This window comes from Longispora urticae, assembly GCF_053902585.1.
The window spans coordinates 1-56,379 of the sequence record NZ_JAQZSH010000056.1 but is presented as its reverse complement, the minus strand read 5'-3'; the positions used below and the strand labels follow the sequence as shown (position 1 = coordinate 56,379).

Annotated in this window: 57 protein-coding genes and 1 riboswitch (1 of these 58 only partly in view); of the genes, 24 read left to right on the top strand and 33 right to left on the bottom strand. The window is 73.2% G+C overall.

The window, feature by feature from the left end:
• On the bottom strand, nt 1–611 hold the 5' portion of the coding sequence (locus PT931_RS35170; RefSeq protein WP_456250039.1) for a hypothetical protein. 454 nt of this gene lie to the left of the window's left edge; 611 of the gene's 1,065 nt are visible here — the first part of the coding sequence; the start codon lies at nt 609–611; the stop codon falls past the left edge of the window.
• A gap of 190 nt (nt 612–801) precedes the next feature.
• Between PT931_RS35170 and PT931_RS35165 the strand changes: the two genes are divergently transcribed.
• From PT931_RS35165 to PT931_RS35120, 10 genes are read left to right on the top strand one after another with little or no spacing between them, the layout of a single operon-like run.
• Nucleotides 802–2,052: an MFS transporter gene (locus PT931_RS35165; protein WP_456250038.1), complete on the top strand. Its 1,251-nt coding sequence runs from the start codon at nt 802–804 to the stop codon at nt 2,050–2,052.
• Between the two features lie 32 nt (nt 2,053–2,084).
• Entirely contained in the window at nt 2,085–3,311 is a 1,227-nt protein-coding gene (locus PT931_RS35160) for an alpha/beta hydrolase-fold protein (protein ID WP_456250037.1), read from the top strand.
• Nucleotides 3,312–3,347: 36 nt separating this feature from the next.
• Nucleotides 3,348–4,265, top strand: coding sequence for a serine aminopeptidase domain-containing protein (locus PT931_RS35155; RefSeq protein ID WP_456250036.1), 918 nt, complete (start codon nt 3,348–3,350; stop codon nt 4,263–4,265).
• Nucleotides 4,262–4,984, top strand: coding sequence for an alpha/beta hydrolase (locus tag PT931_RS35150; protein WP_456250035.1), 723 nt, complete (start codon nt 4,262–4,264; stop codon nt 4,982–4,984). Before PT931_RS35155 ends, PT931_RS35150 begins: the two co-directional genes overlap by 4 nt.
• Before the next feature lie 4 nt (nt 4,985–4,988).
• Nucleotides 4,989–6,122, top strand: coding sequence for an acyl-CoA dehydrogenase family protein (locus tag PT931_RS35145; protein WP_456250034.1), 1,134 nt, complete (start codon nt 4,989–4,991; stop codon nt 6,120–6,122).
• Nucleotides 6,123–6,136: 14 nt separating this feature from the next.
• Nucleotides 6,137–6,385: an acyl carrier protein gene (locus PT931_RS35140; protein WP_456250033.1), complete on the top strand. Its 249-nt coding sequence runs from the start codon at nt 6,137–6,139 to the stop codon at nt 6,383–6,385.
• 3 nt (nt 6,386–6,388) lie between these two features.
• Nucleotides 6,389–7,927, top strand: a complete 1,539-nt coding sequence (locus PT931_RS35135) for an amino acid adenylation domain-containing protein (protein ID WP_456250032.1) — start codon at nt 6,389–6,391, stop codon at nt 7,925–7,927.
• Nucleotides 7,914–8,594: an HAD family hydrolase gene (locus PT931_RS35130; RefSeq protein WP_456250031.1), complete on the top strand. Its 681-nt coding sequence runs from the start codon at nt 7,914–7,916 to the stop codon at nt 8,592–8,594. The genes PT931_RS35135 and PT931_RS35130 overlap by 14 nt, the downstream gene beginning before the upstream one ends.
• The gene (locus PT931_RS35125) at nt 8,591–9,490 is read left to right on the top strand and encodes a DUF4931 domain-containing protein (protein WP_456250030.1); all 900 of its coding nucleotides are present in this window, start codon (nt 8,591–8,593) and stop codon (nt 9,488–9,490) included. Before PT931_RS35130 ends, PT931_RS35125 begins: the two co-directional genes overlap by 4 nt.
• Nucleotides 9,487–10,221: a class I SAM-dependent DNA methyltransferase gene (locus PT931_RS35120; RefSeq protein WP_456250029.1), complete on the top strand. Its 735-nt coding sequence runs from the start codon at nt 9,487–9,489 to the stop codon at nt 10,219–10,221. Before PT931_RS35125 ends, PT931_RS35120 begins: the two co-directional genes overlap by 4 nt.
• Nucleotides 10,222–10,313: 92 nt before the next feature.
• Here the strand turns inward: PT931_RS35120 and PT931_RS35115 are convergent, their stop codons facing one another.
• The 18 genes from PT931_RS35115 to PT931_RS35030 form a co-directional block, all read right to left on the bottom strand.
• Nucleotides 10,314–11,333, bottom strand: a complete 1,020-nt coding sequence (locus PT931_RS35115) for a GHMP family kinase ATP-binding protein (RefSeq protein ID WP_456250028.1) — start codon at nt 11,331–11,333, stop codon at nt 10,314–10,316.
• 91 nt (nt 11,334–11,424) lie between these two features.
• Nucleotides 11,425–11,964: a GNAT family N-acetyltransferase gene (locus PT931_RS35110; RefSeq protein WP_456250027.1), complete on the bottom strand. Its 540-nt coding sequence runs from the start codon at nt 11,962–11,964 to the stop codon at nt 11,425–11,427.
• Between the two features lie 103 nt (nt 11,965–12,067).
• A complete protein-coding gene (argH, locus tag PT931_RS35105; RefSeq protein WP_456250026.1) occupies nt 12,068–13,504 on the bottom strand; it encodes an argininosuccinate lyase in 1,437 nt (478 codons plus the stop codon).
• Between the two features lie 127 nt (nt 13,505–13,631).
• On the bottom strand, nt 13,632–14,141 hold the full coding sequence (locus PT931_RS35100) for an arginine repressor (RefSeq protein WP_456250025.1): 510 nt from the start codon (nt 14,139–14,141) through the stop codon (nt 13,632–13,634).
• Nucleotides 14,138–15,049, bottom strand: coding sequence for an ornithine carbamoyltransferase (argF, locus tag PT931_RS35095; RefSeq protein ID WP_363731947.1), 912 nt, complete (start codon nt 15,047–15,049; stop codon nt 14,138–14,140). Before argF ends, PT931_RS35100 begins: the two co-directional genes overlap by 4 nt.
• Nucleotides 15,046–16,176 carry an acetylornithine transaminase gene (locus PT931_RS35090; RefSeq protein ID WP_456250024.1) on the bottom strand — a complete coding sequence of 377 codons (1,131 nt, stop codon included), beginning with the start codon at nt 16,174–16,176 and terminating at the stop codon, nt 15,046–15,048. The genes argF and PT931_RS35090 overlap by 4 nt, the downstream gene beginning before the upstream one ends.
• Nucleotides 16,173–17,021 (bottom strand): acetylglutamate kinase, encoded by an 849-nt coding sequence (gene argB / locus PT931_RS35085; RefSeq protein ID WP_456250023.1) that lies wholly within the window; start codon nt 17,019–17,021, stop codon nt 16,173–16,175. Before argB ends, PT931_RS35090 begins: the two co-directional genes overlap by 4 nt.
• On the bottom strand, nt 17,018–18,172 hold the full coding sequence (gene argJ, locus PT931_RS35080) for a bifunctional glutamate N-acetyltransferase/amino-acid acetyltransferase ArgJ (protein ID WP_363731874.1): 1,155 nt from the start codon (nt 18,170–18,172) through the stop codon (nt 17,018–17,020). Before argJ ends, argB begins: the two co-directional genes overlap by 4 nt.
• A complete protein-coding gene (argC, locus tag PT931_RS35075) occupies nt 18,169–19,182 on the bottom strand; it encodes an N-acetyl-gamma-glutamyl-phosphate reductase (RefSeq protein ID WP_456250022.1) in 1,014 nt (337 codons plus the stop codon). Before argC ends, argJ begins: the two co-directional genes overlap by 4 nt.
• Nucleotides 19,183–19,417: 235 nt before the next feature.
• The gene (pheT, locus tag PT931_RS35070) at nt 19,418–21,925 is read right to left on the bottom strand and encodes a phenylalanine--tRNA ligase subunit beta (protein ID WP_456250021.1); all 2,508 of its coding nucleotides are present in this window, start codon (nt 21,923–21,925) and stop codon (nt 19,418–19,420) included.
• Nucleotide 21,926: 1 nt separating this feature from the next.
• Nucleotides 21,927–22,988 carry a phenylalanine--tRNA ligase subunit alpha gene (gene pheS / locus PT931_RS35065; protein ID WP_456250020.1) on the bottom strand — a complete coding sequence of 354 codons (1,062 nt, stop codon included), beginning with the start codon at nt 22,986–22,988 and terminating at the stop codon, nt 21,927–21,929.
• Between the two features lie 287 nt (nt 22,989–23,275).
• Nucleotides 23,276–24,121 (bottom strand): TrmH family RNA methyltransferase, encoded by an 846-nt coding sequence (locus PT931_RS35060; protein ID WP_456250019.1) that lies wholly within the window; start codon nt 24,119–24,121, stop codon nt 23,276–23,278.
• 8 nt (nt 24,122–24,129) lie between these two features.
• Nucleotides 24,130–24,510, bottom strand: a complete 381-nt coding sequence (gene rplT, locus PT931_RS35055) for a 50S ribosomal protein L20 (protein ID WP_456250018.1) — start codon at nt 24,508–24,510, stop codon at nt 24,130–24,132.
• 65 nt (nt 24,511–24,575) lie between these two features.
• The gene (rpmI, locus tag PT931_RS35050) at nt 24,576–24,770 is read right to left on the bottom strand and encodes a 50S ribosomal protein L35 (protein WP_456250017.1); all 195 of its coding nucleotides are present in this window, start codon (nt 24,768–24,770) and stop codon (nt 24,576–24,578) included.
• Nucleotides 24,771–24,801: 31 nt separating this feature from the next.
• Nucleotides 24,802–25,422 (bottom strand): translation initiation factor IF-3, encoded by a 621-nt coding sequence (gene infC / locus PT931_RS35045; RefSeq protein ID WP_456250064.1) that lies wholly within the window; start codon nt 25,420–25,422, stop codon nt 24,802–24,804.
• Nucleotides 25,423–25,671: 249 nt separating this feature from the next.
• A complete protein-coding gene (locus PT931_RS35040) occupies nt 25,672–26,103 on the bottom strand; it encodes a PH domain-containing protein (protein WP_456250016.1) in 432 nt (143 codons plus the stop codon).
• A gap of 165 nt (nt 26,104–26,268) precedes the next feature.
• Nucleotides 26,269–27,111: an ATP phosphoribosyltransferase gene (hisG, locus tag PT931_RS35035; RefSeq protein WP_456250015.1), complete on the bottom strand. Its 843-nt coding sequence runs from the start codon at nt 27,109–27,111 to the stop codon at nt 26,269–26,271.
• A 38-nt stretch (nt 27,112–27,149) separates the two neighbouring features.
• Nucleotides 27,150–27,413, bottom strand: coding sequence for a phosphoribosyl-ATP diphosphatase (locus tag PT931_RS35030; RefSeq protein WP_363731896.1), 264 nt, complete (start codon nt 27,411–27,413; stop codon nt 27,150–27,152).
• Nucleotides 27,414–27,612: 199 nt separating this feature from the next.
• Here PT931_RS35030 and PT931_RS35025 point away from each other — a divergent pair, with 199 nt between their 5' ends.
• From PT931_RS35025 to PT931_RS35010, 4 genes are all read left to right on the top strand, one after another.
• A complete protein-coding gene (locus PT931_RS35025; RefSeq protein ID WP_456250014.1) occupies nt 27,613–29,160 on the top strand; it encodes a phytoene desaturase family protein in 1,548 nt (515 codons plus the stop codon).
• A gap of 91 nt (nt 29,161–29,251) precedes the next feature.
• Nucleotides 29,252–29,596 (top strand): PadR family transcriptional regulator, encoded by a 345-nt coding sequence (locus PT931_RS35020; protein WP_456250013.1) that lies wholly within the window; start codon nt 29,252–29,254, stop codon nt 29,594–29,596.
• A complete protein-coding gene (locus PT931_RS35015; protein WP_456250012.1) occupies nt 29,593–30,093 on the top strand; it encodes a hypothetical protein in 501 nt (166 codons plus the stop codon). The genes PT931_RS35020 and PT931_RS35015 overlap by 4 nt, the downstream gene beginning before the upstream one ends.
• 110 nt (nt 30,094–30,203) lie before the next feature.
• Nucleotides 30,204–30,395 (top strand): hypothetical protein, encoded by a 192-nt coding sequence (locus tag PT931_RS35010; RefSeq protein ID WP_456250011.1) that lies wholly within the window; start codon nt 30,204–30,206, stop codon nt 30,393–30,395.
• Nucleotides 30,396–30,467: 72 nt separating this feature from the next.
• Here PT931_RS35010 and ribH read toward each other — a convergent pair whose 3' ends face one another.
• The 3 genes from ribH to PT931_RS34995 are packed head-to-tail and all read right to left on the bottom strand — an operon-like array spanning nt 30,468 to nt 32,748.
• Nucleotides 30,468–30,938, bottom strand: coding sequence for a 6,7-dimethyl-8-ribityllumazine synthase (gene ribH, locus PT931_RS35005; protein ID WP_456250010.1), 471 nt, complete (start codon nt 30,936–30,938; stop codon nt 30,468–30,470).
• A complete protein-coding gene (locus PT931_RS35000; protein ID WP_456250009.1) occupies nt 30,938–32,161 on the bottom strand; it encodes a bifunctional 3,4-dihydroxy-2-butanone-4-phosphate synthase/GTP cyclohydrolase II in 1,224 nt (407 codons plus the stop codon). Before PT931_RS35000 ends, ribH begins: the two co-directional genes overlap by 1 nt.
• Nucleotides 32,158–32,748, bottom strand: a complete 591-nt coding sequence (locus PT931_RS34995) for a riboflavin synthase (protein WP_456250063.1) — start codon at nt 32,746–32,748, stop codon at nt 32,158–32,160. Before PT931_RS34995 ends, PT931_RS35000 begins: the two co-directional genes overlap by 4 nt.
• Before the next feature lie 83 nt (nt 32,749–32,831).
• A riboswitch (FMN riboswitch) is annotated at nt 32,832–32,960 on the bottom strand.
• A gap of 80 nt (nt 32,961–33,040) precedes the next feature.
• Here PT931_RS34995 and PT931_RS34990 point away from each other — a divergent pair.
• Both PT931_RS34990 and PT931_RS34985 read left to right on the top strand, forming a co-directional pair.
• Complete coding sequence (locus PT931_RS34990) at nt 33,041–33,838, top strand: ABC transporter permease (protein ID WP_456250008.1); 798 nt, start codon at nt 33,041–33,043, stop codon at nt 33,836–33,838.
• Nucleotides 33,839–33,887: 49 nt separating this feature from the next.
• Nucleotides 33,888–34,946, top strand: coding sequence for an ABC transporter ATP-binding protein (locus tag PT931_RS34985; protein WP_456250007.1), 1,059 nt, complete (start codon nt 33,888–33,890; stop codon nt 34,944–34,946).
• A 23-nt stretch (nt 34,947–34,969) separates the two neighbouring features.
• Here PT931_RS34985 and PT931_RS34980 read toward each other — a convergent pair whose 3' ends face one another.
• Nucleotides 34,970–35,770 carry an alpha/beta fold hydrolase gene (locus PT931_RS34980; RefSeq protein WP_456250006.1) on the bottom strand — a complete coding sequence of 267 codons (801 nt, stop codon included), beginning with the start codon at nt 35,768–35,770 and terminating at the stop codon, nt 34,970–34,972.
• Nucleotides 35,771–35,890: 120 nt separating this feature from the next.
• Between PT931_RS34980 and PT931_RS34975 the strand changes: the two genes are divergently transcribed.
• Together PT931_RS34975 and PT931_RS34970 are read left to right on the top strand one after the other, a co-directional pair.
• Entirely contained in the window at nt 35,891–36,421 is a 531-nt protein-coding gene (locus tag PT931_RS34975; RefSeq protein WP_456250005.1) for a PadR family transcriptional regulator, read from the top strand.
• 320 nt (nt 36,422–36,741) lie between these two features.
• Nucleotides 36,742–39,006, top strand: coding sequence for a family 20 glycosylhydrolase (locus tag PT931_RS34970; RefSeq protein WP_456250004.1), 2,265 nt, complete (start codon nt 36,742–36,744; stop codon nt 39,004–39,006).
• 20 nt (nt 39,007–39,026) lie between these two features.
• Here PT931_RS34970 and PT931_RS34965 read toward each other — a convergent pair whose 3' ends face one another.
• From PT931_RS34965 to PT931_RS34935, 7 genes are all read right to left on the bottom strand, one after another.
• Entirely contained in the window at nt 39,027–39,497 is a 471-nt protein-coding gene (locus PT931_RS34965) for an SRPBCC family protein (protein ID WP_456250003.1), read from the bottom strand.
• Between the two features lie 48 nt (nt 39,498–39,545).
• Entirely contained in the window at nt 39,546–40,133 is a 588-nt protein-coding gene (locus tag PT931_RS34960) for a GGDEF domain-containing protein (RefSeq protein WP_456250002.1), read from the bottom strand.
• Complete coding sequence (rpe, locus tag PT931_RS34955; RefSeq protein ID WP_456250001.1) at nt 40,130–40,798, bottom strand: ribulose-phosphate 3-epimerase; 669 nt, start codon at nt 40,796–40,798, stop codon at nt 40,130–40,132. The genes PT931_RS34960 and rpe overlap by 4 nt, the downstream gene beginning before the upstream one ends.
• A gap of 60 nt (nt 40,799–40,858) precedes the next feature.
• The gene (locus tag PT931_RS34950) at nt 40,859–42,277 is read right to left on the bottom strand and encodes an RsmB/NOP family class I SAM-dependent RNA methyltransferase (protein ID WP_456250000.1); all 1,419 of its coding nucleotides are present in this window, start codon (nt 42,275–42,277) and stop codon (nt 40,859–40,861) included.
• A complete protein-coding gene (fmt, locus tag PT931_RS34945) occupies nt 42,205–43,155 on the bottom strand; it encodes a methionyl-tRNA formyltransferase (protein WP_456249999.1) in 951 nt (316 codons plus the stop codon). Before fmt ends, PT931_RS34950 begins: the two co-directional genes overlap by 73 nt.
• A gap of 537 nt (nt 43,156–43,692) precedes the next feature.
• Complete coding sequence (locus tag PT931_RS34940; protein ID WP_363731934.1) at nt 43,693–44,937, bottom strand: MFS transporter; 1,245 nt, start codon at nt 44,935–44,937, stop codon at nt 43,693–43,695.
• Nucleotides 44,934–45,662 (bottom strand): helix-turn-helix domain-containing protein, encoded by a 729-nt coding sequence (locus tag PT931_RS34935; protein WP_456249998.1) that lies wholly within the window; start codon nt 45,660–45,662, stop codon nt 44,934–44,936. Before PT931_RS34935 ends, PT931_RS34940 begins: the two co-directional genes overlap by 4 nt.
• 191 nt (nt 45,663–45,853) lie before the next feature.
• Here PT931_RS34935 and PT931_RS34930 point away from each other — a divergent pair, with 191 nt between their 5' ends.
• From PT931_RS34930 to PT931_RS34905, 6 genes are read left to right on the top strand one after another with little or no spacing between them, the layout of a single operon-like run.
• Complete coding sequence (locus PT931_RS34930) at nt 45,854–47,389, top strand: amino acid permease (protein ID WP_456249997.1); 1,536 nt, start codon at nt 45,854–45,856, stop codon at nt 47,387–47,389.
• 43 nt (nt 47,390–47,432) lie between these two features.
• Nucleotides 47,433–48,143 carry a FadR/GntR family transcriptional regulator gene (locus PT931_RS34925; protein WP_363731939.1) on the top strand — a complete coding sequence of 237 codons (711 nt, stop codon included), beginning with the start codon at nt 47,433–47,435 and terminating at the stop codon, nt 48,141–48,143.
• Nucleotides 48,144–48,160: 17 nt separating this feature from the next.
• Nucleotides 48,161–49,480: a glutamine synthetase family protein gene (locus PT931_RS34920; protein WP_456249996.1), complete on the top strand. Its 1,320-nt coding sequence runs from the start codon at nt 48,161–48,163 to the stop codon at nt 49,478–49,480.
• Between the two features lie 38 nt (nt 49,481–49,518).
• Nucleotides 49,519–50,868, top strand: a complete 1,350-nt coding sequence (locus PT931_RS34915) for an aldehyde dehydrogenase family protein (RefSeq protein WP_456250062.1) — start codon at nt 49,519–49,521, stop codon at nt 50,866–50,868.
• Nucleotides 50,865–51,629 (top strand): 3-oxoacyl-ACP reductase, encoded by a 765-nt coding sequence (locus PT931_RS34910; protein ID WP_456249995.1) that lies wholly within the window; start codon nt 50,865–50,867, stop codon nt 51,627–51,629. Before PT931_RS34915 ends, PT931_RS34910 begins: the two co-directional genes overlap by 4 nt.
• The gene (locus tag PT931_RS34905) at nt 51,629–52,300 is read left to right on the top strand and encodes a gamma-glutamyl-gamma-aminobutyrate hydrolase family protein (protein WP_456249994.1); all 672 of its coding nucleotides are present in this window, start codon (nt 51,629–51,631) and stop codon (nt 52,298–52,300) included. The genes PT931_RS34910 and PT931_RS34905 overlap by 1 nt, the downstream gene beginning before the upstream one ends.
• Nucleotides 52,301–52,434: 134 nt before the next feature.
• On the opposite strand, the gene PT931_RS34900 is transcribed toward PT931_RS34905, so the two are convergent.
• The 3 genes from PT931_RS34900 to PT931_RS34890 form a co-directional block, all read right to left on the bottom strand.
• Nucleotides 52,435–53,172 carry a protealysin inhibitor emfourin gene (locus tag PT931_RS34900; RefSeq protein WP_456249993.1) on the bottom strand — a complete coding sequence of 246 codons (738 nt, stop codon included), beginning with the start codon at nt 53,170–53,172 and terminating at the stop codon, nt 52,435–52,437.
• 337 nt (nt 53,173–53,509) lie between these two features.
• Nucleotides 53,510–55,489, bottom strand: coding sequence for a primosomal protein N' (locus PT931_RS34895; protein WP_456250061.1), 1,980 nt, complete (start codon nt 55,487–55,489; stop codon nt 53,510–53,512).
• A gap of 300 nt (nt 55,490–55,789) precedes the next feature.
• The gene (locus PT931_RS34890) at nt 55,790–56,224 is read right to left on the bottom strand and encodes a YdeI/OmpD-associated family protein (RefSeq protein ID WP_456249992.1); all 435 of its coding nucleotides are present in this window, start codon (nt 56,222–56,224) and stop codon (nt 55,790–55,792) included.
• Nucleotides 56,225–56,379: the final 155 nt, after the last annotated feature.

Sequence of the window (56,379 nt, the reverse complement as noted above, 5' to 3'; positions counted from 1 at the left end):
CGGATCTTGTTCCGGCGCGGACCGGGCAGCGAGGCCAGGTACTCGTCCATCGTCGAGAACGGCAGGTGCAGCGTCGCGGCCTCCCCCACCGACACCCGCGCCGCCCGGCCACCGGCCCCGGCGGTGAAGCCGTCGACCTCGCTGTCCGGTACGTGCATCGCCGCCGGGTACAGGCCCTCGGCGCGGGCCAGCCCGAACGCGCGCGCGATCATGGCCGCCCGCAACGGATCCACGCCGTCCTCGGGGACCCCGGCGCCGACGAGCACCCCGGAACCGAGGTCGCGGCAGCCGCCGATCAGCGCCCAGTCCCGCGCGTCGGCGGGCACGTCCACCCCCGCCTCCGCCGCGACCCGCGCGACGTCGTAGTCGGGGTCGAGCATCGTCGGCGTCCGGGGCCGGCACACCGGCAGGACCGCGACGGGGGAACCCGCCGAGCGGCCGACGAGGAACCGCACGGACCACCGGGCGTCGGTGTCGAGCCGGGCAACCCGGCGCGGGTGCAACGCCAGGACCGGATGTCGCCAACCGGCCTCGGTCCAGTCGGCCGGCAGGCCCGCGGCGTCGACGACGTCGACGGTGAGCCCCTCGGAATGTGTGGTGCTTGTGGACACTTCGCCCCCTTCGAGATGGGTACAGCGATCCACGGCGACGTCGGGCCGTGGGGAGTTGTCGCAACTGTCCGCGACGATGAGCCAGCGAGTGTAGCGAAAGAGGCCGGCCCCCGCGGCCCCGCGAAATCCATAGCCTGACCTCGATATTTCGGGTCAGCGGGCGATCCCGACGCGCCCTAGACTCGGCCGAATGCGCGTCACGAAGTTCCTTGAACCACTACAAAACACTGCATTCCGACACCAGTTTCTGGCGCAGAGCACCTCGCTGCTCGGCACCATGCTGGCGCCGGTCGCGCTGGCGTTCGGCGTACTGGAGGCGACGGACTCCGCCGGCGACCTGGGGCTCGTGCTCACCGCGTACACGGTGCCGATGTTGGTGTTCATGCTGGTCGGCGGCGTGTGGGCCGACCGGCTGCCCCGACAGCGCCTCATGATGATCGCCGACAGCACCCGATTCGTCACCCAGAGCACGTTCGGCGTGCTCGTGCTCACCGGTCACGCACAGTTATGGTCGATGATCGCCCTCCAGGCGGTCGCCGGCACGGCCGCCGCGTTCAACATGCCGGCCGCGATGGGCCTGACCCGCGACACGGCGCGACCCGAACACCTGCAACAGGCCAACGCGCTGCTCTCGCTCTCCCGCGACCTGGCCAGCACCGTCGGACCCCTGATCGCCGGCGGCATCATCGCCTCGGCCGGGGCCGGCTGGGCGCTGCTGTTCGACGGCCTGACCTTCGCCGGCAGCGTGTACTTCCTGTCCCGCCTCACACTCCCGGCCCGACCGCCGGGCGAGCCCAGCGCCGGCTTCGTCGCCGAACTGCGCGACGGATGGCGCGAGGTCTCGAAACGCTCGTGGGTCTGGGTGAGCATCATCTACTTCATGGTGTTCAACCTCGTGTTCGCCGTCTTCCAGGTCATCGGGCCGGTGTCGATGGCGGACAAGGCCCGGGGCGCACTGAGCTGGGGCGCCGTCGCCGCCGCGCTGGCCGCCGGCGAACTGCTCGGGAACGCCCTGGCGCTGCGGGTACGCCCCCGCAGACCGCTGCGCGTCAGCCGGTACGTGGAGCTCCTGGCCGTACCCGTCATCGTGGCCCTGGGTCTCGGAGCCCCGGTGCCGGTGCTGATCGGGGCCGCCCTGCTGATGGGCATCGCGGTCAGCTTCCCGGACTCGCTGTGGATGACGGCGCTGCAACAGCACGTACCCGAGGAGTCGATCTCCCGGGTGATGTCCTTCGACCTCATGGGCTCCTTCGTGCTCCGCCCGGTGAGCTACACCGCGGCCGCGGCCGCCGCAGCAGCGTTCGGCGCGGGCCACACGCTGGTGGCCGGCGCGCTCCTGCTGGCCGTGGCGACCCTGGCCACCCTGCTCCTGCCCGGAGTGCGGAACCTCACCCGGATCGACACCCCGGAACAGAAGCCGGACCCGGTGGCCGCCGCATGACCGCCCAGCCCCCACAGCCCGAGAGGACAACCGTGGCCGACGTCGTCGAACCCGGGGTCAGCCCCACCGTCACCCGGGTCAGCGCCCAGGTGGCCGCGGGCGACCACTCCGGCGTCGAGGAACTCTGCGCGGGCGGGTCCCCGCTCGTCGAACCCTGCCCGCACGCCGAGGACCGGATGCTCGTCACGTTCCTGTGGCGCGGCGAGGCCGACCGGGTCGTCCTCCTCGGCCAGTTCACCGCGTGGGGCGACCTCGACCGCACCGCGCTGCGCCGCGTGCCGGGCAGCGACCTGTGGCACCTCACGGTCCGCGCCCCCGCCGACCTGCGGCTCACCTACGCCTACCTGGTCAACGAGACCCGCAACGCGCTGCACACCCTGGAGGAACTGCGGTCGACCGCGCCCCGCCGGCGGCTGGACCCCCGCAACCCCCGGGTCTTCTCCTACCAGACCGACCCGGACACGCCGGCCGACAAGGTGCACCGCAGCTCCCTGCTGGAGCTGCCCGCCGCCCGGCCGCAGCCCTGGGTCGCGCACCGGCCCGAGGTTCCCGCCGGCACCCTGACCCGGCACGAGGTCGGCGCCGACCACCGCCCGACCTGGGTCTACACGCCACCCGGGTACACCGCGGACGGTCCGGCACTCCCGGTCGCGGTGTTCCTCGACGGCGACACGGCCACCACCCAGCTCATGCCCGTGCCCACCATGCTGGACAACCTGATCGCGGACGGCGCGATCCCGCCCGTCCTGGGCCTGTTCCTGCACAGCCCACCCCTGGCGCGCGGCGCGGAACTGCTCGGCGACGCCGCGTACCGCGACCGGGTCACCGGCGAGTTCCTGCCCTGGCTCCGGGCCTCCTGGCACGCGACCACCGCACCGGAGCGGACCCTGATCGGCGGCGTCAGCTACGGCGGAGTCGCAGCCGCCTTCTTCGGCCTGACCGCGCCGGACACCTTCGGGCTCGTGCTGTCGCAGTCCGGCACGTTCTCCACCGGGGAGGGTTCGCTCACCCCCGGCCAGCTGGCCGACCGGTGCCGGGACGGCGAACCCCGGCCCGTCCGGTGGTACCTGGAGGTCGGCGTCCTGGAGGACAAGCCCGAACTCGGCACGCCCCTCAGCGACCTCACCGCCAACCGGGACCTGCGCGACGCGCTGGTGGAACGGGGCCACGACGTGCGGTACGTCGAGTTCGGCGGCGGACACGACCACTGCTGCTGGAGAGGAGGTGTCGCCGACGGCCTGATCACGCTCCTGAACTAGAACACCACACGTATTTCTCACGGGGAGAAAGAACACATGAGCGACCTGCGCTCAGGATCCGTCATGTCGACGGCCTGGCAGGGCGGCCCGACGGCGACCGCCCACGACGAATCCGCCGCCTGCACCGAAGAGGTCGGCCACCTGCCCACCGGCGGCGGGGCACTCTTCCACACCCTGACCACACCCGACGCGCCCACCACGGCCGCGGTCGTGATCTGCCCCTCGATCGGCACCGACCTGATCGCCAACTACCGGCGCGAGGTCGCCCTGTCCCGCGCGCTGGCCCGGCTCGGGATCGCCAGCGTCCGGTTCCACTGTCGAGGGACCGGCAACAGCGGCGGCGCGGAGACCGACATCACCCTGTCCGGCATGGCCTCCGACGCCCGGCACGCCCTCGACGCGCTGCGCGACCGGCACCCCGGCGCCCCGATCGGCGTCGTCGGCTCCCGCTGGGGGGCTCTGGCCGCGGTGGCCACCGCCCTCGAGGACCGGCCCCGGCCGCTCGTGCTGTGGGACCCGGTCCTCGACCCGGACGACGTGTTCCCCGAAGGGTTCCGGATCTACCGGACCCGGGAGATGCTCAACGGCAACCGGGACGCGATGAGTTCCGAGGAGATGCGGCACCAGTTGCGCACCGGCGGCACGGTCGACCTGCTCGGGCACACCTTCACCGCGGCGCTGCACAACGGGCTCGACGCGGCCGACCCCCTCGGTGACCTGGAGGCCGCCGGCCCCGGCGCCGCCCACGTGTCCACCTTCGCCGGCAGCCCCGCCGCCGCGCGCACCCGGCAGTTCGCCGACGCGCTCGCGGCCCGGGGATGGCGGGTCGACACGGACACCGCCGACGCGTCCGCCAACTGGTGGCTGATCGAGGGCCCCAGCCCGTTCAACCACCGCCTCGTCGACGCGACCGCCGGTTGGCTCGCCGACGCCCTGCTCGGAGGTGCCCGGTGACCGCCACCCCGATGTTCCTGCGCACCGGCACGGACCGGCTCCTGGCGATGGTCGACACCCCCGACGGGCCACCATCCGGGTACGGGGTCGTCCTGTTGCCCGGCGCGGCCACCCCCGGCTTCGGCAACGCCCGGATCTGGGCCCGGGTCGGCGCCGCCCTCGCCGCGCACGGACACGTCGCCGCCCGGCTCGACTTCCGCGGCATGGGCGAGAGTTCCGGCGGCGAACAGCCCATCTCGCTGGCGGACCCGTTCCCCGACGACGTGCTGGCGTGCGTCGACCTGCTCCGGGACGCCGGCGCGGACCGCGTCGTGCTGATGGGCACGTGCTTCGGCGCGCGCAGCGCCATGGCCGCCGCGCCCCGGGTGCCCGGGCTCGCCGGGTTGACCCTGATGTTCCCGCCGCTGCAGTTCGCCGACCCCGACGCCGAGACGGACGACCACTTCACGGCCGCGCTGGCCGGGGCCGTGGGCACCGGGGTACCCGTCCGGATCCTGTACGGCACCCTGGACATGGACCTGCCGAGGTTCCGGGCCGTCTGCCCACCCGACGGTCCACTGTCCGGCGCGCCGAACGTGCGGATCGACATCGTGCCCGGCCGCCTGCACGGGGTCGCCGACCCCGACGCCGACGCCGCCGTCCTGCGCGCGGCGCTCGACACGGCGGCCGAGTTCACCGCGACCGGGCGCGCGGCCGCGTCGTCCGCCCGGGGGGTGTGACGCCGTGGAGTTCGGATGGACGGCGGACCAGACGGAGAAGATCGAGGCCGTCACCGCGTTCGCGGCGGGCCGGCTGAACCGGGGCGGACCGCCCGGCACGTTCCGGCGCGACCTGTGGCGGGAACTCGCCGACTTCGGGGTGCACGGGCTCCGGGTCCCGGAGGAGTACGGGGGCGGCGCCGAACACCCGCTGACCACCGTCGCGCTCCTGGAGGCGCTGGGCGCCGGCTGCCGCGACAGCGGACTGCTGTTCTCGCTCAGCGCGCACATGTGGGCGTGCCAGGAGCCGGTGCTGCGGTTCGGGACCGACGCGCAGAAGGCCCGGTACCTGCCCGGGATGTGCGACGGCACCCTCATCGGCGCGCACGCCGCGACGGAGGCCGAGGCCGGTTCCGACGCGATGGGCGTGACCACGACGGCCGAGTACCGCGACGGCGGGTGGGTCCTGTCGGGCAGCAAGACGTACGTCACCAACGGCCCGGTGGCCGACGTGTTCGTCGTCTCCGCCCGCACCGGCCCGTCCCGCAGTTTCGGCGTGTCCGTCTTCCTGGTGGACCGCGACACGCCCGGCCTCGTGGTCGGCGAGCCCCTCGGCAAGCTCGGGCTGGAGTCGTCGCCGACCTCCGTCGTGCACTTCAACGACTGCGTCCTCCCGCCCGACGCGCTGCTCGGCCGCAAGGGCGGCGGGCTCGGCATCTTCCGGTCCACCATGCGCGCCGAGCGGTCGTTCATCCTCGCCCCGGCGCTGGGCGCGATGCGGCGGGAGCTCGACGCGGCGGTCGCGCACTGCCGGACCCGCCGGCAGTTCGGCCAGGAGATCGGGAAGTTCCAGGCCGTCAGCCGCCGGCTCGTCGACATGCGGATCCGCATGGAGACCTCCCGGCTGCTGCTGTACCGGCTCGGCTGGCTGCACGGCGGCGACGCACCGGTCTCCGACGCCGACGCGGCCCTGGTCAAACTGCACGTCAGCGAAGCCCTCTGCGCGTTCAGCCTGGACCTCATGCAGGTGTACGGCGGCGCCGGCTACCTGCGCGACACCGGCGTCGAACAACTGGTCCGCGACGCCCTGGGCAGCCAGTTCTACTCGGGCACCTCCGATATCCAGGCCAACATCATCGCCCTCGACATGGGCCTCTGAAGGAGCACCACACCATGCTTGACGTCCACGAGGTCCAGCAGTTCGTGCTCGACCACCTCACCACCCGCCCCGGGGGCGGCCAGCTCACCCCCGACTCGTCCCTCCTGGACAGTGGCGTCCTCGACTCGCTGTCCCTGCTGCAACTCGTCGCCGCCCTGGAGAGCCGCTACGGCATCACGGTCACCGACGAGGACCTGGACCCGGACAACTTCGAGACGGTCGGCTCCGTCGCCCGGTTGACCGCCGCCAGGAAGGCCGCCTGAACCGTGGCGTACCTACTGCACCACTACCTGGAGGCCGCCGCGGCCAGCACGCCGGACGCCCCGGCCGTGCGCGACGGCGGGCGCACGTTCAGCTACGCCGACGTGCGGGACGGCTCGGCCCGGGTCCGCGCCGAACTGGAGGCGGTCGGCGTGGGCACGGGCGACCGGGTCGTCCTCTGGGCGGGGAAGATCGCGGAGACGATCTGCGCGCTGTACGGGATCCTGTCGGCCGGCGCCGCGTACGTCCCCGTGGACCCCGCCTCCCCGGTCGGACGCGCCGGGCTCATCGTCGGGTCCGTCCGGCCCGCCGCCCTGATCGTGGACGAGGCGGTCCTGGCGGCGGCCGGACACGTGTTCCCCGCCGGGCTGCCGGTGTTCGTGCTCGCACCCGACCGTCCCCTCAGGATGGTCAGCCCCGGGTCGGGCGCCCGCGGGCCGGACCGGCGGACCGTGGAGCGCGACCTCGCGTACATCCTGCACACGTCCGGCTCGACCGGCGTGCCCAAGGGGGTCATGCTCACGCACCGCAACGCGACGGCGTTCGTCGACTGGGCGGTGCGCGCGTTCGGGATCGGCGGGCGGGACGTGCTGTCCAGCCACGCGCCGCTGCACTTCGACCTGTCCGTCCTGGACGTGTTCGCCGCGGCGCGGGCCGGCGCCGCGCTCGTCCTCGTCCCGCCGTCGCTGGCGATGTTCCCGTCCCGGCTCGTGGACTTCGTCCGCGCCCAGGGCGTCACCGTCTGGTACTCGGTGCCGTCCGTGCTGTCCGGGGTGGTCACCCGGGCGGCCGGCCGGCTGGCGGACCTCGACGGCCTGCGCTGGATCCTGTTCGCGGGCGAGGTCTTCACCCCCCGGCACCTCGCCGACCTGATGGCCGCCCTCCCGGCCAGCCGGTTCGCGAACCTCTACGGGCCGACGGAGACGAACGTCTGCACGTGGTACGAGGTCACGGAGCCGCCCCCCGGCCCCGACCCGACCCCGATCGGCCGGCCGACGGACAACGACGAGGTCCTGCTCGTCACGGCGGACGGCCGGCTGGCCGGGCCCGGCGAGGTCGGGGAGATCCACGTCCGGGGCGCGACCGTGATGGCCGGCTACTGGGGCGACCCCGAACGCACCGCCCGCACCCTGGTGCCGAATCCCCTGACCGGCGACCCCGACGACCGCTGCTACCGGACCGGCGACTGGGCCTCGGCGCGGGCCGACGGGGAGCTGGTCCTGGTGGGCCGCCGGGACGACCAGATCAAGACGCGGGGGTACCGGGTCGAGCTGGGCGAGGTCGAACACGCGCTCCTGGCGCACCCGGCGGTGGCCGAGTGCGCCGTCGTGGCGGTGCCGCACCCGGTGCTGACCCACGTCCTGTGCGCGTTCGTGTCGGTCACCGGGGACGTGTCCGGGCCGGCACTGGGCGCGCACGCGCTCGACGTGCTGCCGCAGTACATGGTGCCGGCGCGCTTCGAGTTCCTGGAGGCCCTGCCGCGCAACGCCAACGGCAAGGTCGACCGGGTCGGGCTGAGGGACCTGGCGCATGTCGAGGGGTGAGGACCGCGCGCTGCTCTTCGACTTCGACGGCCTGGTGCTCGACACCGAGTCGAGTCTCCTGGCGGCCTGGCAGGCCGAGTTCGACCTGCTGGGACTTCCCCTCGACCGGCACCGCTACGTGGCGGCCAGTTTCCGCGACCACTCCGACACGATCCTCGAACGGGTCGAGGAGCTGGCCGGGGCCCTGTCCGCCGCCCGGGCGGGCGAGCTCGTCGAGCGGATCCGGCTCCGGCACTTCGCGACCGCTTCGGCGCTGCCGGCGATGCCCGGGGTGCGCGACCTGCTCGCCGGGGCCCGCGCGGCCGGCGTGCGGACGGCGCTGACCACCAGCTCCAGCCGCGCCTGGGTGTCGCCCCACCTGGAACGGCTGGGCCTGCCCGGCCTGTTCGACGTGGCCGTGTACCGCGAGGACGTCGCAGCCAGCAAGCCGGCCCCCGACGCGTACCGGCTGACCCTGCACCTCCTGGGGGTGCCGCCGACGGGGGCCGTGGCGCTCGAGGACTCCCCGCGCGGTGTCCGGTCGGCCACGGCCGCCGGGGTCCGGTGCGTCGCGGTGCCCGGCCCCGTCACCCGGCTCCTCGACTTCGGCGCCGCGGACCTGCGCCTGGAGGGTCTGTCCGGTGTGGACCTCGACATGTTGTTCGGGCCCGCGGCGGTGGCGCGGTGACCCGCCACGCCGCCGCGCCGCGCGACCACGGCACGGCGGCCCGCCTCGTCCTCGACGACCGGACCGGCAGGCCCGTCTTCGTGTCGGCGGCGCGCGCGGCCCGCCCGGTGTCGACGGCCGACGACTGCCCCTTCTGCCCGGGCGGGACCGAGGCCCGCGACCGGCCGGCCGCGCCGTTCGCGTTCCGCAACCGCTGGCCGGCCCTGCCGTCCGGGCACTGCTGGGTGGCGGTGCACAGCGCCGACCACGACACGGACCTCGCGGGCATGACCACCGGCGAGGTCCGGGCGGTGCTGGAGATGTGGACCCGGCTCACCGGGCAGCTGCTGGACCGACCCGACGTCGCCACGGCGCTGGTGTTCGAGAACCGCGGCCCGGAGGCCGGGGCCACCGTCGGGCACCCGCACAGCCAGGTCTTCGGCCTGCCCACGACGCCGGCCGCGCTGGCCCGCACCACCGCCGACTGCCCGTCGTGCGCCCCGGACGAGGAGGCGCGCACCGTCGCCCGGACCCGGTCCTGGCGGCTGGTGGTGCCCCGGGCGCCCCTCGCGCCGTTCGCCGTCCGCCTGGTCCCGGCCCGGCACGCCACCCGGCTGGCGGACCTGACGGACGCCGAACACGAGGAGCTCGCCGGGCTCCTGGGCACGGCGGTCCGCGCCCTGGACGGGGTGTGCTCCCAGACCATGCCCTACCACCTGTGGGTCAGCCAGTCGGGCCGGACGGATCCCGACCTGCACCTGTGCGTCGACCTCGTCGGCCTGCTGCGCGGGCCCGGCCTGCTCCGGCGCACCGGGGCCGCCGAACTGGCCACCGGCATCGCGTTCACCCCGATGGATCCCTCGCACGCCGCCGAACTCCTGCGGCGGCACACCGCACCGAACGGAGAGCAGGAATGACAGTGACCGACCGCGACGCCACCGAGTACGGCGACCGGATCGCCCAGTTCTACGAGAGCTGGTACAGCGAGCAGACCCCGGCGACCGTTCCGTTCCTCGCGGCGCTGGCCGGCGGCGGACGCGCCCTCGAACTGGGGGTCGGCACCGGCCGGATCGCGATCCCGCTCGCGGCGACGGGCGTCGAGACCCACGGCGTCGACATCTCCGAGGCCATGGTGGCGCGGCTGCGGGCGAAGCCCGGCTCGGAGGCCGTGACGGTCCGGGTCGGCGACATCGCCCACCTGGAACCGGAGGGCTCCTTCGACCTGGTGTACGCGGTCCACAGTGTCTTCTTCGGCATCACCACCCAGGAACAGCAGGTGGAGTGCTTCCAAACGGTCGCCCGGCACCTGACCCCGGGCGGCGTGTTCGTGCACGAGGCGTTCGTCCCCTCGGCCGACCTGCTGTCCGGGAACAGCAACCTGCAGGCCACGGCGTACGGCACCGACCGGGTGCTCCTGGAGGTCATCCAGGTGGACCCGGTCGCCCAGGTCCAGGAGTCGCGGCAGCTCTTCTTCCACGGCGGGGCCGTCGAGCTCGTGCCGTTCCGGATCCGGTACGTCTGGCCGTCCGAGCTGGACCTCATGGCGCGGCTCGCCGGCATGCGACTGCGGTCGCGGACCTTCAACTGGGAGGGCGAGCCGTTCACCGCCCGTCACAGCCGGCACGTGTCCGTCTACGAACTGGCCTGACCGGGCACCGGCGGCGGCCCCGAGCGGGTCGCCGCCCCGGACCGGAGCTCAGACCGGGCCGGGCCGAGGCTCAGATCGGTCCGAGCCGCGGCTCAGATCGGTCCCAGCCGCACGGCCCGGGAGCCCGACGACTCCAGCTCGAACGGCAGCTCCCGCGCCCCCTCCGCCACCATCGCCGCCCGCACGTCCGCCTGGGCGTCGGCGGCGGTGGCCAGGAGCAGGAACCCGCCGCCGCCGGCCCCGAGCAGTTTGCCGCCCTGCGCCCCGGCGGCCAGCCCGCAGTCGTACAGCCGGTCGATCGCCGGACTGCTCACCTGGTCGCTGAGCATCCGCTTGTGCCGCCAGTGCGTGTCGAGCACCCGGCCGATGTCGTCCAGGTCGCCCTTCGTGACCGCCGTGCGCAGGTCGTCGGCCAGCGCCCGGATCGCGTGCAGCGCTCCGACGGTGTCGTCCCGACCGCCCGCGGTCCGCCCGGCCTGCGCCGCCAGCACCCGGCCCGCGTCCCGGCTCTGGCCGGTGTAGAACAGCAGCAGGCGGTCGGCGAGATAGCCGTCCAGCGCGGCGTCCACGGCGACCTGCTCCACCTCGACTCCCCCGCGCGCGCCGAAGTGCAGCACCCGGACGCCACCGAACGCGGACAGGTAGTGGTCCTGTTTGCCCACCGGCCGGCCCAGGTCGACGATCTCGACCGCGCTGGCCTGCTCGGCGAGCTCCTCCGGGCGGCGGGTCGCGCCCCGCACCACGGCGAGCGCGTGGGTCAACGCCACGGTGAACGCCCCGGAACCGCCCATGCCGGTCCCTCCGGGCACGTCCCCGAACGACGACACCTCGACGTCGCGCCCGAACCCGGCGCGCGCCAGCACCGCGGCGGCGAACCTGTTCCGCAGTCCGGCCACGTCCGCGACGGACTCGGACCGCTCCATCGCGATCCGGACCCCGCCGTCGAAGCTGCGCGGGTGCACCGTGACCCCGACGTAGCGGTTGACCGCGAAGCCGACGACCACGCCGCCGAACCGGTCGGCGTAGGACGGCAGGTCGGTGCCGCCGCCGGCGAGGGAGACCCGCAGGGGTGCCCTGGCCAGCACGCTGGTGACGTCGTGGGGCGCGGCCATGGCGGGGACTCACTTTCGGCGTACGGGCTCGGCGGGACCCAGTCTGACACCTCCGCCGCCCCCGCGATGCCCCGTCCGGCGCCCCGGACGCCTAGGTCGCCGCACCGCCCAGGGGCTTGGTCAGGGTCTCGAAGCGCAGGTCGGGGCGCAGCGGGATGCCGAACCGCTCGTCGCCGTACGGGAACGGGCTCAGGACGCCGGTGCGGTGGTAGCCGCGGCGCTCGTACCAGGCGATGAGGTCCTCGCGGATCGAGATCACGGTCATCTCCATGTCCGCGCAGCCCCACACCTCGACCGCGTGCCGTTCCGCCTCGGCCAGCACCGCCCGGCCGATCCCGCCGCCCTGGAGGGTGGGGCGCACCGAGAACATGCCGAAGTACGCCGCCGGGCCGCGCCGTTGCAGCTCGCAGCACGCGAGGAGTTCGCCGTCGCGCACGGCGACCAGGACGACCGTCTCCGGGCGGGCCAGCACCTCGGCGACCCAGTCGGGGTCGGTGCGCTGGCCGCCGAGGATGTCGGACTCGGTGGTCCAGCCCTGCCGGCCGGAGTCGCCCCGGTAGGCGGAGTTGACGAGGTCGACGAGGGCGGGCACGTCGGCGGCGGTGGCCGGCCGGAAGACGGGGGCTGTCACCGGGTCACCCTATCGGGCGCGGCGACGGGCCTCAGTGGGCCGGCGCGCATGCCGCTCCCCTCCTCGGAGAGGCGACCCGCGCGCCGGTACCCGTCGAAAGGGTCTAGCGGGGGACCACGTGGGCCGCACCCCATTCGCGGAAGGTCTCCAGCCGGTCGGACAGCGCCGACAGCTGCTCGGCGACGGCCCGCGGCCCGGTGGAACCCGGCGTGGTGCGCGCCTCCAGGGCCCCGCGCACGTCGAGCACGGCCCGCACGTCGGCGGTCAGGTGCTCCGACGTGGCGGTCAGCTCCGCGTCCGTCAGCTCGTCGAGGCCCCGGCCGGTGGGCGCGCACAGGGCCACCAGCGCGCCGGTGATCTCGTGCGCCTCCCGGAACGGGACGTGCCGGCGGACCAGCCAGTCGGCGATCTCCGTGGCCAGGGTGTAGCCCTTCGGGGCGGCGGCGGCGAGCACCTCGGTGTTGACCGTCATCGTGGCGATCATGCCGGTCATGGCGGGCAGCACGAGTTCGAGGGTCTCCACCGCGTCGAAGACCGGCTCCTGGACCTCCTGCATGTCCCGGTCGTAGGTCAGCGGCAGGCCCTTGAGCATGGTGAGCACGTTGACGAGCCCGCCGATCAGCCGGCCGGACTTGCCCCGGGCCAGTTCGGCGATGTCCGCGTTCTTCTTCTGCGGCATGATCGAGGACCCGGTGGCGAAGGCGTCGTCGAGTTCGACCCAGCCGAACTCCTGCGAGGTCCACAGCACGATCTCCTCGCCGAGCCGGGACAGGTGCACCCCGGCCAGGGCCGCGACGAACAGGAACTCGGCGGCGAAGTCGCGGTCGGCCACGGCGTCCATCGAGTTCGCGGCGGGCGCGGTGAAGCCCAGCTCGCGGGCGACGGCCACCGGGTCCAGCGGCAGGGACGAGCCGGCCAGCGCGCCGGAGCCCAGCGGGCAGATCGCGGCGCGGGTGTCCCAGTCGGTGAGCCGGTCGAGGTCGCGGGCGAACGCCTGCACGTGCGCGAGCAGCTGGTGGCCGAACGACACCGGCTGGGCGTGCTGCAGGTGCGTCATGCCCGGGGCCGGGGTGTCGATGTGCTCGGCGGCCTGGGCGATGAGGGCCCCGCACAGTTCGACGAGGCGGGTGGCGACGCCGCGGGCGTGGTCGCGCAGGTACAGCCGCAGGTCCGTGGCCACCTGGTCGTTGCGGGACCGGCCGGCGCGCAGCTTGCCGCCGAGGGTGCCGAGCCGTTCGATCAGGCCGCGCTCCAGGGCGGTGTGCACGTCCTCGTCGTCGATGGTCGGCCGGAAGTCGCCGGACGCGCAGGCCGCCTCCAGGTCGTCGATCGCGGCGAGCATCGCGCCCAGTTCGTCGGCGTCGAGCAGGTCGGCGCGGGCCAGCACCCGGGCGTGGGCGCGCGAGGCGGCCAGGTCGTAGGGGGCCAGCCGCCAGTCGAACTGCACGCTCACGGACAGGCGGGCCAGCGCCTCGGCGGGACCGCCGGTGAAGCGGCCGCCCCAGAGGCGGGTGGACTCGGACGTCTGCTGTTCGGTCACAGGGAAAGCCTAACGAGACGGCGGTGGCCGGGCTGGGGCCACGCGGAAAGGAACAGAGAGCACACGACGACGGGTACTAGGTGAGCCGGGCGCGCCGGGTCACCCGGACGGCCTCCGGGGCGGCCCGTCACTCATGGCCGTCGCCCGCCGTGTCCAGCCCCGCCCAGCCGAGCAGCCGCTTCGCCAGCGCCGCCCCGCCCAGGTCCTCGGGCGCGACCACCAGGATCGTGTCGTCCCCGGCGATGGTGCCGACGATCTCGGGAAGCCCGGACCGGTCGAGCGCGCTGGCCAGGAACTGCGCCGCCCCGGGCGGGGTGCGCAGCACGACCAGGTTCCCGGAGGAGGTGGCGCCGGTGGCCAGTTCGCGGAGCAGCCGGACCAGGCGCGCGGAGGCCTGCTCGGACGGCCGGAGCGCCGGGTTGCCGTCCTCGGGGATCATGTACGCCGCGTGCCCCGAACCGCCGCGCACCTTCACGGCGCCCATCTCGTCGAGGTCGCGGGACAGGGTCGCCTGGGTGACGACCACCCCGTCGGCGGCGAGGAGTTCGGCGAGTTCGGTCTGCGAGCGCACCTGGTGCTCGCGGATCAGCGCCGCGATCCACGCGTGCCGGGCGGTCTTGGAGATAGCCGTGGTCATCGGTTCACCAGCCAGGAGAGGAGGGCCTGTTGCGCGTACAACCTATTGGTCGCCTGCTCGAAGACCGCGCTCGCGGGACCGTCCATGGCCTCGTCGGTGATCTCCTCGCCCCGGTGGGCGGGGAGGCAGTGCAGGGTGATGACGCCGGGAGCAGCCAGTTTGATGAGTTCCTCGTTGACCTGGTACGGCCAGAACGGGGTGCGCCGGTCCTTGCCGTCGTCCTCCTGGCCCATCGAGGTCCAGGCGTCGGTGGCGAGCACGTCCGCGCCGGCGGCGGCCTCGCGCGCGTCCCGGAACAGGGCCACGGAGCCGCCGGTGGTGGCCGCGATCCGCTCCGCCTTCGCCACGATCTCGGGATCGGGGTCGAAGCCCTCGGGGGACGCGATCCGGACGTGCGCCCCGGCCGTGGCGCCGGCGAGCAGGTAGGAGTGGGACATGTTGTTGGCCCCGTCGCCCAGGTACACCAGGGTGACGCCCTGGGTCTGGCCGAAGTTCTCCGTGATGGTCAGCAGGTCCGCGAGCAGCTGGCAGGGGTGGAACCCGTCGGTGAGCGCGTTGACCACGGGGACGCTCGCGCCGGCCGCCAGGGCCGCGATCCGTTCGTCGCCGAAGGTGCGGATCACGATCGCGTCGGCGTAGGAGGACAGCACCTTCGCGGCGTCGCCCATCGTCTCGCCCCGGCCGAAGTGGGTGCTGCCGCCGTCCACGATGACCGGGTGCGCGCCGAGCCCGGCGATCCCGGCCTCGAAGGACACCCGGGTGCGCAGGGAGGGCTTCTCGAACACGACGACCACGGTCTTGTCGACCAGGGTCTTCATCCGGAACCGCTTGAGCGAGCCCGCGATGGACAGCACCTCGGCCTGCTCGGCGGGGCTGAGGTCGTCGTCGCGGAGAAAGTGCCGGATCACGCCACGCCGCCGCTCGGCCAGACTTCCAGCAGGGCGTCGACCTGGTCCTCGCCGATGTTCAGCGCCGGGGCGAGCCGGATGACGTCGGGCTGCACCGGGTTGACGAGGAAACCCTTGTCCTGGAGCTCCTTCGCGGTGTCCGCCGCGCCGTCGCCGACGACACCGAGCAGCAGGCCCGCGCCCCGGACCGTGCCCGGCAGGCCGTCGCGGAGCCGCTCCCCCATGGCCTTGGCGTGCTCCAGCAGCCCCTCGGCCTCGATCGTGGCGAGGACCGCGAGCGCCGCCGCGCACGAGATCGGGTTACCTCCGAAGGTGCTGCCGTGCCCACCCGGCCCGATGAGTTCGGCGGCACCTCCGAAGGCGATCGTGGCCCCGATGGGCAGTCCGCCGCCGAGCGCCTTGGCGAGGGTGATCACGTCGGGCGCGACGCCCTCGGCCTGGCAGGCGAACCAGTGGCCGGTCCGGCCGATCCCGGTCTGGATCTCGTCGACGACGAGCAGCGCGCCGTGCCGGGCGGTGATCTCCCGGGCCGCGGCCAGGTACCCGGCCGGCGGGACGACCACGCCCATCTCGCCCTGGATGGGCTCCAGGATCACCATGGCGGTGTCTGGACCGACGGCGGCTTCCAGGGCCGCCACGGAGCCGTAGGGCACGTGCGTGACGTGCCCGGGCAGCGGCCGGAACGGGTCGGACTTGGCCGGCTGGCCGGTCAGCGCGAGCGCGCCCATCGTCCGGCCGTGGAACGCGCCCACCGTGGCGACGACGCCGGTGCGGCCGGTCTTCCGGGACATCTTGAACGCGGCCTCGTTGGCCTCCGCGCCGGAGTTGGCGAAGTAGACGGCGCCCTGCCGGCCGGTGAGCGCGAGGAGCTTCTCGGCGAGCTCGACGGCGGTGGGGTGCGCGTACAGGTTGGAGACGTGTCCGAGCGTGCGGATCTGCCGGGACACGGCCTCCACGACGGCGGGGTGCGCGTGGCCGAGGGCGTTGACGGCGATCCCGCCGACGAAGTCCACATAGCCGCGGCCGTCCTCGGCGGTGAGCACGGAGCCCTCGCCGGAGACGATGCCCAGCGCGGGGCCGCCGTACGTGTGCATGATGGCGGTGTTGAACCGGTCCACGAGAGTCATGACTGCACCACCATGGTTCCGCTGCCTTCCGAGGTGAGGAGTTCGAGGAGGATCGAGTGCGGGGCGCGGCCGTCGATGACGTGCGCCTCGGGCACCCCGGCGCGTACGGCCCGCAGGCAGGCCTCCATCTTCGGCAGCATGCCCGTCTCCAGCGTCGGGAGCAGCTTCTCCAGCTGGTCGGCCGTGAGCTGGTGGATGATGCTGGCGCGGTCTGGCCAGTCGGCGTAGAGACCCTCGACGTCGGTCATCATGACGAGCTTGCGCGCGTCGAGCGCGGCGGCGAGGGCCCCGGCGGCGGTGTCGGCGTTGAGGTTGTGCACCACGCCGTCCGCGTCGGGGGCGAGGGTGGAGATGACCGGGATCCGGCCGGCGCCGAGCGCGTCGAACACCCAGTCGGGGTTGACGGCGGCGACGTCGCCGACGAGGCCGAGCGCGGGGTCCCGGCAGACGGCGGTGAGCAGCCCGCCGTCCTCGCCGGAGCCGCCGACGGCCAGGGGGCCGTGCGCGTTGATCAGGCCGACGATCTCCCGGTTGACCTGGCCGACGAGCACCATCCGGGCCACGTCGAGCACCTCGGGGGTGGTGACCCGCAGGCCGTCGCGGAACTCGGTGGAGATGTTCAGCCGCTTGAGCATGGCCGAGATCTGCGGGCCGCCGCCGTGCACGACGACGGGCCGCAGCCCCGCGTGCCGCAGCAGCACCATGTCGGCCGCGAACGACGCCTGCAACAGGGGGTCGACCATGGCGTTGCCGCCGTACTTGACCACCACCACCGCGTCCCGCAGCCGCCCGAGCCAGGGCAGCGCCTCGGCGAGGACGGCCGCCTTGGTGTCCCGGGGGATCATGACGAGTACGCCGAGTTCTCGTGCACGTACGCCACGGACAGGTCGTTGGTCAGCACCGTGGCCCGCGCGTCGCCGGCCCCGAGGTCGACGGTGATGGTGATGGCCCGGCCCGACAGGTCGACCTTGGACCGGTCCTCGGCCGCCGCGCCGTTCCGGCAGATCCACACGCCGTTCATGGCGACGTCGAGGCTGTCGGCGTCGAAGAGCGCGTCGGTGGTGCCGATCGCGGCGAGCACCCGGCCCCAGTTGGGGTCGTTGCCGTACAGCGCGCACTTGAGCAGGTTGTTGCGCGCGATGGACCGGCCGACGGTGACCGCGTCGTCCTCGGAGTCGGCGCCCTGCACGTCGATGGTGATGTCCTTCGTGGACCCCTCGGCGTCGGACAGCAGCTGCGCGGCCAGGTCGGCGCACGCGGCGGTGACGGCGACGGTGAGCTCCTCGACGGTCGGCTGGATGCCGGAGGCCCCCGAGGCCATCAGGAGCACGGTGTCGTTGGTCGACATGCAGCCGTCGGAGTCGAGCCGGTCGAACGTGACCCGGGTGGCCTCCCGCAGCGCCTCGTCGAGGTCGGAGGAGCCGACGACCGCGTCGGTGGTGAGCACGACGAGCATGGTGGCCAGGGACGGGGCGAGCATGCCGGCGCCCTTGGCCATCCCGCCGACCGTGTACCCGTCGCCGGTGACGGTGACCGTCTTCGGCTTCGTGTCGGTGGTCATGATGGCCTCGGCGGCCTGCGCCCCGCCGTCGCGGGCGAGCGCGCGGGCCGCCCGGTCCAGGCCGGGGAGCAGCTTGTCCATCGGCAGGTGCTCGCCGATCAGGCCGGTGGAGCACACGACGACGTCGCCGGCGCCCATGCCGCCGAGCAGGGCCGCGACCCGTTCGGCGGTGGCGTGGGTGTCCTGGAAGCCCTTGGGGCCGGTGCAGGCGTTGGCGCCGCCGGAGTTGAGCACGACGGCGCGGGCCATCCGGGCCTTGAGGACCTGCTGGCTCCACAGCACCGGCGCGGCCTTGACCCGGTTGGCGGTGAACACGGCGGCGGCGGTGGCGTCGGGCCCGTCGTTGACGACGAGGGCGAGGTCGGCGGCTCCGGCGGCCTTGAGGCCGGCGGCGACGCCAGCGGCCCGGAAGCCCTTCGGCGCGGTGACCGTCATGGAGCTACTCCGTTGATCGGGAGACCGGTGGTCTCGGGGAGGCCGAGCATGAGGTTGGCGCACTGCACGGCCTGGCCGGCGGCGCCCTTGCCGAGGTTGTCGAGCGCGGAGGTGACGATGATCCGGCCGGAGTCCAGGTCCACGACGGCCTGGAGGTGCACGGAGTTGCTGCCGTAGGTCGCGGCCGTGTGCGGCTGCTGCCCCTTGGGCCGGACGAAGACGAAAGGCTCGGCCTGGTACGCCGCCAGCAGCACCGCCCGGACCTCGTCCTCGCTGACCCGGTGCATCGGCTTCGCGGTCACGGTGGCGAGGATGCCCCGGGGCATCGGGGCCAGGATCGGGGTCATGGACAGGCTCCGCGCGCCGGTGGCCTGCTTGATCTCGGGCACGTGCTGGTGCGCCCCGACCTTGTACCCGGTCAGGTCGCCCATCACCTCGGCGCCCAGCAGGTGCTTCTTCGCGTTGGTCCCCGCACCGGACGTGCCGGAGGCGGCCACCACCACGACGTCGTCGGGGCTGGCGGTCCCGCTGGCGAGCAGGGGGTCGAGGGCCAGGATGATCGTGGCCGCGTAGCAGCCGGTGGCGGCGACCCGGTTCGACGTGCTGATCAGGCTCCGCTGGCCGGGCAGCTCCGGCAGCCCGTACGTCCAGGCGCCGGCGTGCGGCCCGCCGTAGTACGCGGCCCACTGGGCGGGGTCGGTGAGCCGGTGGTCCGCGCCGAGGTCGACGACCTTGACGTCGGCCGGCAGCTGGGCCGCGAGCGCGCCGGACTGGCCGTGCGGCAGGGCGAGGAACACCAGGTCCGCGCCGCTGAGCGACTCGGCGGTGGTGGGGGCGAGCACCCGGTCGGCGAGGGTGGCCAGGTGCGGGTGCACCTCGGCTACCGTCGAACCGGCGGTGCCGTGCCCGGTGATCGCGGCCAGCTCGAACTCGGGGTGGCTGGCGAGCAGGCGCAGCAGCTCACCGCCGGCGTACCCACTCGCGCCGGCCACGGCGACCCGGAACCCCACGACCCATCACCTCCCGCATGTCTATGCAGAGAACCGTATCACAATACGGAGGACTGCATAATGTGACGGGGCACTCAGTACGGTGCAGAGCGCCCGGGTGGGGCGGTCCCTGTCTCCCAGCTTCCTCCGGTGGGGACGGGTGGGCGGGCGGATCGGCGTACCCGTCGCATGGTCCTGCTCCGGACAGGCCGATGGCCCGGTACCCGTCTAGGGGTTCCGGGCCATCGGCGGAGTGCTACGCGCCCCGGAGCACCGCCCCGTGCCGCCGGACCGCCTCGGCCACCGCCGCGTCCCGCACCGCCACCGACTCCTCGCCGGTCAGGGTCCGGTCCAGCGCCCGCAGGGTCAGCTTGTAGGCCAGCGACTTGCGCCCCGCCCCCAGCTGCTCCCCCTCGAACACGTCGAACAGCCGCAGCGACTCCAGCAGCTCCCCGGCACCGGCGGTCAACGCCTCGCCCAGGTCCGCCGCCGGCACCGCGTTCTCCACGACCAGGGCGACGTCGATCAGAGCCGGCGGGTACGTCGACACCGTCGGCGCCCCCGGCGCCCCCGGCAACGGCAGCGCGTCGAGCTCCAGCTCCATCGCGCAGGTCCCCTTCGGCAGGTCCAGCGCCGCGCACACGGCCGGGTGCAGCTCACCGGCGTGCCCGACGAGCGTGTCCCCGACATACAGCGCGGCACACCGCCCCGGGTGCCACGGCGCGTACTGCGCGGCGCGCACCCTCACCGGCGCGCCCGCCGCGTCCGCGACGATCCGGGCCGCCTCGACCGCGTCGGCCCAGTTCCCGGCGCGACCCTTACCCCACCAGCCGGCGGGCTCGACCTCGCCGCTGAGCACGGCCGCGACCCGCCACGGCTGGGCCGGCAGCAGGGCCTCGACGGCGGCGAGCTCCTCGGCCGACGGCCGGGCACCCACCCCCAGCTCGGGCGACGGCTGTCCGGCCGCGGCCGAGGGCTGGAACACCCGGCCGACCTCGAACAGCGCGAGGTCCCGGTTGCCCCGGCCCAGGTTGCGGGTGAGCGCGGTCAGCAGCGGGGGCAGCAGCGTGGTCCGCATCAGCGGCTCCTCGTCGCTGATCGGGTTGCGCAGCGCCACCGCGGACCGGCGCGGGTCGTCGGCGTCCAGCCCGAACGCCTCGGCGAAGTCCGCCCCGACGAACGGGTAGTTCTGCACCTCCACGTACCCGGCCTCGGCCAGGGTCCGGCCCACGGAACGGCGGCGGCGCTGCTCCGCGCTGAGCCCCCGGCCCCCGGGCGGCGCGCTGGGCAGGACGCTGGCGACCTGGTCGTACCCGTGCAGCCGGACGACCTCCTCGGTCAGGTCCGCCGGGTCGGTCAGGTCCGGGCGCCAGCTCGGCGGGACGACCCGCAGCGCGCTGTTGTCCTCGACCGCGCAGCCGACCTGTTCGAGCAGCCGGACGACCGCCGCGCGGGTGTAGTCCACTCCGGACACCCGGTTGGGCAGGTCGGCGGCCATCGTGATCGGGGCGCGGGGCAGCAGGTGGTCCACGTCGCCGATCGCCTCGTCGGGCACCCCGCCGCCGTACTCCACGAGCAGCGAGACCGCCCGCTGGATGGCCACCAGGGGCAGCTGCGGGTCCACGCCGCGCTCGAAGCGCTTGGACGCCTCGCTCGGCAGCTTGTGCCGGCGGGCCGCCCGGGCCACGGTCACCGGGTCCCAGTGCGCGGCCTCGAACAGCACGTTCACCGTCGCGTCCGACACCTCGGTCGACGCGCCGCCCATGATCGCGGCCAGCGAGACCACGCCACCGGCGCTGTCACCCGCGAGCGGGCTGGGGAGGCCGGAGTCGGCGATCACCAGGTCCTCGGCGTCGAGCTTGCGGGTCACCCCGTCCAGGGTCACCAGGGTCTCCCCCGGCATCGCCCGGCGCACGATGAGCCCGCCCTGGAGGCTGTCGGCGTCGAAGGCGTGCATCGGCTGCCCGAGGTCCATCATCACGTAGTTGGTGATGTCCACCGCGAGCGAGATCGGCCGGACGCCGGCGTGCACGAGCCGGGTCGTCAGCCACGCGGGCGACGGCCGGGTCGGGTCCACGCCGCGCACGACGCGGGTACCGAACCGGTCGCAGCCGACCGTGTCGCGCACCGTCACGGACACCGGCTCGCCGCGCCGGCCGGGGGCCTTCGCCAGGCCCGGGTCGCGGAAGTCCACGCCCAGCGCGCCGGCCAGCTCGCGGGCGATGCCCCGGGCCGAGAAGCAGTAGCCCCGGTCGGGGGTGATCGCCAGCTCGACGACGACCTCGTCCAGGCCGACGACCGGCCGGGCGTCCTGGCCGATCTCGTCCGCCAGGTCGGGCGACAGCACGATGATGCCGTCGTGGTCGTCGCCCAGCCCCAGTTCGCGCGCGGAGCAGATCATGCCGTGCGACATCCGGCCGTACGTCTTGCGCGCGCCCACGTGGAAGTCGCCCGGCAGCACGCCGCCCGGCCGGATCACCACGACGAGGTCGCCCTCGGCGAAGTTCCGCGCGCCGCACACGATGCTGGTGGGCTCGGCCTCGCCGACGTCGACCATGCAGTACCGGATGGGCTTCTTGAACTCGGTCAGTTCCTCGATCGACAGCACCCGGGCCACGACGAGCGGCCCCTGGACCGCAGCGCCCAGGTCGGACAGCTCCTCGACCTCCAGGCCCACGCTGACGAGGGCCTTCTCCAGCTCGTCGGCGGTGATGCCCGCCGGGATGTCGGCGTGCTCGCGCAGCCACGACAGCGAGATCCGCATGTCAGACCTCCATTCCGTAGGCGCGGGTGAACCGGACGTCGCCCTCGATCATGTGCCGCATGTCGGCGATCCCCGAGCGGAACATCAGGGTGCGCTCGATGCCCATGCCGAACGCGAAGCCCGAGTACACCTCGGGGTCGATGCCGCAGGACCGCAGCACCCGGGGGTTGACCATGCCGCAGCCGCCCCACTCGACCCAGCGCGGGCCGTCGCGGTGCTGCGGGAACCACAGGTCCATCTCGGCGGACGGCTCGGTGAACGGGAAGTACGACGGCCGCAGCCGGGTGCGCGCCTCGGGGCCGAACATGGCCCGCGCGAAGTGGTCCAGGGTCCCCTTCAGGTGCGCCATCGTGATGCCCTTGTCCACGACCAGGCCCTCGAACTGCGAGAACACCGGGGTGTGCGTCGCGTCGAGCTCGTCCGTGCGGTACGTCCGCCCCGGCGCCACGATGTAGATCGGCGGCTCCTGGGTGAGCATCGTGCGGATCTGCACGCTGGACGTGTGCGGGCGCAGGATCAGCTCGGGCGCGTCCACGTGGAACGTGTCCATCATCGTGCGCGCCGGGTGGTCCTTGTGGATGTTCAGCGCGTCGAAGCCGAACCAGGTGTGCTCGACGTCGGGCCCCTCGGCCACCTCGAAGCCCATCCCGACGAACAGGTCCTGGACCCGCTCGGACAGGGTGGTCAGCGGGTGCCGGGCCCCGCGCGGCCGCCGGTCGTACGGCAGCGTCACGTCCACGGTCTCCTCGACCAGGGCGCGGCGGTCCCGCTCGGCGACCAGCTCGACCTCCCGCGCCTCGTACGCCGCCTTCACGGCCTGGGCGGCGGCGTTGACCCGCTTGCCCGCGTCGGACTTGGCGGCCGGCGGCAGGGCGCCGATCTCCCGGCGGGCCAGCGAGACCGGGGACCGGTCACCGAGGTGCAGGTGCTTGCCCGCCGCCAGCGCGTCGAGGTCACCCGCCTCCGCGAACGCCTTCTCCGCCGAGGCGACGGCCTCGGCGAGCGCGGCCGGATCGAGCAGGGCGACCTGCTTGGGGTCGTAAGGATCATTGCGGTAGGTCATGACACTCCCAGAAGACTGCGACGGAAGGAGTCTAGGCGGGTACCGCGCGGGCGGTGGAGCCGGCGGGGCGGGGCGCATCGTGCCCGGGATCACGTCCCGGGTCGGGGCGCCCCGTGTCCGGGGTCACACTCCGGCTCGGGCACCTCGCGTCCGGGGTCGGACACCTCGTGCCCGGGGCGCGCGCATTCGGCCTAGAGGGGTCGCGCGGCTGGGCCGCAGCCCGCCGATGTCAGGGGAGGTCCGGGACTACGCCCGGAGCCCGCGCACGGCGGGCCGGCTAAACAGGTTCATGAAGCGGCCTCCTTCCGGCGCTGGTGACTCGCTGAAGCATACAGACACACCGCCGCGGCGGCAGCCAGGTTCAGGCTCTCCGCCCGGCCGTGCACGGGCACCCGGACCCGGGCGTCGGCGGCCTCGAGGAGCTCCGGGGGCAGGCCGTGCGCCTCGCTGCCGAACAGCCAGGCGGTGGGCGCGGCCAGCCGGCCCTCGTCCGCCAGGTCGTCGAGGTTCTCCGCGCCGTAGCCGGTGGTGGCGAACACCTGGAGCCCGGCGGCCTTCAGTGCCTCGACCGCCTCCAGCGGGGGGCAGCCGCGGACCACGTCGACGTGGAACAGGCTGCCGGCGGTGGAGCGGACGCACTTGCCGTTGTACGGGTCCACGCTCGCGTCGGTGAACACCACGGCCCCGGCGCCGGCCGCGTCGGCGGTGCGCAGCACCGTACCGGCGTTGCCGGGGTCCCGGATCTCGGCGAGGACGGCCACCAGAGCGGGGGCGGGGTCGAGCGCGGCGGCGAGGGGTACGTCGACGTAGGAGCAGACGGCCACGACGCCCTGGGGCTGCACGGTCTCGGTCAGGGAGGCCAGGCCGGCCTCGGTGACGAGGGAGATCCGGGTGCCGGCCACGGACCCGGGCCGGTCACCGCCGGGGGCGGCGTCGAGCCCGAGCCGCTCCAGTCCGGCGGCGGTGCCGAACAGCTCCACGACGACGCCGGCCGTGAGCGCCTCGCGCACCGCCTGCGGCCCCTCGGCCAGGAAGCGCCTCTCGGCGTCCGCGGACCTGCGGCGGAGCAGTTTGCGGGCAGCAGAAACCCGGGGGGTCCGCTCAGTGAACGGAGTCCCCCCGGGTGTCGTCATGCTGGTGATCAGGCGGCCTTGACGGCCTGCTGGGTCGGCGACGCCGCCCGGGCGACCTCGACGATGGCCGAGAACGCGACCGCGTCGTGCACGGCGATGTCGGCGAGGACCTTGCGGTCGACCTCGACACCGGCGAGGCGCATGCCCTCGATGAACCGGTTGTAGGTCATCCCGTTCGCGCGCACGGCGGCGTTGATACGGGTGATCCACAGCTTGCGGAACTCGCCCTTGCGCTTCCGGCGGTCCCGGTAGGCGTAGGTCATCGAGTGGAGCATCTGCTCCTTGGCCTTGCGGTACAGCCGGGACCGCTGACCGCGGTAACCCTTCGCACCCTCAAGGATCGTACGACGCTTCTTGTGGGCGTTGACCGCCCTCTTAACGCGTGCCACGGGTCTACAAACTCCTCATGTTGCGGGCCCTCGCGTCGGCGAGGGGTGGGTAAGACGGTGAAGGGTTAGCGACCCAGCAGCTTCTTGACGCGCGGGAGGTCGACCTTGTTGACCTCGACCGAGCCGGAAAGGTCGCGCTTCTCCTTGGAGGACTTGACCTCCAGCTTGGCGCGCAGGCCGGCCTGCTGCCGCATGATCTTGCCGGAGCCGGTCACCTTCACTCGCTTACGCATGCCGCTGTGGCTCTTCTGCTTCGGCATCGATTACTCCCCTGGTGCTGAAAAAAGATGGTTATTCGGTCGGCGTCGCGTCGGCAGCGGGGGCCTCGGCCTCGACCGGGGCGTCCACACCGAGCTCGTCGGTCTCGTCCTCGGAGCCCGACTTGATGGCGGCTGCCTTCACCGCGCGGTGCGGCGCGATAACCATGATCATGTTCCGCCCGTCCTGCTTAGGGGCGGATTCGACAAAACCCTGGTCCGTGATCTCCTCGGCGAGCTTGCGCAGCAGCCGGAAACCCAGCTCCGGACGGCTCTGCTCACGGCCGCGGAACATGATGGTGACCTTGACCTTGTCTCCGGCCTTCAGGAACCTCACGACGTGACCCTTCTTGGTCTCGTAGTCGTGAATGTCGATCTTCGGGCGGAGCTTCATCTCCTTGATGACGGTCTGCTGCTGGTTCCGCCGAGCCTCACGCGCCTTCAGCGCGGCCTCGTACTTGAACTTGCCGTAGTCCATGAGCTTGCACACGGGTGGGCGAGCCATGGGTGCGACCTCGACCAGATCCAGGTCGACATCCGAAGCCAGCTGCAGTGCCTGCTCCAGCGGGACAATGCCCACCTGCTCACCCTGCGGACCGACCAAACGGACCTCTCGTGCGCGGATCTGCTCGTTAACGCGGACGTCGGCGCTGATGGGGCCTCCTCGAATCCATACCTAATCAAGAGCGTCGGCCGTCAAACGCGAAAAAAGCCCCAGCGCATGCTGGGGCCCCACTGCCGATCGTGTGTCCGTTGAGGGACACGAAAGTCAACCCCCAACTGTGGGGGCTATCTCTCTGACCGGACCCGGACGCCGTGGGCGACTCGGGTGGGAGCGGGGCTCCGCTTTGACTGCCGGCCGCTCGATCTACGGAGAACGAGAGGGACGGCGTGGTCGACTGAGCTAGCGTACCAGAGCGGCGGAGTGCAGTGCGCGCAGGCCACGGACCGCCTCGACGGCCCGGCCCTTGTCGGCGGCCTGCACCGCCATGATCGCGACCACCTCGTCGTCGACCAGCTCCAGGCTCGCCCACGGGTTGCCCTGGTCGAACCGGATCTCCCGGACCAGGTCCCACGGCAGGTCGTACGAGCCGAAGAGGTTGCGGATCCGGATGCTGCCGGCGTCGGCCCACACCCGGGGCCGGGTGAACCACAGGATGGCCACCGCGCCGAGCAGGCCCAGGACGATCATCGCCACCTGGTCGCCGACCCCGAACACGGCGACGCCCTCGCTCTGGCCGCGCAACCCGACCGCGACGACGGTGAAGATGACGGCCACCGCGACGGCGGCCGTCCAGCAGACGAACTTGACGCGGTAGGGCTGGGCGGTGATCACGGGACCGACCCTACAGCCCGGAACGCGGGGCGACGGCGGTGCCCGGCACGGCGACCGGGCACCGAACGGCCGGATCCCGAACGGCCGGGCACCGAACGGCCGGGCACCGAACGGCCGGATGCCAAACGGCCGGACGCCGAACGGCCGGACGCCGAACGGCCGGAGTCAGAGCCGGCACGCGTGGATGCTGGTCACCAGGATCCCCCGGGCCCCCAGCTCGTACAGCTCGTCCATGATCCGGTGCGAGTCGGCCAGCAGGACCATCGCCTGCACCGCCACCCAGCCCTCGCGGTGCAGCGGCGAGATCGTCGGCGACTCGATGCCCGGGGTGAGCGCGCACGCGTCCTCGAGCATGTCGGCGCGCACGTCGTAGGCGAGCATCACGTACCGGCGGGCGACGAGGACGCCCTGCAGGCGGCGGAGCAGCTGGGCGGTGCCCCCGTTGGAGGCCGCGCCGGCCCGGCGGATCAGGATCGCCGTGCTCTCCAGCAGCGGGTCGCCGAACACCTCCAGGCCGGCCTGGCGCAGGGTGGCGCCGGTGGACACCACGTCGGCGATGACGTCGGCCACGCCGAGGCCGATCGCGTTCTCCACGGCGCCGTCGAGCCGGATCACCGTGGCGGTCTCGCCCTTGGCCTCCAGGTCGCGCTGGACCAGTTCCGGGTACGAGGTGGCGATCCGCTGGCCGCCGAGCTGGGGCTTGGCGCCGATCCGGGTCGCGTACCGGAACGTGGAGCGGCCGAAGCCGAGGTCCAGCAGTTCCTCCGCGCCCGCGCCGGCCCCGTTGTCGCGGACCAGGTCCCGGCCGGTGATGCCGAGGTCCAGGTCGCCGGAGCTGACGTAGGTGGCGATGTCGCGGGGGCGCAGGTAGAAGAACTCGACGTCGTTGTCGACGTCCAGGCAGGTCAGGTCGCGTTCGGCGGGGCGCTGGCGGTAGCCGGCCTCGCGGAGCATTTCCTGGGCGGGGGCCGAGAGGCCACCCTTGTTGGGCAGGGCGATACGCAGCATTCTCTTATCCTTTGTCCGATTTTTGACGGGGCAGAGGATCAGAGATGTCGGTACACGTCCTTGAGCTCCAGGCCACAGGCCAGCATCAGCACCTGGGCGTGGTAGAGCAGCTGGGAGATCTCCTCGGCGGCCCGCTCGGGGCCCTCGTGCTCGGCGGCCATCCAGGACTCGGCGGCCTCCTCGACGACCTTCTTGCCGATCGTATGCACGCCGGCGTCCAGGGCGGCCACGGTCCCCGAGCCGGGGGTCCGGGCCGCGGCGGTCGCCGACAACTCCACGAACAGCTCCTCGAAGGTCTTCACCCGCCCGATTCTGCCAGCCGGCCGCCGCGCCCGCCGACCGCCCCGCGCGCCACCACATCCCGGGACACGTCCGACCACGTCACACCCCTCCCACCCCGAAGATCCACTTTCGGGTACCGGCGGAGCCGCGCCCACCCGGCCGAAGTTGATCGAGGCGCAGCCCGGGCGCGGACGGCCCGTTCGCCGTAATCTCGGTCACATGAACTCGCGTGCGGATGTCGTCATCGTCGGTTCGGGGCACAACGGGCTGGTCGCGGCGGTGATCCTCGCCCGGGCGGGGCTCGACGTCGTGGTCTGCGAGGCGGCGGAGGTGATCGGCGGGGCCACCCGGACCGAGCACCCGTTCCCGAAGGTGCCGGGCCTGGGCCACTCCACGGGGTCGTACCTGCTGGGCCTGATGCCCCCCGAGCTGCTGCACTCCCTGGACCTGCGCATCCCCACCCTGCGCCGCGAGCCGCACTACTTCCTCCCGACCCCGGGCGGCCCGGGCTCGCCGTACCTGCTGTTCGGGTCGGACGCCGCGCGGACGCGTACCCAGATGGCGGAGTTCTTCTCCCCCGCCGACGTGGCCGCCGACGAGGCGATGCAGGCCGAGCTGGCGCTGCTCCGCGAGGACCTGGCCCCGGCGTGGCTGGCCGAGCCGGGCTCGGTCGAGGAGACCGCCGAGCGCTACATCCGCCCCGCGCTGCGCGAGGTGTTCGTGAACCTGGTCCGGGGCTCGGTCGCCGACCACCTGGACCGGTTCGGGTTCGCCTCGGAGCTACTGGTGTCGATGTACGCGGTCACCGACGGCCTGTCCGGCCTCAACGCCGGCCCCGACGACCCGGGCACCGGACACAACTTCCTGGTGCACAACATGTGCCGGCTGCCCGGGGCCGACGGCACGTGGATGATCGCGGCCGGCGGGATGGGCTCGGTGTCGCGGACGTTCGCGGAGGCCGCCGTGCACGCCGGCGCGACGATCCGGACCAACGCGCGGGTCGCGAGGGTGGACACGGTCGGCGGCTCCGTGCGCGGGGTGGTGCTCGCCGACGGGGAGGAGATCGCGGCGTCGGTGGTGCTGGGCGCGTGCGACCCGTACCAGTTGATGACGCTCGCGGAGCTGCCCGTCGACCTGAGCATGCACATGGAGTCGGTACGCCGGACCGGCACGACGCTCAAGGTGAACCTGGCGCTGCGCGACCTGCCGACGTTCGACTGCCTGCCCGAGGGCGAGCGCAGCCCGTTCGGGTCGACGATCCACCTGCTGCCGGGCTCGGACGGCTCCGGTTCCCCGATGGCGGAGCTGCGCCGGATGTGGGCGGACGTGCAGGCGGGCAGGCTGCCGGACGAGCCGACCATCGAGTGGTACGTGCACACCACGGTCGACCCGTCGCTCCAGGACGCCGACGGCCACCACTCCTCGGCCCTGTTCGTCCAGTCGGTGCCGTACTCCCCCGTCGACCCCGACTGGGACTCCTACGTGACCCACCTGCTGTCGATCTGCGACCGGTACGCCCCGGGCACGTCCGACCTGGTCGACGACGTGTTCGCGCTGACGCCGCGCGGGATCGAGGAGCACTTCGGGATCACCGGCGGGCACATCCACCACGTGGACAACACGGTGTCCTTCAGCGACCGGATGCCCTACGCGACGGGCGTCCCGGGCCTGTACGCCGGCAGCGCCGGTTGCCACCCGGCGGGGAGCGTGATCGGGGCGGCGGGGCACAACGCGGCGAAGCGGATCCTGCGCGACATGGGCCGCTGACCCGGACCCGGCCCGACGAGGACCGGGAGTCCCCCGAAAAACTCTAGCTAGGTAGTGACAAACCTTCCGCTACCTAGCTAGAGTTTTGGCCATGGCCCGTGATCCCCGCATGACACCCCAGACCATCGCGGTCCTCGACGTGCTGCGCGCCGACATCGCCACCCCGCGCTACGGCCGCGACATCGGCGCCGAGGCCGGGCTGAAGTCCGGCACGGTGCAGCCGATTCTCGCCCGCCTCGAACAGGCCGGCTGGGTGGAGAGCTTCTGGGAGGAACCGCAGGCCCACGAGGACCAGGGCCGGCCGCGGCGGAGGTACTACCGGTTCGCCCCCGGCGGCGCCGAACGCGCCCACCTCGCCATCGCCCGGGCGCGGCACACCGCCTCCCCGACCGGCTCGGCGCTCCCCCAGGCCGGCCCCGCCGGGAGCCCCGCGTGAACCGGTCCGACGGCGCCGGCGTCCGCACCGCCGCGGCCGGGATCGGCACCACCACGGCCGGGACCGGCGCCGCCCTCACCGCCTGTGTCGTCGCGGGGGTCGCCTCCGGCCTCGGCGCGGGGGTCGCCGACGCCGCCCGGAACGGCTCCCACGCCTCCGCCCTGGTCAGTTTCGCCGCCGTCGCCATCGGCACCTTCGGCATCATCGGCATGGCCGTCCTGGGCGGCGACGGTCTCGCGTCCGGCGGGCGGCGGGCTCTCGCGTGGTTGCGGCTGGTGGCCTCGGCGGCCCTGCCGAAGGACCGGTCGGCCGCTGTCCGGCAGCCGTGGTGGCGGCGCAACCGGTACGTGGAGGAGTTCCTCGCCAACGCCCTCGACGACCGGGCCGAGGGCGCGCCCTGGTGGCGGCAGCTGGCCTACTGGGCCCGGGTCCTGCTGTGCGGCGCCCCGGCCCTGGCGGTCACCATGCTGCCGCGCCCCCGCGGGGTCCGCGACTAGCACCACCTCGCGCGCCGGCCCGACGCGCGAGCCCCGAAACGGTCCGCACGGGCCCGGTTCCCTTGGACAGGCCCGGCCCGCGCGGACCATTCCCGAAACGGAGACACCCCATGCCGACGCACTGGGTCCCCACCACCATCATCCTCGGCTACACCGCCCTCGTCACCCTCCTGGCCCTGGCCGGCGCGTTCAGCCACACGGCCGGACGCCGCGACGCCGCCTACCGGATCCTGCGGGTGCTGCTCCCCTGGTCCGTGCTCGCCACGATCGTCGAGGCCCGCCTCGCCCGCACGGGCACCTGACGGACGCGCGCGGGCATCCGCACGCGAAGGTGCCGCCGACCGGATCCGGTCGGCGGCACCTGTCGTGCGTGGCTAGGCGAGCTTGCGCAGCGTCAGGGCCGCGTCCAGCACCGCCACCGTCGTCGACCAGCCCTTGTCCTCCGAGGAGTCCGGCAGGCCGGCCCGGTCGATGGCCTGCTCGAGGGTGTCCACGGTGAGCACCCCGTGCCCGACCGGGGTGTGCGCGTCGAGCGCCACCCGGGTCAGGCCCTGGGTCACCGAGTCGCACACGTAGTCGAAGTGCGCGGTGTCGCCACGCACGACGACACCGAGTGCGACCACCGCGTCGTAGTACCGGGCGAGGGCCTGGGCGACGACCGGCAGCTCGACCGACCCGGCGACCCGGTGCACCGCGACCTCGGTGACGCCGCAGGCCTTCGCCGCCGCCTCCGCCCGGGCCACGAGCTGGTCGGTCAGGTCGCCGTGCCAGCGGGCGGCCACGATGCCGAGCCGCAGCCCGGTGGCGTCCACGTTCTCGAGGGCGTCGGCCCCGAAGCCGGCCATCAGACGGTCTCCTTCGGCTCGATGTCGAGGAGGTGGCCCATCCGGTCGCGCTTCGTCGTCAGGTACGTGCGGTTCTCGGCCGTGACCCGGCTGGGCATGGGTACCCGGCCGACGACCTCCAGGCCGTAGCCCTCCAGTCCGGCGCGCTTGGCCGGGTTGTTCGTGAGCAGCCGCATCGACTTGACGCCCAGGTCGGCGAGGATCTGCGCGCCGGTGCCGTAGTCGCGGCCGTCGGCGGGCAGGCCCAGGTCCAGGTTCGCGTCCACGGTGTCGCGGCCGAGGTCCTGCAGCTGGTACGCCTGGAGCTTGTGCAGCAGGCCGATCCCGCGCCCCTCGTGGCCCCGGACGTACAGCACGATCCCCCGGCCCTCCTCGGCGACCAGGCCGAGCGCGGCGTGCAGCTGCGGGCCGCAGTCGCAGCGCAGCGAGTCGAACACGTCGCCGGTGAGGCACTCGGAGTGCACCCGGACCAGCACGTCCTCGCCGTCGCCGATGTCGCCGTAGACGAGGGCGATGTGCTCGGCGGTGGGGTGGTCGGCCACCTCGTACCCGATGGCCCGGAACTCGCCCATCGGGAGCGGGAGGCGGGCGTCGGCCGCGCGGACCACCTGCTTCTCCGTCCGCCGCCGGTAGGCGATCAGGTCGGCGATCGAGATCAGCAGCAGGCCGTGGTCCTCGGAGAACTTCCGCAGGTCGGGCAGGCGCATCATCGTGCCGTCGTCGTTGACCAGCTCGCAGAGCACCCCGGCGGGCCGCAGCCCGGCCAGCACGGCCAGGTCGATGGCGGCCTCGGTGTGCCCGGGACGGCGCAGGACGCCGCCGGTCTTGGCGCGCAGCGGCACGACGTGGCCGGGGCGGGACAGGTCCGACGGGACGGTGTCCGCCGAGGCCAGCAGCCGGATGGTGTGCGCCCGGTCGGCGGCGGAGATGCCGGTGGAGACGTTCTCGCGGGCGTCCACGGTCACCGTGTACGCCGTGCCGCGCCGGTCCTGGTTGGTGTGGTACATCGGCGGCAGTTCGAGCCGGTCGGCCTCGGCCTCGGTGAGCGGCGCGCAGATGTAGCCGGAGGTGTAGCGGACCGTGAAGGCCAGCAGTTCGGGGGTCGCGAGCTCGGCGGCGAAGATGAGGTCGCCCTCGTTCTCGCGGTCCTCGTCGTCCACCACCACCACGGGCTTCCCGGCGGCGACGGCCGCGACGGCGTCCTCGATCGATGCGAAGGTCATGAGGTCCTCACCAGCTTCTCGACGTACTTGGCGATCACATCGATCTCGAGGTTGACCTGCTCGCCGACGGCCTTGCGGCCCAGCGTGGTCACGTCGACCGTGGTCGGGATGAGGCTGACGGTGAAGCTGCCGTCGTCGATCACGGCGACGGTCAGCGAGATGCCGTCGACGGTGATCGAGCCCTTCTCCACGACGTACCGGTTGAGGTCGGCCGGCAGCGTGATCCGGACGTCCTCCTGCATCTCGCCGGGCGTCCTCGACAGGATCGTGCCGACCCCGTCGACGTGGCCCTGCACGAGGTGCCCGCCGAGGCGGGTCGAGAGGGTGGCGGCGCGCTCCAGGTTGACCCGGTCGCCGACACTGATCGCGCCCAGCGAGCTGCGGTCGAAGGATTCCTTCATGACATCTGCGGTGAACGAGTCGCGCTCGACCGTGACGACGGTCAGGCACACGCCGTTGACGGCGATCGAGTCGCCGTGCCCCGCGTCGGAGGTGACTTTCGGTCCCCGGACGGTGAGGACGGCGCCCGCGCCGTGCCACTCCAGGGCCGTGATTTCGCCGAGTTCCTCGACGATTCCCGTGAACATCTGATCCATACCCCTTGTGAAATAGGGGCGCAGGGGCACGGGACGCCCGGATACGCGGAAGCGCACGGACGGACCCTGCCTCCGCGCGCTGAACTCCCATCCGGACTCTCACCGTCGGCCCCGAGATTTCATCGGGTCAACCGGTCACTGGCTGTGACCGGGTCGCGGGCTCTCACCGCCGGTTCGGAATTGCACCGACCCCGCCAGCGCGTGGTGGGTTCTCCGGCCAGTCTGACACGGCCGGAACGCTTGGCGGTATCGCGAGAATGCGGGGAGACAGACCTCACATCGGATGGGTACGGGTACCGTGGGCCCCGTGAGGTCCAAGGTGCCGATTGTCCTGTTGATCCCGGCTCTGCTGGGTCTGGGCCTTCTCGTGCTGCCCCTGGTGGGCCTGCTGGTCCGCGCGCCGTGGGCCACCCTGGGCCCGCGCCTGGCCGAGCCGACGGTGCTCGCCGCGCTCCGGCTGTCCCTGGTCACCGCCAGTATCGCGACCGTGGTGTCCCTGCTCCTGGGCGTGCCGCTGGCGTGGCTGCTGGCCCGGGTCGAGTTCACCGGGCGGCGGCTGGTCCGGGCGCTCGTCACCCTGCCGCTCGTGTTGCCGCCCGTCGTCGGGGGCGTCGCGCTGCTCCTGGTGTTCGGGCGCAACGGGCTGCTCGGCGGCGCGCTGGAGTCGGTCGGGGTGACGCTGCCGTTCAGTACGGCCGGGGTGGTGCTGGCCGAGACGTTCGTGGCGATGCCGTTCCTGGTGATCGCCGTGGAGGGCGCGCTGCGGGGCGCCGACCGCAGGTACGAGGAGGCGGCCGCCACGCTCGGCGCGAGCCGGTTCACCACGTTCCGCCGGGTGACGCTGCCGATGATCGGGCCGGGGATCGCCGCCGGGGCGGTGCTGTGCTGGGCGCGGGCGCTGGGCGAGTTCGGGGCGACGATCACGTTCGCCGGCAACTTCCCGGGGCGGACCCAGACGATGCCGCTGGCCGTGTACCTGGCCCTGGAGACCGACCCGGCCGCCGCGATCACCCTGAGCCTGCTGCTGCTCGCCGTCAGCGTCGTGCTGCTCGCGCTGCTCCGGGAGAGGTGGGTGTCGTGAGCTCCGCCCCGGGTCCACGCACCGGTCGCGCCCCGGACGGGGTGGCGTCGTGAGCGGGTTGCGGGCGCGGTTGCGGGTGCGGCTGGTGGATGTCGAGCTGGACCTCGCCGCCGGGGAGACCGTGGCCCTGCTCGGGCCGAACGGCGCCGGCAAGTCCACCGTGCTGCGCGCCCTCGCCGGGTTGCTGCCGGCCGGCGGGGAGATCACGGTGGGCGGCGAACGGATCGAGGGGCTGGCTCCGGAGTACCGCAGAATCGGGGTGGTCTTTCAGGATTATCTGCTCTTTCCGCACCTGTCGGCCGTGGACAACGTCGCCTTCGGGCCCCGGTGCGCGGGCATGTCCCGGGCGCGGGCCAGGGCGCTGGCCACGGACTGGCTGGAGCGGGTCGGGCTCGGCGGGCAGCTGCGGTCGCGGCCCGGGCAGCTGTCCGGCGGCCAGGCCCAGCGGGTCGCGCTCGCCCGGGCACTGGCCACCGGGCCCCGGCTGCTGCTCCTCGACGAACCCCTCGCCGCGCTCGACGTGCGCAGCCGGCTGGAGATCCGGGCCGAACTGCGCCGGCACCTGGCCGCCTTCGCCGGGGCGGCGCTGCTCGTCACCCACGACCCGCTCGACGCGATGACCCTCGCGGACCGGATCCTGATCATCGAGGACGGCCGGATCACCCAGGAGGGCAGCCCGGTGGAGATCACCTCGCGGCCGCGGACCGAATACGTGGCCACGCTGGTGGGCCTGAACCTGTACCGGGGGGTGGCCCGGGACGGGGTGGTGGTCGCGCTGGCACCGGTCGGGGGCACGACCGGGATCCCTGCGGACGGGCCGGTGTCCCTGACCGCCGGCGAGGCGCTCACCGGGGACGTGTTCGTCGCGTTCCCGCCGTCGGCCGTGGCCCTGTTCCGGGACCGGCCCGACGGCAGCCCCCGCAACGTGTGGCCCGGGCGGGTGGCGGCCGTGGACCAGCACGGGGACAAGGTGCGGGTCCGGCTCGACGGGGAGCTGCCGGTCGCGGCCGACGTGACGGCGGCGGCGCTCGCCGCGCTGGAGCTGGAGCCCGGGACGCCGGTGTGGGCCGCCGTGAAGGCCACCGAGACCCACATCTACCCGGCCTGACCGACCCGGCCTCGGCGACCAGGTCAGGACGCCGGACCGCCATTCCGGGTCAGAACCCGGACCACCGCCTCCGGGTTGTCCAGGGTGATGTTGTGCCCGGCGTCCGGCACGGCCACGACCCGCACGCCCGCCGCGACGAGCTCCGCCTCCCCGGCCAGTCCACCGTCGGACGCCGGGTAGAGGAACGTCCGGGGCAGGTCGAGCCGGAGCAGGTGCTCGCGGAACGTCCGGCCGTCGACGGTCCCGCGCACCAGGTGCGCGGCGCTGCGGTACAGCGCCTCGGGGCCGGCGAGCCGCATCGTGGCCGCCCAGTGCGGGCCCGCCGCGGCCAGGACCTCGGCGTGGCCGCCGGCGAGGAACTCCTCCTCCGTGTACGTCGCGATGCCGCTGCTGCCCGGCCCGCGCGTCGGGACCCGCGGGTCGAGGTTGGCGTCCACGAGGACCAGGCGCGCCACGAGGTGCGGGTGCCGGACGGCGAGGGCGACCGCGACCGCCCCGCCCATGCTGTGCCCGACCACCTCGGCCGCGCGGACCCCGGCGGCGGTCAGCGCGGCGGCGACGGTGTCGGCGTGCTCACCGGGGGTGTAGTCGGCGTCCGCCGGGCGGTCGCTCAACCCGAAACCGAGCAGATCCACCAGGAGGGTACGGCGGTCCGCGAGGTCCGGGTGGGTGACGACGCCGGTGAAGTACGGGCCGGAGGCCGCGCCCAGGCCGTGCAGGCAGACGAGGACGTCGTCGGGCGTCCCGGCGGCCGGAGCGCCGGTGGCGGGTAGTTCGGTCCAGCGGATCCGGGATCCGTCGGGGCGGACCTGGGCGTCGCGCATCTGTCGTTCTCCCTCGGTCGGGGTGGCGGCCCCCGGGCGGAGCCGCGCCCAAGATACCCAGATACCGAGGTATCTTGTCAACGAGATATCCGCCGGCCGGAGGCATGGGAGGATGGGCCCATGCTCGAACTCGCGATCCTCGGCTTCCTGCACGACGAGGCCCTGCACGGCTACGACCTCCGGAAACGCATAGCCGCGCTCACCGGTCACGTCCGCCCGATCGCCGACGGCACGCTGTACCCGGCGATCAAGCGCCTGGAGTCCGCCGGGCTGCTGCGCCGCGACACCCAGCCCGGTCAGGTCGCCGCGCCCCGGCACATGCTGACGCTGACCCCCGAGGGCCGGACCGAGCTGCGCCGCCGGCTCCGCGAGCCCGCCGAGCTGTTCGTCACCGACGAGAACCGGTGGTTCACGGTGCTCGCGTTCCTGCGGCACCTCGACGACCCCGCCGACCAGGCGGCCGTGCTCCGGCGGCGACTCGACTTCCTCACCCGGCCGGCGAGCTTCTTCTGGGACGGGGACCGCCCGCTGCGGGCGAGGGACTTCGAGGACCCGTTCCGCCAGGGGCTGTTCACGATCGCGACGGCGACGAGCCAGACGGAGCTGCGCTGGCTGCGCGCGACCCTGGCGGAGCTGGACCCGACGACCTAGGCGGAGCCCCGCTCCGGACCGCGCGCGCCGGCCCCGGCACGTGGGCGTTCCCCCGCTCCGGACCGCGCGCCGGCCTCGGCACGTGGGCGTTCCCCCGTTCCGGTCCAGTGCGGAATGCGGCCACTTTGCCGGAACTTTCACCGAGCGCGTTGATGTGCGTGCAATGCGCAACCGTCCTGCGCGCCCTCCCGCCCCGCCGCACGAGACATGCTCACATCCTGCGCGTTCGGTGATTGATTTATCTACACCCTTGAGTGTGCGTGAGCGTGCTCATATCCTGCCCGGAACACGCACGAACACGCACGTTCCTGGGAGGACACATGAAAGCTCTCCGATGGGCGCTGGGCGGGATGCTGGTGGCCCTGGCCCTGCCGGCCACCCCCGTCGCCGCCGCCCCCGCGGCCGCCGCCGGTCCACCGCAGACGGTGCCGGCGCTGCGCGAATGGACGGCAGGCACGGGCTCGTACACGTTCGGGACCGCGAGCCGGATCACCGTCGACGCCGCCTACGCGGGCCGGCTCGCCGACGAGGCCCAGGTGCTCGCCGACGACCTCAGGGACCTGACCGGGCGGACCGTCGCGGTGGTCACCGGCTCCCCCGCCACCGGGGACCTGCACCTGACCCTGGGCGCGACGGTGCCGGCCGAGGGCTACACCATGACGGTGGGCACGGCGCTGACGGTCCGGGGCTCCGACGACGCCGGGACGTTCTACGGCACCCGTACCGTGCTGCAGCTGCTCAAGCAGTCCACGAGCGTGCCGGTCGGCTCGGCGCGGGACTGGCCGACCAAGGGCGAGCGCGGTCTGATGATCGACCAGGGCCGCAAGTTCTTCACCGTGGACTGGGTGCGCAAGCACATCAGGGAGCTGGCGTACCTCAAGCTGAACTCGTTCCACTTCCACCTGTCCGACACCTACGGGTTCCGGCTGGAGAGCGCCACGCACCCCGAGCTGACCTCGGCCGCGCACTACTCCAAACAGGACATCCGTGACCTGGTGGCGCTCGGCGAGAAGTACCACATCGCGATCGTGCCCGAGATCGACATGCCCGGGCACATGAACACCACCCTCACCGCGCACCCCGAGCTGAAGCTCAAGAGCAAGTCCGGCGTGGTCAGCAACGACTTCATCGACCTGTCCATGGACGCCAGCTACACGCTGATCCGGGACGTGATCACCGAGTACCTGCCGCTGTTCCCGGGGCCGTACTGGCACATCGGGGCGGACGAGTACGTCACCGACTACAGCCAGTACCCCCAGCTGGGCACCTACGCCAAGGCGCACTACGGCGCGAACGCCACGGCGAAGGACACCTACTACGGGTTCGTCAACTGGACCAACGACATCGTGCGCGCGGGCGGCAAGACGCTGCGGATGTGGAACGACGGCATCAAGTCCGGCGACGGCACCATCGCGCCGGCCAGCAACATCACGGTCGACTTCTGGTACAACTACGGCCTCAGTCCCCAGGCGCTCCTCGACCGGGGCCACACGGTCGCCAACCAGTCCTGGACCCCCACCTACTACGTGCTCGGCGGCGCGAAGCCGGACACCCGGTGGATGTACGAGACCTGGACCCCCGAGCGCTTCGAGGGCAACCAGACCACCAACGCCCCGGCCCGCAACCTGGGCTCCTCCATCCACGTCTGGTGCGACAACCCGAACGCGGAGTCCGAGGACCAGATCGCGGCGGGGATCCGGTTGCCGCTGCGGGCGCTGTCCCAGCAGGTGTGGGGCTCGCCGAAGCTGGTGGCCACCTACGCGCAGTTCACCCCGATCGCCGACCTGGTCGGGCGCGCGCCGGGCTGGCCGTCCTCCGGGACCCCGGGCAACCTCGCGCTCGGTCGGCCGGTGACCGCGTCGTCCACGGAGACCGCGAACTTCCCGGCCGGCTACGCGGTCGACGGCGACCAGGGCACCCGGTGGGCGTCCGGCTACTCCGACGCCTCGTGGATCCGGGTCGACCTCGGCAGCAGCCAGCCCGTGTCGCGGGTCGTGCTGCGCTGGGAGGCCGCGTACGGCAGGGCCTACAAGATCCAGACATCGAACGACGACGCCACCTGGACCACCGTCAACACGACCACCAACTCCGACGGCGGGGTCGACGACCTCGCGGTCACCGGCACCGGCCGCTACATCCGGATGCAGGGCACCACCCGCGCCACCACCTGGGGCTACTCCCTCTTCGAGTTCGAGGTGTACGGCGCGGCGGGCGGCACGTACACGATCGCGACCGGCGGGAAGGCCCTGGACAACCCGGGCAGCTCCGGGACGGCCGGCACCCGGCTGATCACCTGGGCCGCGCACGGCGGGACGAACCAGCAGTGGAAGGCCACCCCGCAGGCCGACGGCACGGTCACCCTTTCCAACGGGGCCTCGGGGCTGTGCGCGGACGTCAGCGGCACCGCCGTCGTCCAGAACCCCTGCTCAGGGGCTACCAGTCAGAAGTGGAGGATCACCGGGGCGGTCGTCGCCACCCCGGGCGGGCTGGTCCTCACCACGGCGTCCACCGCGGACAACGCACTGGTGTCGGTGGCCGCCGACACCGGTGCGGCGTTGCAGCGGTGGACGCTGACCGCCGTGTGACCTCCGGCGCGCCCTGACGGTCAGGCCAGGGCGTGCGCCAGGTTGCGCAGCGTGGCGCGCATCCCGGCCCGGTTCCGCTCCGCGCGGTCCGTGGCCGGGGTGCCGCTGAACAGCAGGCCCAGGGTCGCCACCAGCCGGCCGCGCCAGTCCGCGCGCCGCTGGTCCTCCCAGAACTCGGTGACCTCGGTGCCGCCGGGGACGGCCGCGAGCCGGTAACCCCAGCGGGCGACGGGCAGGCCGAAGGTGGACACGTCGAAGGCGTACTCCCGGCCCGGGGTCGCGGCGACCACCCGGCAGTTCGTGAACCAGACGAAGGCGGCGCGGCGGTTCCAGCCGGTGAACCGGTCGCCGACCCGCTGGCCCCGGCCCCACACCGAGAAGCACTCGGGGCTGAACTCGGCCATCCGGCGCGGGTCGCCCACCAGGTCGTAGACGTCGCCGGCCGGGGCGGCGATCACGAGCTTCTCGCTGAGGGTGCGCACGCGGTCCATGGGGGCACTCTAGAGGGTGCGCGTACCCCTCGAAATCGGCTCTGTGTCCTATATCCGGCGGCGGTCGACGGCCACGTGCGAACCCGGCACGCTCTTCGCCACCGACTTCATCTCCGTGGCGACCGCGACCACCTCGGCGGGATCGCGGAACCGGCGGTGCCCGGAGACGGCCACGCCCACCGACAGCGTCGCCAGGCCCCACTCGTGCTTCACGCCCCGGCGGTCGACGCTGACCAGGTAGCCGCGCGCGGCGTGCTCGGGGTCGTACAGCGCCGGGACCCGGCGTTCGAACTCACCGATCACGCCCTCGACCAGGTCCGACACCCGCTCGGGCGGACAGATCAGCAGGAAGTCGTCGCCGCCGACGTGGCCGAGGAAGGTCGGGGCGGGCTCCCGGGACGCGGCGGACCGCAGCACCGCCGCGAGCAGCAGGATGAGCTCGTCGCCCCGGACGAAACCGTAGGCGTCGTTGACGCTCTTGAACCGGTCGATGTCCACGTAACACACCGCGAAGGGGGCGTCGCCGTCGATCCTGCGGCTGATCTCCCGCCGGATGCGGGTGTTGCCGGGCAGCCCCGTCAGCGGGGACGCCTCGCGCAACTCCCGGAGCCTGCTCCGGCGGACGATACGGATCACGGCGTCGGCGCCGCCAGGGCACGCAGGCGCTGCACGGCGGCGGCGCGGTCGGCGCAGTCGTAGACGGCGGTGCCGGCGACGAACGCGTCGGCCCCGGCCTCGGCGGCGGCGCCGATGGTGCTCTCCTTGATGCCGCCGTCCACCTCGATCCGGATGTTCAGGTGCCCGGAGTTGACGTGCTTGCGGGCCACCCGGACCTTGTCCAGCAGCTCGGGCATGAACGACTGGCCGCCGAACCCGGCCTTGATCGTCATGATCAGCAGGGTGTCGAAGTGCGGGAGCAGCTCGAGGTACGGCTCGACCGGGGTGTCGCGGTCGATCGCCAGCCCGGCCAGCGCGCCGGCCGCCCGGATGTCGCGCCCCACGGCCGCCGGGTCGTCGGTCGCCTCCGCGTGGAAGGTGACGTTGTACGCGCCGGCCTCCGCGTAGCCCGGGGCCCAGCGGTCCGGGTTGTCGATCATCAGGTGGCAGTCGAGCGGCAGCGTGGTCGCGGCGAGCAGGCTCTTGACAACCGGCAAGCCAAATGTCAGATTTGGTACAAAATGGTTGTCCATCACATCGACGTGCGCCCAGTCGGCCGCGCCCTCGATGGCACGTACCTCGTCGGCGAGGTGGGCGAAGTCCGCAGACAGAATGCTGGGCGCGATGATGTACGACACGCGCACAGTCTACGGAGAGTTCACACGATGTATTCGGTGAGTAGGATCACCGAATCCGGCTGACCCCTAGCCCACCCTGCGCAGAAGCGCCAGGAACATGGCATCCGTCCCGTGCCGGTGCGGCCACAGCTGCACCGTCGGCCCGTCGCCCAGCCCCGGCATCCCGGCCGGCAGGAACTCCCGCGCGTCCAGCAGCTCCAACGGGATCTTCGACTTGCGCAGCGTCTCCATCACGGTCATCCGGGTCTCGGTCACGTGCGGCGAACACGTCACGTACCCGACGATCCCGCCGACCCGGACCGCGCGCACGGCGGCGGCCAACAGCTCGCGCTGCAACTTCGTCAGCGGCGGCAGGTCCGACGGCATCCGGCGCCACCGGGCCTCCGGGCGGCGGCGCAGCGCGCCCAGCCCCGTGCACGGCGCGTCCACCAGCACCCGGTCGAAACCCTGCTCCACCAGGTCCGCGTCCTCGCCGACCGTGCGGCCGTCGGCGTGCTTGACGTACACCGGCAGGCCCCGGGTGGCCTTCGCGACCAGCTCGGCGCGGTGCGCGGTGACCTCGACGGCGAGCACGTCGGCACCCCGCTGCGCCCCGAACGCGCCCAGCAGGCCCGCCTTGCCGCCCGGCCCCGCGCACAGGTCCAGCCAGCGGTCGTCCTGGCCCTGGACCGGCACGTTCACCACGGCGGTGGCGACCAACTGGCTGCCCTCGTCCTGCACGTGCGAGCGGCCCTTGTGAATCGAGGACAGCGCCCCCGGGTCGCCGCCGGCCAACGTCACCGCGTACGGCGACCACTGCCCCGCCGACCCGCCCGACTCGGCCATCAGCTCTTCCTGGGTGATCTGCCCGGGCCGCGCCGCCAGGTGCACCGGCGGGCGCACGTTGTCGGCCTCCAGCAGGGCGGTGATCTCCCCGGCGTCCTTGCCCAGCGCGTCGGTGAACGCCCGCACGATCCACTCCGGGTGCGCGGTCCGCGCCGCCAGGTTGCCCGCCGGGTTCTCACCCGCGTCCGGCGCGACCGTGGTCAGCCAGTCCTCGAGGGTGTGCTCGGAGATCCGGCGCATGATCGCGTTGGCGAACTTCGCCGCCCCGTCGTTGACGGTCTCCCGGACCAGGGTCACCGTCGTGTCCACCGCCGCGTGCGGGGGGACCCGGGTGTACAGCAGCTGGTAGGCGCCCATCCGCAGCGCGTCGCGCACCGCGGAGTCGGGTTCGCGGTCGACGTTGCGGTCGATGATCCGGTCCAGGGTGCCCAGGCTGCGCAGGGTGCCGTAGGTCAGCTCGGTGGCGAACGCCGCGTCCAGGCCGGACAGCTGGCGCTCGCGGAGCAGACCCGGCAGCGCCAGGTTCGCGTACGCGTCGTTGTCGGAGACGGCGCGGATGACCTGGAAGGCGACGAACCGGGGCGCGTCTACCGGGAGGTTGGGGCGCTTGGCGGGCCCCCGAGCCTCTCCCCCGCCTCGATCCGGACGCCCCGCGCCCACGCGCCGGCCTCCATCGCCTTCTTGCCCTGGGCCCTGACCTCGCCGAGTAGTACTGATGTCGTTCCCGTCCCTACGTACACATTGTTCTTCTGAACTGAGATCTCGCCCGGGGCCAGCGGCTCTCGTGCGATCGTGACCGGCGCGAGCTTGATCCGCTCGCCCCGGAAGGTGGTCCACGCGCCCGGCGCGGGGGTGCAGGCCCGGATCCGGCGGTCGACGGCGAACGCCGGCTCCGACCAGACGACGGCCGCGTCCTCCACGGTGATCTTCGGGGCCAGACTGACCCCGTCGGCCGGCTGCGGCACGGCGCGCAGCGCGTCGGCGGCGATCCCGTGCAGCACCTGCACCAGCAGCCCGCCACCCGAGAGCGCGAGCCGGCCGAGCAGGTCGCCGGACGTGTCGGTCGGCCGGACCGTCTCGGTCAGGGTGCCGAAAACAGGGCCGGTGTCCAGGCCCGCCTCCAGCTGGAAGACGCTCGCGCCGGTCACCTCGTCGCCGTGCCAGACGGCGTGCTGGACCGGGGCCGCGCCGCGCCAGGCCGGCAGCAGGGAGAAGTGCAGGTTGATCCAGCCCCGGGCCGGGATGTCCAGGGCCACCTGGGGCACGAGCGCGCCGTAGGCGACGACCGGCACGCAGTCGGGGGCCAGGGCCTTGAGCCGGTCCAGGAACTCCGGTTCGCGCGGCTTCGCGGGGGTGAGCACCTCGATGCCGCGCTCGTCGGCCCAGGCGCCCACGGGCGAGCGGTGCAGCTTCTTGCCCCGGCCGGCGGGGGCGTCCGGGCGGGTCAGCACGGCGAGGATCTCGTGCTGGCCGTCGGCGGCGATCGCGTCGAGGGCGGGCACGGCGACCTCGGGGGTACCGGCGAACACGAGCCGCACCGTCGACCACTCCCCACCGCTCCGCTGTTTTGGACCGACCCAGTCTACGGGTCGGGCCGGGTGCGCCGGGCGTGGACGCCCCACCCGGGCGCCCAGGGTGTCCGGGGTCTCCGGGAGCGCGCCCGTGTCCGGCTCTTGCGGGTGTGCGCGGGTCCGGGTGTTTCCGTCGTGGGTTCCGGTCCGTGCACGCGGGGCACGAGGTGGCGGGCGTCGCACGCTGCCCCCGGCCCGTGTGGCCGGGAGGCGGGTGTGACCGGGGGCCGGCCTGAACCGGAGGGTCACGGGTGGGTTTTCGGGCGGGCTGCCCCGAGTCGTGCGGTCGCCGGCCCGGGAGCCCCGAGCCCCCCGGGCCGGTGACCGCCCGCAGTCCGCGGTCGAATCCGGCTCTGGACCGTTATCGGAACGGGGCCGGGTTCCGGTTCCCGGTCCGGCGCATCCGGTCCGGCGGGCCGCCACCGGTCCCGGCCTGGCGGCGGCCCGCGACCGGATTCCGGCTCCGGCCGCCAGCGGCCCGCGACCGGATTGCGCCTCCGGCCGTCAGCGGCTCGCGACCAGTTCCGGTTCCGGCGCGGCGGCCGGGGCCCGGTCGATCCCCCGCCACGTCGGGAACACCAACGGACACACGGTCACCAGCCCGTACAGCACCCCGGTCGCGATGAGCGCCCACCGCAGCCCGACCGCCGACACCAGGCCCCCGCCGAGCAGGCTGCCCAGCGGGATCCCCGCCGACGCCACCGCCCCGACCAGCCCGAACACCCGGGCCTGCATCGCCTCGGGCACCCGCTCGTACAGGATCGCGGACATGATCGGGTTCACGGTCGACATGGCCACGCCGGCGGCGAACCCGACGATCACCACCGGCCAGATCCCGCCGCCGAACGCCATGGACAGGAACCGGGTGCCGCCGCCGACCAGGAAACACACCGCGAAGGTGAGGTACCGGGGCAGCCGGGGGGCCAGGGCCACGTACCCCAGGTTGCCGAGGACCGCGCCCAGGGCGAAGGAGCCGCCGACGAAGCCGAGCGCGTACGGGTCGTGCAGCACGTCGTGCGCCCAGACCGGGGTGTACACGGCCGCGAACGCCTGGTCGAACAGGTTCGTGGCGAGCACCATCAGCGACAGGGCCAGGACGAGCCGGTCGCCGCGCAGGTAGGTGACGCCGCCGCGCAGGGCCCGCAGGTACGGCTCGCGGTCGGCCGGTTCCGCCGGGGCCGCGTCGACCCGGACGAACAGGGCCACGAGCAGCGCGCAGACCACGAACGAGGCGGCGTCGACGTAGAGCACCTCGGCCGCGCCGATCCAGCCGACCAGCACGCCTGCCATGGGCAGCCCGAGCAGCCCGGACAGCCGGTGCACCCCGTCCTGGATCGTGGCGGCCCGGGTGGTCTCGACCCCGGAGGCCGCGATGGCCCGGGGCACGATCGCGCTCTTGGCGGTGTCGCCGAGCCCGCGCAGGGTGCCGGCGACGGCCACCAGGGCGAGGAACACCGGAAAACTCAGGGCGTCGGCGTGGTACAGCGCCGGCAGGGCCGCCACGGCCGCCCCGCTGGCCAGGTCGGTGACGATGCTGACCCGGCGCGCGCCCCAGTGGTCGATCCACGGCCCGCCGAACAGGCCGGCGAGCACGAACGGGGCCATCTCGGCGGCGGCCACGACGCCGGCCTTGGTGGCGCTGCCGGTGGTGACGAGCACGAACCACGGGATGGCGATGAAGGTCATCAGGCTGCCGATCCGGGACACGGACCGGGCGACGAGGATGCCGGCGAACGGGAAGCGCCTCATCGGGGGCCGTCCCCGGCCTGGTCGCCGGCCCCGGACGCCACGGACTGGTCTCTGGCCTCGCCGGTCCCGGGCACCGAACCCTCGGCCCCCGCCTCGGGGGTCACCGCATGTTCCGGACCGTTCCCGGGCGAGGCGTCGCCGGCCACGGCCCCGGGCAGGTCCGACGAGTAGCCCGGCTCGGGCAGCACGTACCACTGGACCACGGTGGGCGCGGTCCCCTCGGGCCCGGCGACCCCGGGCTCCGTCCGCCGGTACTTCGCCAGCACCTGGAACATCTCCGCCTTGAGCTCGGAGGCCTGGTCCGGGCTGAGCTGCAGCCGGGTGTCCGACATCGTCCACGCGGCCTTCCACTCCTCCGGCATCGTGGTCATGGCGTCGAGGAACCGGCCGACCCGCACCGAGTAGGACGCGGCGACGGCGCGCAGGTAGCCCTCCGCCTCGGCGAGGGTGACGCCGGAGTCCTTGTCGAGGGTGGTGGTCGGGTGCGCGGCCCGCCACCAGCGCTCGCGGCCGGCGCCCTGCTCGGGGTCCTCCTCCACGAACCCGTACTCGGCGAGTTGGCGCAGGTGGTAGCTGGTCGCGCCGCTGGACTGGCCGAGGCGCTCGGCGAGCCGGGTGGCGGTGGACCGGCCGTCGACGCGCAGCAGTTCCAGCAGGCGGACGCGGAGCGGGTGGGCGAGGCCGCGCAGCAGGCGGGGGTCGAGCACCACGGGATCGTCGGTCATGCCGCAAAGATAGCGATGCAAAGACTCCTTTGCAACCACTTCTTTGGGTACTGGACCCCGCCGCCCCGGATCCGGAAGTGTTTCCCCGCCGTTAAAAGGTATGGGTCAGGTGACTTTTTAGCCGTCCAGATATTGACTTTGATCTTCACGGGGCGAAGCATCTCCCCACATACCTGTGAGGAGGAGCACACATGAGTTCGGATGAGGAAAGGCTCGCTCAGCTCGGCTACAAACAGGAGTTGCACCGGGGACTGTCCGGTTTCTCCAACTTCGCCGTCTCGTTCTCGATCATCTCGGTGCTGGCGGGCTGTCTGACCTCGTACGGGATCGCCATGAAGGCCGGCGGTCCGATGTCGATCACGCTCGGCTGGCTGCTGGTCGGCGGCGGCGTGATCCTGGTGGCGCTGTCGATGGCCGAGGTCTGCTCGGCGTACCCGACGGCCGGCGCCCTGTACTGGTGGACCCACGCCCTGGCCAAGCGGAACAAGTCCGCCTGGTCCTGGTTCGTCGGCTGGTTCAACTTCGTCGGCGAGTTCGCCGTGACCGCCGCGATCGACTACGGCGCGGCGATGACCACGGCGGCGTTCCTGAGCCTGACCCTGGGCTGGACGGTCACGCTGCCGGGCACGTTCGCCCTGTTCCTGGTGATCATCATTACCCACGGCCTGCTCAACACGTTCGGGGTGAGCCTGGTCCGGCTGCTCAGCGACATCAGCGCCTGGTGGCACATCGTCGGGGTGGCCGTGATCGTCGGGGTGCTCGTCTTCGTCCCCGACCAGCACAAGTCGCTCGGGGACGTGTTCACCGAGACGTACAACGCCACCGGGTGGACGGGGCCGTTCGCCGCGGTCTACGCGTTCCTGATGGGACTGTTGATGGCGCAGTACACCTTCACCGGGTACGACGCCAGCGCGCACGTCGCCGAGGAGACCAAGGACGCGGCCCGCACCGCCCCGCGCGGCATCGTCAGCTCCGTGGTCGTCTCCCTGATCGCCGGTTTCGTGCTGCTGGTGGCCGTGACCGCCGCGATCGGGGACTACGACGCGCAGCTGGCCAGCCCGACCGGCTTCCCGCCCGCGCAGATCTTCATCGACGCGACCGGGGACACCCTGGGCCGGGTCCTGCTGTTCATCGTGCTCGTCGCCCAGTTCTTCTGCGGCATGGCGTCGGTGACGGCGAACTCCCGGATGGCGTACGCGTTCGCCCGGGACGGCGCGCTGCCCGGTTCGCGACTGTGGAAGAAGGTCAACGCGCGCACCGGTACCCCCACGAACTCGATCTGGCTCTGCGTGGGTTGCTCGGTGGTGCTGCTGCTCCCCGCGATCTGGAGTTTCACCGCCTACCTGGCCGCGACCTCGGTGGCCGTGATCGGGCTGTACATCTCCTACATCACGCCGGTCTTCCTGCGGCTGCGGACGAAGGACTTCCCGGTCGGACCGTGGAACCTGGGCCGGTGGAGCAAGCCGATCGGCTGGCTGGCGGTGCTGTGGACGGCGTTCATCGTGGTGCTGTTCGTCCTCCCGCCGTACTACCCGATCACGGTCGACACGTTCAACTACGCGCCGGTCACGGTGCTGATCGTGCTCGGCGGGGCGGCCCTGTGGTGGTTCGCCAGCGCGCGCCGGTGGTTCACCGGACCCCGGACCAACGTCGACCTGGCGCACGCCCCGGAGTCCGGGAAGCGCACCGCCGGGGTCGGCGAGCACGACGGCGGGCGGTCCGGGTAGCCAAGGCCGGCCATCCGGCCGGTGACTAGGTGAGAATGGGCGCGTGACAGATGGAATGTGGCGACCGGTCCGCGGCGGCAACGCCTTCGAGCTGACCGTGGAACGGCTCGCCCAGGCGATCCGGCTCGGGGTGGTGCCCGCCGGTGAGCGGCTGCCCCCCGAGCGGGAACTGGCCGAGAAACTGCGGGTCAGCCGGGTGACGCTCCGGGAGGCGATCGGGGCGCTGCGCGAGGCGGGGCTCCTGGAGTCCCGCCGGGGCCGGGCCGGGGGCACGTTCGTCCTGTACGCGGGGGACCTCCCGCACGAGGACGCGGCGACCCTGGCCCGCTCGATGGGCTCGGACCTGACCGACGCGCTGGACTTCCGCTGGGTGATCGAGCCGGGGGCCGCCGCCCTGGCCGCCGGCCGCACCCTGCCGGCCTCCGACCGCCAGCACCTGGTGGGCTGCCTGGCGGTCTCCCGGTCGCGGGACCCGGTCGGCCGGCGGATCGCCGACTCCCGGCTGCACCTGGCCATCGCCGCCGCCAGCGGTTCGCCGTCGCTCGCCGCGGCGGTGGCCGACGTGCAGCTCACCCTGGACCGGCTACTGGCCGCGATCCCGGTGCTGCGCCGCAACCTCGACCACTCCGACGACCAGCACACCCGGATCGTGGAGGCCATCCTCGCCGGGGACGCCGTGAAGGCGCGCGAGGAGATGGCCGAGCACTGCGAAGGAACATCCGCCCTCCTGAGGGGCTTTTTGGATCGCGATTAGACCATTAAGGTGAACGCATGGAGCTCGACGAACTGAGAGCACTGGTCGCCAGTGGCGAGATCGACACCGTCGTGGTGGCGGTCGTCGACATGCAGGGGCGACTCCAGGGCAAGCGATTCCACGCCCCCTTCTTCCTGGCCGACACGGTGCCCAACGGCGCGGAGGGCTGCGCGTACCTGCTGGCCGTCGACGTCGAGATGAACACCGTCGACGGCTACGAGATGTCCTCCTGGTCCACGGGCTACGGCGACTTCGCCATGGTCCCCGACTTCTCCACCCTGCGCCGCACCCCGTGGCAGCCCGGCACCGCGCTGGTCATCGCCGACCTGGCCAACCACGACGGCACCCCCGTCGCGGCCAGCCCCCGGCAGATCCTGCGCCGCCAGCTCGACCGGTTGCGCGACGCGGGCTACACCGCCTTCGCGGGTACCGAGCTGGAGTTCGTGCTCTACCTCGACACCTACGAGGAGGCCTGGCAGCGCGGCTACCGCGACCTGAGCCCGGCCAATCTGTACAACGTGGACTATTCCCTGCTCGGCACCGCGCGGGTCGAGCCGCTGCTGCGCCGGATCCGCAACGAGATGTACGGCGCGGGCCTGATCCCGGAGAGCGCCAAGGGCGAGTGCAACCTCGGCCAGCACGAAATCGCGTTCCGGTACGCCGACGCGCTCACCGCCGCCGACGGCCACTCCGTGTACAAGAACGGGGCCAAGGAGATCGCCGCGCAGGAGGGCATGGCCCTGACCTTCATGGCCAAGCCCAACGAGCGCGAGGGCAACTCCTGCCACATCCACTTCTCGCTCCGCGACCTCGACGACCGGCCCGTGATGACCGAGGTGATCGACCGGGTCAACGCCGGCCTGCTGGCCACGATGCGCGAGTTCTCCCTCATGTACGCGCCGAACGTCAACAGCTACAAGCGGTACCAGCCGGGCAGTTTCGCCCCGACCGCGCTGCGCTGGGGCCGCGACAACCGGACCTGCGCCCTGCGGGTCGTCGGCCACGGGCCCTCGCTGCGGGTGGAGAACCGGGTACCGGGGGCCGACGTGAACCCGTACCTGGCCATCGCGGCGCTGATCGCGGGCGCGCTGCACGGGCTGTCCGGGGACGCGCCGGCGCAGGAGGAGTTCGTCGGCAACGCCTACGACTCCGACTCCCCCACCGTGCCGGCGAACCTGCGCGACGCGCTCGGGCTGTGGGAGGGCTCGACGCTGGCCAAGGACGCGTTCGGCGAGGACGTCGTGGCGCACTACGCGAACAACGCCCGGGTGGAGCTGGCCGCGTACGACGCGGCGGTCACCGACTGGGAGCTGAAGAGAGGGTTCGAACGGCTGTGACGCTTCACGAGGGGCCGGCGGTCCGGCACGAGTACCAGATCATCAATCCGGCCACGGAGAAGCAGATCGCGGCCGTCCCGGCGACGACCGTCGAGGAGGCCGACGCCGCCATTCTCCGCGCGCACCAGGCCTTCGGGTCGTGGCGGCACGTGTCCCCGGGCGACCGGGCCCGGCTGCTGCGCCGGTTCGCGGGCCTCGTCGACGACCACGTCGAGGAGCTGGCGCAGCTGGAGGTCGCCAACGCCGGGCACACCATCGGCAACGCCCGGTGGGAGGCCGGCAACGTCCGCGACGTGCTGCACTACTACGCGGGCGCGCCGGAGCGGCTGTTCGGCCGGCAGATCCCGGTGCCCGGCGGGCTGGACGTCACGTTCGCCGAGCCGCTCGGGGTCGTGGGCATCATCGTGCCGTGGAACTTCCCGATGCCGGTGGCCGCGTGGGGGTTCGCCCCGGCCCTGGCGGCGGGCAACACGGTGGTGCTCAAGCCGGCCGAGTGGACGCCGCTGACGGCGCTGCGCCTGGCCGCACTCGCCCTGGAAGCGGGGATTCCCGAGGGCGTGTTCACCGTGCTGCCCGGCGACGGGCCGGTCGTCGGGCAGCGCTTCGTGACCCACCCGCTGGTCCGGAAGATCTGCTTCACCGGGTCCACCCGGGTCGGCAAGCAGATCATGGCCGGGTGCGCCGACCAGGTCAAACGGGTCACCCTGGAGCTGGGCGGCAAGAACGCGAACATCGTCTTCGCGGACTCCGACCTGGCCAAGGCCGCCGCGACCGCGCCCTACGCCGTGTTCGACAACGCCGGGCAGGACTGCTGCGCGCGGTCCCGGATCCTCGTCCAGGCCTCGGTCTACGACGAGTTCATGGCGCACTTCGAGACGGCCGTGCGGGGCGTGAAGGTGCTCGACCCGACGGACCCGTCCTCCGAGGTGGGGCCTCTGGTGTCCGCCGCGCACCACGCGCGGGTCTCGTCCCATGTGTCCGGCGCGAAGGTCGCCTTCCAGGGCTCGGTACCCGACGGGCCCGGGTTCTGGTTCCCGCCGACCGTGCTGGAGACCGCCGGCCCGTCCGACGCCGCCTGGCGCGAGGAGGTGTTCGGCCCCGTCGTGTCGGTGCTGCCGTTCACCGACGAGGCCGACGCGGTCCGGCTCGCCAACGACACCGAGTACGGCCTCGCCGGTTCCATCTGGACCCGCGACGTCGGCCGGGCACTGCGGGTCGCGCGCGCCGTGGACGCCGGCAACCTCAGCGTCAACTCCCACTCGTCCGTGCGGTACTGGACACCGTTCGGCGGCGCGAAACAGTCAGGATTCGGCCGTGAGCTGGGGCCCGACGCCCTGGCCGCGTTCACCGATGTCAAGAACGTCTTCATCAGTACGGAGGAATCATGACTCGTCTGCAGGGCAGGGTGGCCGTCATCACCGGCGCCGGGAGCGGCATCGGGCTGGCCACGGCCCGCCGGTTCGCCGAGGAGGGCGCCCGGGTCGTCGCGGTGGACATCTCCGCCGACGCCGGTGAGGCCGCCGCGAAGGAGGTCGGCGGGATCTTCAAGGTCCTCGACGTCACCGACGAGGCGGGTACCCGCGACATGTTCGCCGAGGTCGTCGCCGAACTCGGTTCGCTGGACATCGTGTTCAACAACGCCGGCATCTCGCCCCCCGACGACGACTCGATCCTCGACACCGGGCTCGACGCCTGGGAGCGGGTGCAGAAGGTCAACCTGACCAGCGTGTTCCTCGGCTGCAAGTACGCGCTGCCGTACATGATCGCGCAGGGCAAGGGCTCCATCATCAACACCGCCTCGTTCGTGGCGCTGATGGGCGCGGCCACCTCGCAGATCTCGTACTCGGCGTCCAAGGGCGGGGTGCTGTCCATGACCCGCGAGCTGGGTGTGCAGTTCGCCCGCCAGGGCATCCGGGTCAACGCCCTGTGCCCCGGACCGGTGAACACCCCCCTGCTCAAGGAACTGTTCGCCTCCGACCCGGAGCGCGCCGCCCGCCGGCTCGTGCACGTGCCGCTCGGCCGGTTCGCCGAACCGTCGGAGATCGCGGCGGCCGTCGCGTTCCTGGCCAGCGACGACTCCTCGTTCATGACCGCCAACACGTTCGTGGTGGACGGCGGGATCACCGGCGCCTACGTCACCCCGCTGTGATGCGGCCCGTCATCGGCATCACCGCGTACCGGGAACCGGCCAGCTGGTCGGTCTGGTCCGTGCCCGCCGTGCTGATCCCCGCCACGTACGTGGAGTGCGTGACGGCGGCCGGCGGGCACCCGGTGGTGCTGCCCCCCGACCCGTCCCCGGAGATCCTCACCCGGCTCGACGGGCTGATCCTGGCGGGCGGGGCGGACGTGTCCCCCGCCCGGTACGGGGCCGACCCGCACCCGCTGACCGTCACCCGGCCCGACCGCGACGAGAGCGAACTCGCGCTGCTGGCCGCGGCCGGCGACCTGCCCGTCCTCGGCGTCTGCCGGGGCATGCAGGTGATGGCCGTGGCGGCGGGCGGCACCCTGTTCCAGCACCTGCCCGACGAGGTGGGGCACACCGACCACCAGCCCGAACCCGGCCGGTACGGGTCGCACCCCGTGCGGTTCGCCGCCGGGAGCCTGGCGGAGTCCATTCTCGGGCCCGCCGGGGAGGTCAACGCCTACCACCACCAGGGGGTGGCCGACCCGGGGACGCTGACGGCCACCGGGTGGTCGGCGGACGGGGTGATCGAGGTGCTGGAGGATCCGGGGCGGGCGTTCCGGCTCGGGGTGCAGTGGCATCCGGAGGAGCTGGGGGACGGGGCGCTGTTCGAGGCGTTGGTGCGCGCGGCCCGGTGACCGGTGCCCGGCGTACCCGGATGAGGGTGTGGGGTTGATCGTGCGGGCGGGCCCGGAGCGCTGTTCGCTCCGGGCCCGCGCCATTTCGGGGTGGCGGCCCCCGGCCCCCTCAGATCGGGGGCCACCACCGGCCGCTACCGCTGCGTGGGTGGCGTCAGCAGCGCGGCGGCCTGGTCCCAGCGGGCGATCTCGCAACCGCCGCGCCGGGTGAAGGAGGCGTCGACCCACCGGCCGTGCCACACCCCGAGGACCCGGGCCGTCTGCGGGCCGCCCCAGATCCGGGTGCAGGCCGTGCCGGGCGGGACGGGCGCGAGCGCCGCCTCCGTGCGCGCCGTCAGCTCCGCGCACACCGGCGCGGTCGCCCCCGACGCGGGGCAGTCGACCAGCCACCGGTCCGGCAGGGACCAGCCGTCCTCGGCGCGCTGGACGAACAGCAGCGACCGCTGGGGCGTCACCTCGCGGACCGCGCCCACGGCCATGGTCCGCTCGATCACGTCCCCGACCAGCTCGGGGGCGCCGCCGCCGTCCACGGTGACCACGGACTTCACGTGCCCGCTCGGGTAGCGGACGGTCAGCTCGTAGACGAAGCGGTCGCAGCAGGTGTCGTCGGTGACGTAGCTGGGCTCCAGGGCCAGGAAGTCGGGGCGGGCCACCGACGCCAGCAGCGGGTCACGCCGGGTGTCGGAGGTCGAGGTGTCGACGGTGTACCGGCGTTGTACGCCGGCCAGGCCGCCGGTCTGCTCCAGGGTCACGCTCTGGGCGCGGGCCGGGGTGGCGGCGGACGCGGGGACGGCCGCGACGCCCGCACCGATCAGGAGCGCACCCATGACGGCGACCAGGTTCCGGGCCGTACGGGTGAGGGACTGACGCATGACAATTCCTTCCACACGTTGGGATGTCACGCATCAGAGTGTCGTTGTGGATGATCCACCGCAAACACGCTTTCTTAAGGCAATTTTATGGAAAGCGTTTCATTTTTGTACGAACATGTGACAGCGGACCGCCCGTGGCGCACTGACCTGCCATAGTGGACCTCACTGGAGTTACACTCCGAAATGGTTCCATCGCCTTTAGTGAGAAGTCCCACACGTGGAGTGAGTCCACCAGCACTCCCCGTTGGCACGGCGGGGGGTCGAGCGACGCCGCACCGCCCGGAGCCGGCCACCGGCGCCGCAACCCCGGAGTCGTCCGGGTCGCCGCGGCCGACCGCTACAGGAGTTCCAACGGGTCCACCTGGATCCGGACCGGCTCCTTCGCCCGGTGCGCGCTGCGGACCCCCGCCGCCTCGTGCAGCGCCCGCGCCAGAGCCGGCCCCGTCGACCGGGGCACCCGCAGCAGCAGCCGCTCCACCCCCTCGTCGCCGCCGAGCACCGGCACCGGACCGAGCTCGTCGACCCCCTGCGGCAACCGCGCGCCGGCCAGCAGGTCGGCGATGGCGGCCGGCGACCCGGTGAGGCTGCCGACCCGCACGGCCGGCGGAAAGCCCAACTCGGCGCGTTCGTCCAGCTCACGGCCCGCATACCACGCCGGATCAAACCGGACCAGAGCCTGCACGACGGGTACGGACGCGTCCGCGACGATCACCACCGTGCCGTCCGCGCGCGCCAGGGCGGCCGCCGACAGCCACCGCCGCAGCGCCTCCTCACCGGCCCGCAGATCCGCCCGGGTCAGCAACGCCCAGGTGTCCAGCAGCAGCACCGCCCCGTAGCCCGCGTCGGCCACCGGCTCGGCCCCCGGCGTGGCCACCACCAGCGCCGGGCCGTCCGGGACCGTGTCCAGCAGCTCGCCGCGCCCCGACGTCCGCACCGGCACACCCGCGAAGGCCCGCCCCATCTCGTCCGCCGTCCGCCGCGCGCCCACCACCGACGCGCGCAGCCGGCGGCCCCCGCAGTGCGGACAGGCGAAACCCGTCGCTCCCCGCCCGCACCACCGGCAGCTCGGCCCCGAGTGCTCCGGCGACGCGCCGCCGACCCCCGCCGTCCCCCCCAGCACGCCGGACTCCAACGCCAACGGCCCCGAACAGTGCGGACACCGGGCCGGGGCCCGACACGTCTCGCAGGCCACGGCCGGGATGTACCCCCGGCGCGGCACCTGGACCAGCACCGGGCGCCCGGCGGCCAGCGCGGCCCGGGCCGCCTGCAGCGCCACGCTCGGCAACCGCGAACTCGTCGCCCCGGCGTCCCGGGACTGCTGCACGTCATCGCCCGTCGTCACGACCCGGGGCGCGCGGGCCCGCAGGGACTCCCGGTCCGCGGTCAGCTCCTTCGCCCAGCCCGTCGCGAGCAGCAGCTGCCCCTCTGCGGTCCGGGAGTGGCCCGCGACCAGCGCCGCCGCCCCGGCCAGCTCGGCACGGGTGAGCAGCACCTCCCGGGCGTGCGGATACGGCGCGTGCGGGTCGGCGTGCACGTCGTCGCCGTCGTCGAAGATGACCACGAGCCCCAGGTCGGCCACCGGCGCGAACATCGCCGCCCGGGTCCCGATCACCGCCCGGACGTGCCCCCGCAACGCCGTCACGAACCGGGTGTACCGCTCCTCCGGCCCCGTCGCCGCCGACAACGCCACATGCCGGCCCGCACCGAGCAGCGCGACGAGCGCCCGGTCGAGCCGGTTCAGGTCCCGGCCGTCGGGCACCACGACCACCGCCCCCCGCCCACCCGACAGGGTCGCGGCGACCGCCTCGGCGCACCGGGCCGCCCAGTCCTCCCCCGGCGTGGCCGTCCACACCGCCCGGGGCGCCCGCCCGTCGGCGAGCGCGCGCAGGAACGCCGCCCCCGCCGGATACGCCGCCCACCCACCCGTCGCCGGAAACGCCGGCGCACCGGATCCGCCCGGTGCCGCGGCGGCCTCCTCCGGCGTCGCGCGCGGCGGGACGGCGGCCTCCGCGCGGGCGTGCCGGGGCGGAACCGCGAGCCGCAGCACGTCGGCGAGACTCCCCGCGTACCGGTCCGCGACGGCCCTGGCCAGCCGGGCGATCTCCGGGGACACCACGGGCTCGGCGGACACCGCCCGCTCCAGGAAGGACAGATTGCCGGCGTGCTCGCTGGCGGCGACCCGGTCCAGCACGTACCCGTCGACCTTCTGGCCGGCGAACCGCACCCGGACCCGCCCGCCCACCACGACCTTCGCGTCCATGCTCGCGGGCACCAGGTAGTCGAACGGCCGGTCGAGGTGCGGCAACGCCAGGTCCACGCACACCCGGGCGACGGGCAGCCGCTCCGCGGGGGTCTTCGACGCGGGCGCCCCGACCGCCGGGCGGGCCCCCTTGGGCGCGGCCACGGCCGGCAGCTCGAACAGCCCGTCTTCAGTCACGCCCCAGTCCTACCAGACCCCTACGACTTTCCCCCGATCCGAGCCGAACCCGACCCGACCGACCCACGCCGCACCACGGCCCGGCGTCGCCGCGACGTGTCGCCCAGAACGTGCGCGCGGGCCGACGCCCGGGCGCTGGAGCCGCCAGCATCGGGAGCGCCGGCCGCAGCGGCACCGGCTTCAGCCCCGCAGGGTGGCGATGGCCTTCTCGATCCGCCGCTGACGCGTCTCGGGCTTCTTCGCGCTCTCGATGGCGTGCACATGCTCGCGCTTGTGGCTGTACGCGAGGTTGTCGTACGCGGCGCGGGCGACCGGGTCGGCGTCCAGCGCCCGGGCGAAGTCGGCGGGCTCGACGACGACGCGCGGCTCGGTGTCGAGTTCCACCTCGACCTCGACCTCCTCGCCGATCTCGACCCCGGCGGCCCGCCGGTGGGCGTTGCTGAGGCCGAGCAGGTGGCGGCCGCGCAGGATGGCGACCCGGCTCTTCCAGGAGTGCCCGTTGACCGTGATGGTCACCGGCGGCCGGGCGCCCCCGCCGAGCGCCTCGACGACCTCGGGCGGCACTTCCAGGCCCCGCATGGGCTCGGGCGGCTCGACCTGGGCCAGAAACTTCATCGTGTTCTCCCACTGTCCTGCTGGCGCGCCACGGACGCCGCCCGCCCCCGATCGATGACCGCTCCATCATCACGCACGGCCCGACGACTCCCGTCCCGGGCCAGCGTCATGGCTCGACAGCCCGGGGCCGGGACGACGCGGCACGTGCCGCGTCG

Coding starts and splice junctions, on each gene's coding strand:
- PT931_RS35165 (WP_456250038.1), top strand. CDS start 802: ATGCGCGTCACGAAGTTCCTTGAACCACTACAAAACACTGCATTCCGA.
- PT931_RS35155 (WP_456250036.1), top strand. CDS start 3,348: ATGAGCGACCTGCGCTCAGGATCCGTCATGTCGACGGCCTGGCAGGGC.
- PT931_RS35140 (WP_456250033.1), top strand. CDS start 6,137: ATGCTTGACGTCCACGAGGTCCAGCAGTTCGTGCTCGACCACCTCACC.
- PT931_RS35130 (WP_456250031.1), top strand. CDS start 7,914: ATGTCGAGGGGTGAGGACCGCGCGCTGCTCTTCGACTTCGACGGCCTG.
- PT931_RS35120 (WP_456250029.1), top strand. CDS start 9,487: ATGACAGTGACCGACCGCGACGCCACCGAGTACGGCGACCGGATCGCC.
- PT931_RS35115 (WP_456250028.1), bottom strand. CDS start 11,333: ATGGCCGCGCCCCACGACGTCACCAGCGTGCTGGCCAGGGCACCCCTG.
- PT931_RS35100 (WP_456250025.1), bottom strand. CDS start 14,141: ATGACCACGGCTATCTCCAAGACCGCCCGGCACGCGTGGATCGCGGCG.
- PT931_RS35090 (WP_456250024.1), bottom strand. CDS start 16,176: ATGACTCTCGTGGACCGGTTCAACACCGCCATCATGCACACGTACGGC.
- argB (WP_456250023.1), bottom strand. CDS start 17,021: ATGATCCCCCGGGACACCAAGGCGGCCGTCCTCGCCGAGGCGCTGCCC.
- argJ (WP_363731874.1), bottom strand. CDS start 18,172: ATGACGGTCACCGCGCCGAAGGGCTTCCGGGCCGCTGGCGTCGCCGCC.
- pheT (WP_456250021.1), bottom strand. CDS start 21,925: ATGCGGATCTCGCTGTCGTGGCTGCGCGAGCACGCCGACATCCCGGCG.
- pheS (WP_456250020.1), bottom strand. CDS start 22,988: ATGACCTACCGCAATGATCCTTACGACCCCAAGCAGGTCGCCCTGCTC.
- PT931_RS35060 (WP_456250019.1), bottom strand. CDS start 24,121: ATGACGACACCCGGGGGGACTCCGTTCACTGAGCGGACCCCCCGGGTT.
- rpmI (WP_456250017.1), bottom strand. CDS start 24,770: ATGCCGAAGCAGAAGAGCCACAGCGGCATGCGTAAGCGAGTGAAGGTG.
- hisG (WP_456250015.1), bottom strand. CDS start 27,111: ATGCTGCGTATCGCCCTGCCCAACAAGGGTGGCCTCTCGGCCCCCGCC.
- PT931_RS35025 (WP_456250014.1), top strand. CDS start 27,613: ATGAACTCGCGTGCGGATGTCGTCATCGTCGGTTCGGGGCACAACGGG.
- PT931_RS35020 (WP_456250013.1), top strand. CDS start 29,252: ATGGCCCGTGATCCCCGCATGACACCCCAGACCATCGCGGTCCTCGAC.
- PT931_RS35010 (WP_456250011.1), top strand. CDS start 30,204: ATGCCGACGCACTGGGTCCCCACCACCATCATCCTCGGCTACACCGCC.
- ribH (WP_456250010.1), bottom strand. CDS start 30,938: ATGGCCGGCTTCGGGGCCGACGCCCTCGAGAACGTGGACGCCACCGGG.
- PT931_RS35000 (WP_456250009.1), bottom strand. CDS start 32,161: ATGACCTTCGCATCGATCGAGGACGCCGTCGCGGCCGTCGCCGCCGGG.
- PT931_RS34995 (WP_456250063.1), bottom strand. CDS start 32,748: ATGTTCACGGGAATCGTCGAGGAACTCGGCGAAATCACGGCCCTGGAG.
- PT931_RS34990 (WP_456250008.1), top strand. CDS start 33,041: ATGGGTACGGGTACCGTGGGCCCCGTGAGGTCCAAGGTGCCGATTGTC.
- PT931_RS34980 (WP_456250006.1), bottom strand. CDS start 35,770: ATGCGCGACGCCCAGGTCCGCCCCGACGGATCCCGGATCCGCTGGACC.
- PT931_RS34975 (WP_456250005.1), top strand. CDS start 35,891: ATGCTCGAACTCGCGATCCTCGGCTTCCTGCACGACGAGGCCCTGCAC.
- PT931_RS34970 (WP_456250004.1), top strand. CDS start 36,742: ATGAAAGCTCTCCGATGGGCGCTGGGCGGGATGCTGGTGGCCCTGGCC.
- PT931_RS34965 (WP_456250003.1), bottom strand. CDS start 39,497: ATGGACCGCGTGCGCACCCTCAGCGAGAAGCTCGTGATCGCCGCCCCG.
- PT931_RS34940 (WP_363731934.1), bottom strand. CDS start 44,937: ATGAGGCGCTTCCCGTTCGCCGGCATCCTCGTCGCCCGGTCCGTGTCC.
- PT931_RS34935 (WP_456249998.1), bottom strand. CDS start 45,662: ATGACCGACGATCCCGTGGTGCTCGACCCCCGCCTGCTGCGCGGCCTC.
- PT931_RS34930 (WP_456249997.1), top strand. CDS start 45,854: ATGAGTTCGGATGAGGAAAGGCTCGCTCAGCTCGGCTACAAACAGGAG.
- PT931_RS34920 (WP_456249996.1), top strand. CDS start 48,161: ATGGAGCTCGACGAACTGAGAGCACTGGTCGCCAGTGGCGAGATCGAC.
- PT931_RS34910 (WP_456249995.1), top strand. CDS start 50,865: ATGACTCGTCTGCAGGGCAGGGTGGCCGTCATCACCGGCGCCGGGAGC.
- PT931_RS34905 (WP_456249994.1), top strand. CDS start 51,629: ATGCGGCCCGTCATCGGCATCACCGCGTACCGGGAACCGGCCAGCTGG.
- PT931_RS34900 (WP_456249993.1), bottom strand. CDS start 53,172: ATGCGTCAGTCCCTCACCCGTACGGCCCGGAACCTGGTCGCCGTCATG.
- PT931_RS34890 (WP_456249992.1), bottom strand. CDS start 56,224: ATGAAGTTTCTGGCCCAGGTCGAGCCGCCCGAGCCCATGCGGGGCCTG.